This window comes from Streptomyces sp. NPDC039462, assembly GCF_055639375.1.
This window is the reverse complement of sequence record NZ_JBVKAO010000002.1, coordinates 1,273,019-1,328,893: the sequence shown is the minus strand read 5'-3', so window position 1 is coordinate 1,328,893 and position 55,875 is coordinate 1,273,019. Positions and strand designations below refer to the sequence as shown.

The window sequence follows — 55,875 nt, the reverse complement described above, 5'->3', positions numbered from 1 at the left end:
GCGGAGGAGATCGCGGCCTGGGCCGAGCGCGAGGGAGTGCGGCTGACGGACCCGCCGTCCCGCGACCCCCGCGTCCGCGCACTGGTCCAGGAGGCCGTGGACGCCACCAACGCCACGGTGTCCCGCCCCGCCCGCATCCGCGCGTTCGCCCTCCTCGACGAGGACTTCACCGTGGAGTCCGGCCTCCTCACCCCGAGCCTGAAGGTCCGCAGGAAGGCGGTGACACAGCGGTACGCGGGGGTGGTGGAGGGCCTGTACGAGCAGTAGCCCCACGACCCGGGAGCTACTGGACGCCCATCAGACGCAGCAGTGCCGTGGTCGCCGCCGCGCCCACCACGACCACGGCGAACGGCGCCTTGCGCCAGGCGAGGACGCCACCGGCCAGGACACCGACGGGCCTCGCCCAGCCCGCGAAGTCCTGGCCCTCGGTGAGGGCGCCGGTGGCGAGGAGCGCGACCAGGAGGACCGTGGCGGCCACGGCCAGCAACTCCTGCACCCGCGGGGGGAGTTCGACGCGGCCGTGCAGGACCGGGCCCGCCAGGCGGAAGGCGTACGTGCCCGCGGCGAGGACGAGGACGCAGGCGAGCGTGGCGTTCATGAGGTGCTCCTCGAAGAGGCGGGACGGGGGCGGCGCGCCGCGAGCAGGCCGAGGAGGGCGAGCAGCACAGGCACTCCCGCGGGCAGCAGCGGCGCGGCGACGACCGCGATGACAGCACCCGCCGCCGCGGCCCGCCGCGCCGCGCTGTCGCTCCGCAGCGCGGGCAGCACCAGCGCGAGCAGCACCGCGGGGAACGCGGCGTCGAGGCCGAACCGGTCGGTGTCGCCGAGCGCGGACCCGGCGAGGGCGCCCGCCAGCACGCTCAGGTTCCAGGCGACGAACAGGCCGACGCCGGATATCCAGAAGGCGGCCCTGCGCTGCCGGCGGCCGCGCTGGGCCAGCACGAACGCCGCGGTCTCGTCCGTGACGAGATGCGCGCCGATCAGCCGCGCCGCCCAGGACCGGCCGAGGTCGTCGGCGAGCGCCAGACTGAACGCCGCCGTACGGGAGTTGAGCAGCAGACCGGTCGCCGCCGCGGCCAACGGCCCGCCGCCCGCCGTGAGGATGCCGACCGCGCTGAACTGGGCGGAGCCCGCGTACACCAGCAGCGACATGAGCACCGGCACCCACACGGGCAGCCCGCCGCCCACGGCGATGGCGCCGAAGGAGACGCCGACGACGGCGTCGGCGAGCCAGACGAGCGCGATGTCGCGCAGGACGCCGGGCGGGAGGTCGGATACGCGGACGAGGCCCTTGGGCGGTTCCCCGGGTATCTCGCCCGTTCGGTCGGACGGGTCATCTGTTCGGTGTGGCGAACGCATGCGTCGTAGGATGGGTGGAGTGGGGCGCGTTCGTCAAGGCGAACGATCGGTCCGCTGTACCGAACAGGAGAGAGCCGAGGGAAACTGTGATGACCGACGGGTCCCGCATGCCGCGCGAGTGGGTCGCCGCCGCCCTGCGCCGGGAGCGCACCAGGGCCGGCCTCTCCCTCTCCGAGCTGGCCAAGCGCGCCGGCATCGCGAAGTCCACGCTCTCCCAGCTGGAGGCGGCCACCGGCAACCCGGGCATCGAGACGCTCTGGTCGCTGGCCGTCGCGCTCGGCGTGCCGTTCAGCGTGCTCGTGGAGTCGCCCGCGCCCGCCGTGACGGTGATCCGCGCGGGCGAGGGCCCGACCATGCACGCGGAGAACTCGTCGTACGCGGGCACCCTGCTCTCCGCCGGGCCGACCGGCGTGCGGCGCGACATCTACCACGGGGCTTTGGAGCCGGGGCCCGCCCGCGAGTCCGACCCGCACATCCCGGGATCGGTGGAGCACCTCGTCATCAGCACGGGCCGGCTGCTCGCGGGCCCGTGCGGCGAGGCGGTGGAGCTGGGTCCGGGGGACTACATGTCGTATCGCGGGGACGTCGCACACTCGTACGAGGCGCTGGAGCCCGGCACCACGTTCGTGATGATCATGCAGCACACCTAGGCCGGGCGGGGCCAGGGGACAGGGGCCAAGGGCGGGGCAGGGGTCGGAAAAGGCAGGAGCCCCGCTTCCCCCGCTCACGCGGAGGAGCAGGGCTCCTTGGGTACTGCATCCATGTCCGGATCAAGTCACCGGAGGAATCACACACCTCACTGACGTGAGGCGTCCGATTACTGGGGGGTGACGTTCTCCGCCTGCGGACCCTTCGGGCCCTGCGTCACGTCGAAGGAAACGGCCTGGTTCTCCTCGAGGGAGCGGAAGCCGTTCGCGTTGATCGCGGAGTAGTGGACGAAGACGTCCGGGCCGCCGCCTTCCTGGGCGATGAAGCCAAAGCCCTTTTCAGCGTTGAACCACTTCACGGTTCCGGTAGCCATAAGCCCTCCTTGGGCCAAAGGGTTGCCCTGCTCCAGAACCAGCGATTGTTTAAACAACTGCATAAGTCTGAAAACGACGAGAGCCTGCGGGGTTACATGCTCCGCAGGCTCTGTACTGCAAGGGAAACCAAACTGCAACTTGCGGCGAGCTTAGCACGCAGACCCGGGAATGCAATAGGGGGCAAGATCACGTCACCCGGATGTTTGACGGGGCTCCCGACGGGGTTGACGGAGGGGGTTCGGGGGCGCGTCGGGCCCCCGGCGCCCGAACCCTCCCGCACGAGGGCTAGCCTCGCCGATGTGGACAATTCTCCCCTGAACGCCTTCGCGGGGGCAGGCGCCGAACAGTCGCACGACTCCCGCCGCATTCCCCGGCCACGCGTCGGTCACATCCAGTTCCTGAACTGCCTGCCCCTGTACTGGGGGCTCGCGCGGACCGGAACGCTCCTCGACTTCGAGCTGACCAAGGACACCCCCGAGAAGCTCAGCGAGCAGCTGGTCAGGGGCGAGCTCGACATCGCGCCCGTGACGCTCGTCGAGTTCCTGAAGAACGCCGACGACCTGACCGCCTTCCCCGACCTCGCGGTCGGCTGCGACGGGCCCGTCATGTCCTGCGTGATCGTCTCGCAGGTGCCACTGGACCGGCTGGATGGCGCCCGGGTGGCGCTCGGCTCCACCTCTCGCACCTCTGTACGTCTCGCGCAGCTGCTGCTCGCCGAGCGGTACGGCGTGCGGCCGGACTACTACACGTGCCCGCCCGACCTGGGGCTGATGATGCGGGAGGCGGACGCCGCCGTCCTCATCGGCGACGCGGCGCTGCGCGCGAACCTCATCGACGGGCCGCGGCTCGGCCTGGACGTGTACGACCTCGGACAGCTGTGGAAGGAGTGGACGGGCCTGCCGTTCGTCTTCGCCGTCTGGGCCGCCCGGCGCGACTACGCGGCGCGCGAGCCGGAGGTCGTACGCGCCGTCCACAAGGCCTTCCTCGCCTCCCGCGACCTCTCCCTGGAGGAGGTCGGGAAGGTCGCCGAGCAGGCCGCGCGCTGGGAGTCCTTCGACGCCGAGATCCTGGAGCGGTACTTCACGACGCTCGACTTCCGCTTCGGCGCCGCGCAGCTGGAGGGCGTCACCGAGTTCGCCCGCCGGGTCGGCCCGACGACGGGCTTCCCCGCGGACGTGCACGTGGAGCTCCTGAAGCCGTAGCGGCAATTCGCGCGGCGAAATCGGAATGCAGCCGATGCCGCAATAGTTCGCGGCTTCCGGATTGCGTCCGGGCATGCCCGCGGTGAACGGCAGACTCTTGCCGCTCTTGCCGCTCTCGCCTTCAGGCAATTGCCGGACAGAGGTACGTCAGGCGTACGTCAGGGGAACGTAGCGGACCATTCTGGTCATTGCGTACGTGTGGCGGCGAATGCGGGCGGGTGCGTTCCCGCGCGCGCTTGCGCACTACGCTGATCCGGAGTGCTGAGGCGCGCGAGGTGTCCGGACAGCACGCCTGGGGGAGGCCACGGTCATGCATCCGCTCGAAGCCGGCGAACCCACCACGATCGGGCCCTACCGGCTGCTCGGCCGGCTCGGCTCGGGCGGTATGGGCCGGGTCTATCTGGGGCGCAGCGCGGGCGGCCGCACCGTCGCGGTCAAGGTCGTGCACCCGCACTTCGCGCTCGACGAGGAGTTCCGGGCCCGCTTCCGCCGTGAGGTCGACGCGGCGCGGCGGGTCGGCGGCGACTGGACGGCGCCCGTCCTGGACGCGGATCCGGACGCGTCGGTGCCGTGGGTCGCCACGGGATACGCGGCGGGCCCTTCGCTCACGGAGGCGGTGCGGGAGGGCGGACCGCTTCCCGAACACTCCGTACGGGTCCTGGGGGCGGGCCTCGCCGAGGCCCTGGCGCACGTGCACGCCCTGGGGCTCGTCCACCGCGACGTGAAGCCGTCGAACGTCCTGCTCACACTCGACGGGCCGCGCCTGATCGACTTCGGCATCGCACGCGCCACCGACGGCACGGCGTCGCTCACCTCCACGGGCGTCTCCATCGGCTCGCCCGGCTACATGTCGCCCGAGCAGATCCTCGGCAAGGGCGTCACGGGCGCGGCGGACGTCTTCTCGCTCGGCGCGGTCCTGGTGTACGGGGCGACGGGGGAGTCACCCTTCCCGGGCGACTCGTCGGCCGCGCTGCTCTACAAGGTCGTCCACGAGGAGCCCGAACTGGGCTCGCTCACCGGCGATTTGCGGGACCTCGCCGCCGCCTGCCTGGCCAAGGAGGCGGCCGCGCGGCCCGCCCCGGAGGAGCTCGCCCGCCGCCTCGCCCCGGCGGGCGCGGCGGCGCTGGTCGCGGCGGGCTGGCTGCCCGGTCCCGTCGTGGAGCGCGTGAGCCGGAGCGCGGTGCGGCTGCTCGACTTGGACACGGGCGCGGGTGCGGAGGCGGGCTCGGCCGCGGGCGCGGCGTCCGTGAATGCTCCCTCCGGTCCCGTACCGTTCAACGCCCCTTCCGTGGAAGGCTCTTTCGGGCCGCCCGACCCCTCGTACAACCCGTCGTCAGGCCCCTCTCAAGCCGCGCACGCCGACCGGGTGCCGGAACCCCGCACCGAGCCCCCGCCCGGCAAGTTCTCCGTCTCCGTCGCCGCGACCTCCGTGCCGGAAGGCCCTGAGGGGCGCGGCCGTAAGGTGAGTTGTACGGTCGCGCTCGCCGTGGCCGGAGCGCTTGCCGCCGTCACGGTCGGCTCGGTGTTCGTCTTCGGGATGCTGCCGAAGGACGACGACATGTCGGGAGGCGCAGGACCGAAGCCACCGGCCGCGACCGGCGCGCCCAGCACGCCCGGCGACTCCGCGGGCTCCGGGAAGGTCCCCGAGGCCTACCTCGGAAAGTGGCGCGGCCGGGCCGACGCGAGCGGCGGCACGATCCCTCTCGGCACGTTCACGGTCACCCTGCGCCAGGCGAAGCCGGGCGAACGCCTCGGCACGGTCCTGCAGCGCGACCCGATCGGCAACACCTGCACGGACGTCCTGACCCTGAAGTCGGTCACGCCCGAGCGGCTCGTGGCGCGGGGCGAGGGCGCGAAGAGCAACGGCGGCCAGTGCTCGCAGACGCCCCACACCGTCTATCTGCGTCCCGACGGGAAGAAGCTCATGTACACGTCGGACGATCCGAAGGCGGGGGATCCGAAGGCGCGGCTGTCTCCGGTGGAGTGAGCCGCCGCCTGCGCCTCATGGTGCGCAGGTCGTAGGCGCCCAGGACGCCCGCGACGCCGACGACGGTCGCCGTGAGGCCCACCGCCCAGACGTACGGGTAGTTGCTGCTGACCCAGCAGTATTCACCGGCCGCCGAGCACGACCCGTGGCGGCGGCTGTGCTTGGGCCGGATCGTCTGTGCCGCGATGGCCAAGGCCATGAGCGCCCCGCAGGCCCCCGGCAGCGCGACGAGGGCCCAGAGGGCCGAGCGGGCCTTCTCCTTCCGCCAGTTCGTGCGGAAGAGCGCGGCGACCATCCACGCACCGGCCGGCGGCAGGAGGAGCCCGGTCGTCGCCGCGAAGCCGTAGCCCCCGCCGGGCCAGTCCGGTGCGAGCTCGTGCCACATCTCACCGGCCCAGCTGAGGGGCCCGAAGATGAGCGCCGCCGAGCCCACCACCAGGCAGGCGGCCACCGTGCAGCCGAAGCCGACGGAGCGCAGCCGGACGCGCCACCCGACCCGCTTCCCCCCGCGCCCCTTCGCCGGGGGCGAGGTCCGCGCCCCCGGCACATGCGCGTACCGCAGCGCGGCCCCCGCCGCCCGCCGCCGCGCCTTCTTCGCCGATCCGCCCACGAACGCCCCCCTCGGGCCTACGACGGAGTGGTCAGCGTGGCGAGTTCGCCGTTGCCGAGGTGCAGCATGCCCTTGCCGGGCGTCACCGGGCCGCCGACCACGCTGCGCGAGATCCTGAGCCCGATGAGTTCGCCGCTGGAGCTGTCCTGCGGCGACAGCAGAATGCCGCGGCGGCCCTTCTTCGCGTCGACCTGCCAGCCCGAGAAGCCGCTGCACACGTCCTCCTCGTCACCGGCGAGGACCAGGGCGAGGCCCAGGTCGGCGCCGCGCTGGATGATCCGCTTGAACTGGCTCGCCGCGTCCGCGTCCTCCAGGATCTCGGCGTCGTCGATCAGCACGACGACCGGCTCGTCCGGTGACGCGTCCGCCTCGTCGATGAGCTCCTCGAACTCGTCCTCGTCGATGTCGTCGCCGGTGAACACCTTCAACACGCCCTCGGTGCCCTCCAGTTCACGCAGCGGCGACTGGCGCGGGGCGGCGACGACCAGGCGTACACCCTGCGCGCGGAACGACCGCGCCATGTTCATCAGGACCGTCGAGCGCCCCGACTTGGCCGGGCCCGCGATGACGAACGCCGGCACGCCCTGCGCCAGGTCGGGGCCGTACCCCATGACCTCGTCGCCGCCGATGCCCACCAGCGCCCACAGCTTCGAGCGCGATGCCTCCGGGTCGCGGAGCTCCCACGCCTCCTCGAAGGTGATCCGGCTCGGCAGCGTGTCGACGCGGAACGGGCGGCGGTGGCGCGGCACTTCGGCGTCCCGGGCCGCGGCCCGCTCGCCGATCGCGGCGATCGCGGCGGCCTGCCCCTGGCCCGTGGAGTCCTCGGAGAGCAGCGCGAACTGCGTCTCCGTACCGCTCTCGTTGCGGAAGGCGCGGCCCGGCGCGATCTCCTCGGGGACCTTGCGGGCCGGGATGCCGAGCATCGAGAAGTCGGAGCGGTCGGCGAGGCGCAGGCCGTACTTGTCCTCGGTGAGCGAGGAGATGCGGCCCACCAGGATCTGCCGGTCACCCGTCATCACCATGTGGATGCCGACGCTCGCGCCCTCGCGCATGATCGTGGTGATCTCGTCGGTGAGCGACCCGTGGTCGATCTCGCCGAGCGTGGGCAGCCAGCCCTCCCACCGGTCGAGCAGCACGACGAGGTGCGGCAGGCGCTCGTCCTCGGCGGCGTCGGCCCGCTGCTCGCCGATGTCCGCGTACCCCTTGTCGGCGAGGAGGTCCTGGCGGCGGGTGAGTTCGCCCTTGAGGCGGTTGATGAGGCGCACCACGCGCTCGGTCTGGTTGCGGCCGACGACGGCGCCGCAGTGCGGCAGCCGGGTCAGCGCGTTGAGCGCGCCGTTGCCGCAGTCGATGCCGTACAGGTGGACGTCGGCGCAGGAGTGCGTGCGCGCCAGGGAGCCCGCGATCGTACGGAGCACCTGCGAGCGGCCGGAGCGCGGGGCGCCGCCGATCATCAGGTGGCCGAAGCTCGCGAAGTCCACGACGACCGGGCGGCGGGCCTGGTCGGCGGGCAGGTCCTCGACGCCGTACGGGGCGGGCGTGAGCGCCCCGGGAGCCGTGCGCGGCGCGGGCGCGGGGATCTCGTCGAGCAGCACGGTCTCGCCGAGCGCGGGCAGCCACGGGCTGTGCTGGGCGGGGATGCCCATGACCCGGTTGGCCTCGATGATCTCGTCGACCAGGACCTTCAGGTCGGTGATCTCCTCCTCCTCGCGGGCCTGCGCCTTCGGCTTCGCCAGCGAGGCGCGGCCGAGCGCCGACCAGTCGAGGGCGTCGACCCAGGGCGCGAGCAGCGTCGGGTCGGCGGCGCCGGGCCTGCGGCCACCGACGCGCCCCGACTGGAAGGGCACGAGCGAGGCGTGCCCGAGCCGGACATAGGCGCGGCCGGGCGTGTTCTTGCTGATGTGCCCGGCCTCGGGGGAGTCGATGACGTCGGTGGACTCGCCGCCGTCCGTCACGCGCAGCGCGATGCGGAGGTTGGTGTTGGCGCGGATCTCGGGGGAGACGACACCGGAGGGCCGCTGGGTGGCGAGGAGCAGGTGGATGCCGAGCGAACGGCCTCGCTGGGCGATGTTGACGAGACCGGTCACGAAGTCCGGCAGGTCGCGCACCATGGACGCGAACTCGTCGATGACGATGAGGAGTCGAGGCACGGGAGCGTGCGACGGGTCGCGCCGCACGAGATCCTGGTAGTCCTCGATGTCCTTGGCGTCGGCGTCCGCGAGGATGTGCTCGCGCCGCTTGAGCTCGGCGCCGAGCGATTCGAGGGCCCTTTCCACGAGGTGCGCGTCGAGGTCGGTGACCATGCCGACGGTGTGCGGCAGCTTCACACAGTCCTTGAACGCGGAGCCGCCCTTGTAGTCGACGAGGACGAAGGTCATGTTCTCGGGCGTATTGGCCACGGCGAGGGCGGCCACGATGGTCTGCAGCAGCTCGGACTTACCGGAACCGGTCGTACCGGCGATGAGACCGTGCGGCCCGTCCTTGCGCATGTCGATGCCGAAGGGACCGTCGTACGACTCACCGATGACGGCCATCGTCGACTGCCCGCCGGCCTGCCACCTGGCGGTGATCGCCCCGGACGTCGGCGGCTCCAGCTGGAGTACGTCGAGGAGACGGCTGGAGCCCGGCAGCGCCGAGTCCTCGGTCTCCCCGCTGATGTCGCGCAGCGGCGAGATGGACCGCGCAAGACGCAGACACCAGGCGGGCGTCACGAAGTCCGGTCGCACGTCACGCAGCCGCTCGGCCCCGCTCATCTCCACGCGCAGCCTCAACTCCCGCGGGGCATCGGCCTGCTGCGGGTCGGGCGCGGTGGTGTGCCAGGCCTGGAAGGAGGGGAAACCACCGGGAGCCTGCTGGGGCGGGGCGGGCGCGTGCGAGGCACCCCTGGGCGCCTGAGGGGCCATGCCGCTCGCGTAGGCGTTCGGGTCCGGCATCGGATCCGGCTTCGGCTCGGCGACCACGAAGGCCTGGCACTCGCCGGGCAGGAACCGTTCCTCGGTGTCGAGACAGAGCGCGTACATGTGCACGGCGGGACCCTCGCGCAGCAGCCGCACCACACCCGGCAGGGACCGCAGCCGCCGCGACCCGTCCCACACCACGACGATGTCCGGATCGGAGAAGTTCGCGCCCTGGCCCTTGTTCTCCTCCATGGCCTTCACGCGCGCGTCGAGGATCTGGGTCAGCTCACCTATGCGGGCGCCGACGGTCTCGGCATCCGTCCCGATGAGGACGTTGATGTCCTGGCCGCCCGAAGGACGGGCGTGCGGCAGCCACCGCACCCAGTCCCAGCTCTCCTTCGACGTGGCCTCGGTCAGCACGTAGAACTGCACGTCCATCGGGCTGTGCAGCGTCGCGGCCTGCGCGACCGCCCAGCGGCCGAGGGCCGTCGCCGAGTCGTCGGGCCCCGCGATGCCGATGACCCCGAGCCCCTTCAGCGGCAGGGCGACCGGCGCGTCCTCGATGTGCCAGGTCACCTGCCGCCGGTGATCGTCCTTCTCCGGGTCGTCCAGCACGACCTCGGAGGGCAGCCGCCCGGTGCCGAAGCGCATGAGGAGGTGATCGGCGTCGGTGCGCCGTCGCTCCCACAGCCGGGTCCGCGGACCGGTGCTCAGCGCGAGCACGGTGGCCGGGTCGGGCACGGCGCTGCGCCGGTCGAGCCGCTCGGCGACCAGCGCGTCCTGAGCGTCCTTCTCGATCCGCGCCTTGGTCTCCTTGTACTCCTTGACCTGCTTCGCATGGGACTTGCGCCCGTGCTTCTTGTCCATGAAGTAGTTGCCGAACAGCATGATGGGGCTCAGCCCCGCCATGATCAGGTAGTACCAGCGGTCGAAGATCATCGCCGCGACGACGGCACCGACCAGCGGGAACAGCGCCATCAGCCACGGCAGCGGCCGCGCCTCGTACTCCCGGGGCGGGGTGGGCAGCCGGAAGGAGGTCTGGCGCTCGGGCGGGCGCAGCCGCGGGGGCCGGTTGTAGTCGAGCCCGGCACCGTCCTCGGACCACTTGAGGGCGGCGTTCGGAGGGGTGTACCTGACGAGTTCCAGGAGGGTGTTGCCGAGCGCGATCTGGGCGCCGAGCGGCCAGGCGACGGTGTCGGCCGGGCCCTTGGCCCGCGCCTTCACCCGCGCGTCCCGCCGCTCCTTCCACTCCTTGTGCGCCTGCTTCTCCCGCTTCTCCCGAGCCTTCCGCTCCTTCCGCGACTCCCCTTCGGGCGGGACGGCCGCCCCCGCCGGCTCGGGCTCCTCCTTCTCCACACCGAAGGGCTCCCCGTCGACGGTGACGCCCTCCTTCGCCTTCTCTCCCCCGTGGAGGGTGACGTGGCAGGTCCCGTCGGTTGCAACTGACAACGTGAGGGCGCGCGACGCCATCTCGGGATCGTCGATCCGGATGTACGAGGCGGGCCCGCTGCCGATGTCGTACCGCCCGATCCCGAGCCGGTGCACGGCGCCGGCGGCGGCCCCGCTCGCGACGCGCAGTTCGACGAGCCCGGAGGGCTCACCCGGCAGACACCCGGCGGGATCGTCGAGGCTCACGACGGCGCCCTCGCGCAGCGGCGAGGTGACGACGGTGGCGGTGGGATCGACGGCGTACCCGTCGACGTAGATCATCGGGGCGCCGCGGCCGGGCGCCTGCTGCCCCTGCCCGATCGGAATGATCTGCGCACCGCCGCGGCCGACCTGCCGGGCCAGTTCCACCGCGATGTCCTGCACGGTGGACTCGGGATCGGCGTCGAGAACCACGTCGGCGGAGCCCCCGCCGAACGGATCGACGACGGTCAGAGTCAGGCGCACGATCGTCCTCCCCGGAGCTGAACAATGCGCCTGACGATATCCGCTCGCGCCCGACGGTATCCGCTCCCCCCTTCCCACAGGCAACGGCCTGCACACAGTCCTCGCACCTGCCCCATACCGGAACCAAGCCCACCACTTCGCACTCGCTCATAGCAGAGCTGTGACTCAACCGGGCTGCGTTCCCGGCAACCTCACCCGTAAGCTGCTGGCGCACGAGCGGAAGATCGCACCATCCGCAAAGAGGAGCCACGGGGGTTGGCCCTGCGGCGAGTTGATAGGGAGAGAGCCTCATGGCCAAGGACCTTGATGTCACATATCAGGACATGCGTGACGCGGCGAAGCACGTCGTCAAGGAGAAGGACAAGCTCAACGAGAAGCTGGACGGCCTGAAGAAGTACATCAAGAACCTCGTCGAGACGGGCTTCGTCACGAAGAGCGCCTCGAAGGCGTTCGACGAGAACTTCGACGACTTCGTCGAGGGCGCGAAGAAGACCCTCGAGGGCCTGGACGGCATGGGCGACTACCTGACGAACGCCGCCGACAAGTACGAGCAGATCGACGACGAGCTGGGGCGGGCTGCGCGGAAGTAGGCGGCCGGCGTCACGCCGACGGGGAGTGGGGTGTCGGAGGCCGGCTCCGACGCCCTGCCCCGTGTCCCGAACGTCCCGTCGGCCGCGGCTGGAGGAATGGCACCGCGCCACGACCGCAGCGTGAGAAGTGCCCGGTGCGCTCGGTCAGTTGTCGGCCTGGGGCTCTTGAATCGCGTGCTGTCGAATCGCGTGCATATGGAGTTCGCTGCGGAACTCCTCCGTCGTGAGCCGGATCCAGGACGCGTCACGGAACTTCAGCAGCAGCAGCTGTGACCGGAACTCACCGTGGAACGGGTCGACGAGTTCGGCAGTCCCGGCGGGCAGGCGGGCGACGATCTCCATGTGCTTCTCCCGCCCCACAGAGACGCGGCGCGGCGGTGCGGCCAGGACGATCTCGTCCTGAGTCGCGACGACGAAACGCTGATGGTGAGAGGAATGGCTGTACCAGCGCAGCAGGAACTGCCCGGCTTCACCGCTCCAGTTGCCGTCGAAAACACGGTCGAGGCCCTGCTTGTCGACGAGTATCTTGAGCCGCGCCTCGTCCTCACGCGCTCGCCGATTCTCGTCTCCGTTGTTCTCGAACAAGAACTCCCGGAGACGGTCCAGGAGGGACAGCAGGCTGACGAACGGCAGGAGAGGTACGGCCAGCGCCGTGCCGAGCATGCCCAACGGAGGCATGGCCGCCGGGCGCAGCCGCGGCTCACCGGCTGCCCGGAGCACCTCGGCCGGAGGATCGGGAATCTTGCCGATCGTGCACCAGCCCGCGGCTTCGGCCCGGATGCCGAGGCGTTGGGTGATCATGCGCTGGTCGCCCCTGGATGTCACGTCAAGACTCTCCTCGTCGGCACGGAACAGGCTTGCTGCAATCGAGAGCGTATCGGGTGCCGGGTGGTACCCGGGAGGAAGAAATCGGCTGGCGCGACCGCCCTTGTCAGGCGCTCGGCCGGCCTCAGCCGGAAGGGGGGTGGTCCTCGTGGGGGACCACACAAAAGCGGATCTCGCCGCCATAAAGAAGTGTTCGCGAGACCTGGGAAAGATTCACAGCGAGTTCGAGCGGAACGGAAATCCCGCTGATGAGTATGGGCATGCGGTGGGTCATGGTGGCCTGAAGGATGCCTTCTCGGAATTCGGGGACACCTGGAAGAAGACGCGGAAGAAACTCATGAAGGAACTCGAGAAGCTGGCCGAGTTCACTTCCACGGCCGCCAAGACGTACGACAAGATCGATCATGAGTTGGCCGAGGCGATACGGGGCGCCAAGGCGCAGAGCAAGGGGAAGAAATGAGCAGGACGGACAGTGACTGGCCGCCGCTGTGGCATGACGACCCGACTCCGGGCGATCCGGAGGAAGTGGCCGAACTCGGCCGCAAGCTCCGCAAGATGGCAGACATGATCGATGAGCAGTCCCGGGTCATCAAGGCCCTCTCCTCGGTGGAGGGCTGGGACAGTGAAGCCGGCAGGGGCTTCCACGAGATGGCGGGCGGCACCGCGGACAAGCTCAAGAAGGCGTACGAGCGGTACGACGAGGCTGCCAAGGCCGTCGGGGAGGAAGTCCGCGAGGGAAGCTCGGACGAGTTCGCCAGCGAGATGCGCAGGGCGCAGAAGAAGGCGGACAAGGCGCTGAGGGACTACCGCGAAGCCGAGGCGGACCACGACATCGCCGAACGCGAGGTCAAGAAGTTCACCGACAAGTACCCCATGAACAACATTCCCGCGAAGGACAGGGAAGAGTACAACCGCTGGGTCGAGAAGGAAGCCGATTCCCTCCACCGCATCGGTGGCGCGCGGAAGCTGGTCAGCGAGGCGCGCGAGATCTACGACGAGGCAGGAGACAAGGCCGCCAAGCACATCAAGAACGTCGTGCACCATGACGACGTGCGGGACCCCGGCGGCTTCATGAACTTCCTCGCGGACTGGGCGGACGCGCTGTCGAACATATCGGCCGTACTGTCCGTTCTGGCTGTGATCTGTGCGTTTGTTCCGCCGTTGCAGTTCCTTGTGCCGATTTTCGCGACGCTCGCCGTGGTGACCAGTGCCGCCGCTCTGGCTGGACACGCGTACGACATGGTCGCGCGCGGCGGAAAGCTCGACTTCATGAAGCTGGGCACCGACGTGCTGGGAGTGCTGCCCGGCCTCGGCGCACTGAAGGGCTTCAAGCTGGTCAAGGGCCTCAAGGGGCTTTCCAAGCTCAAGGCTGTCCGCTTCAGCGGCCTGCGCGCTCTGGACGGCGTGGGGCACAACTTCCTGAACGGTGTGGCGGTCAAGACTGCCAACAAGATCCTGGGGCGGAAGGCGCGAAAGGAACTCCTCGACGGAAAGAAGATCACGGCGGCCATCAAGGGAGCGGGCCTCGCCAGTGCTCTGAACAAAATGATGCACGGCCATAACGGCGAGCGGACCGGGTACCAGGAACCGCCCAAGAAGCCGGCCGTCACCCCCACGCCGTCCCCGTCGCCCCGGCCCTCGCCGAAGCCGTTCAACGCGGCCCTCGCGGCCTGACGGCAGAAGAAGCCACCGTGGCAGACAGTGGGCAGGAGCCGCTCGGCGCCCGGGAGTTCATCGGGCGCAGGGGCGGCGACGTGGTGACTTTGGTGGACGGGGAAGTGATCGCCGCCGTTCCCGAGGCGAGGCGCGCCGCCGAGGAGGCCCGTCAGGAACTCCGGTTCGACTTCCTGGACGACCAGGCGGTGCTCGCGCTGTTGCGCCGTCGGCACCAGGACGAGGTGGCCATGTTCCGGGCGGGCTTCGCGCACGGCATGCCTCTCGCACTCGTGGGCTTCGGAGCCGTGACGTACTGGGGCGGCGTGGCCCAGTACTGGGAAACCTCCACTTCCCGCACGGCCTATCTGGCGATCGCGGGAGTCGTCGTGGCGGTACAGCTCTTCTTCTTCGTACGAAGCGCCGCCTCGCACTGGGGCGATCCGGCCCGCCAGTACCTGCGTGCCCGGGCGCACGCATACCGGAAGATCGCGCACTTGGCCCGCCGGGGAGGGGCCGAGGTGCCGACGCACTACCCGCATTACGGCCCGTACCCCTTCGCGGCGAAATTCCGCCCCGAGGCGGATGAGGACGGGCAGTCCGAGAATGGAAGTTCAGATGGCCACTGACATTGCCGAAGAGGCGCACCTCAGCCTCACGGGGGACGAGGGCATAGAGGCCCGCTGGGTCATGCCCGAAGGGTTCCTTGAACTGCCTTTCGAGGCCGAGGACACCGACGAACTCGCGGACCAGCTGTTGGAGTTCGCGGCGACCTCGCTGCCCGGCGCCGACGAGGAAGTACAGATTCAGTGGGCCGTCATGTGTGCGCTGAACTACGACGAATTCATCGAGGCAGGCATTCAGTACGCCGGCTTCGTCACGACCGAGGTCGAAGGGGTCCGCTGCACCGCGACGGTCAACGTCAGCATGACCGACCTGGACGAAAGGGCCGGACGCCGCCCCGCCGGCTTCATCGCCACCACGATGCGGCACCTGGACATCGGCGAGGTGAGCGAGGTATCGCTGCCCTGTGGCCCGGCGGTGACGTGCGTCGGCAGCCGCTCGGCCACGGTCGACGGCAACCTCACCCAGTCCGGAGAGCCCGAAGCCATCCAGACCTCCTTCATACAGGTCCAGATCCCGGTGAACAACGGAACCGCTCTGGTCCTGGAGATGGGAACCCCGACCGCCGAAGGGTGGGACACCTTCTCCGCCATGTTCGCCGGCATAGTGAAGAGCGTCCGCTTCTTCGACGACCAGGGATCTCCCGTGGTGATGCCAGGGTGACGAACGCACCGGAGACCGACGCCGTGCCGCAAGCGGCCGTCCCGAGGGACTACCGGCTCCTGGTTCCCCGTGAGTGGTTCCGCATCGACCTCACGCAGGACCGCTGGCGCCGCACGCTCAAGACGTTCGTGGACCGGCAGGCGGAGGGGCGCCGCGTCTCCCCGGACCTCACCCGGAAGGTGTGGGCTTCGCTCCGCAACACCGCGGAGGTCGGGCGGGCGCGGGGGGCCATGGAATTCTTCCTGCTGACGACTGCACAGGACGGTGGTATGCCCGCATCGCTCCTGGTGTCGCTGATGCCCCTGGGAACGAAACCTGCGGACCCGCACAAGTACGCGGCGTGGCTCGAACTCAGAGAACCCGACGAGGGAAGCCCCCGCCGCCGGATATCGGTGGTGAACCTCCCCGCAGGCCCTGCCGTACGTGTCCTTGGACCGACGACCCTCGACCTCCACGCCCAACTTCCGGGTGCGAAGGGCTACATGTTGCTTTCCTTCGCGGCACCGCTCATCGGAATGGCAGGTCCGATGGAGCGGTTGTGCGACGCGATCGCGGGCTCACTGTCGTGGGTGGAGTGAAGGACGATCTGCGAGCTCCCCTCATCGTGAGGGGAGGCGCTGGTCAACGATTGATCGACTGGACTTCCTCGACGGTGACGTCCTGGACCGCCTCGATCTTCCCGTCGGGCATGCCCACCGCGGCGTCCTGGCCCGTGCCCGTCCAGCTGATCTCCCACGTGAGGGAGGCCTTCAGGGGGAACGTGGCGCCGCCCGACGAGCGGCCGTAGACGATGCCGCAGGGCGGGGTCTCCTTGGCCTTGCCCTTCGCGTAGGGCTCGCCGATCCTGCCGTCGGCGATGGGGCATTCGCCGTTGGCGGGGAGAGTGGTCGCGTCCTCGGTTCCGGGGTCGAGGGTGAGCGACTTGGGCCTGGCGGTCGTCGTCGCCTCGATGTTGAAGCCGGGGACGTTGATGGCCGCGGTCGCCTTCACCTCGTCGAATTCGGCCTTGTCGAGCCACGCCCACGTGGGCAGCTTGACCTTGGTGGTGCCGTCGGGCGCGAGGGTGACCTTGGTCTTCGGGAGCTCCATGTGCTGGTAGGCGAGGGCCGCGAGGATCTCCGGGGAGATGGCCTCCTCGTACTGGGGCGGCGGAGCTTCGCCGTTCTCGACCCAGAACGGGATGTCACTGCACGACGTTCGCTTCAGAATGTCCGGCTCGTCGGGGTTCTCGACGGCCGCCCAGAACATCCCCTCGCCGTCCTTGTCGACGTTGTAGTCCTTGTAGCCGGGAGTGTCCGTCCAGCCGTAGTCGTCCTCGTAGTGCCGCTGGAGCTCATTGATCGCCGCACCCGCGTGCCCGGACATCCCGGGCGCGCTCGCGGCGTCCTTGAGCTCCTTGGACATCTTCTTCTTGAATTCCTTGGCGCCGTAGGTCGGGGCGTACCAGCAGGGGGGCGGGTTCCAGTTGACGTCGGCCGAGGCGACGTTGCCGCTGCCGCCGCCCTTGGCGACTGCTCCGGAGTACTGGACTTTAGCGGCGGCGTAGATGCCGTTCCCGGACTTGTCGCTGCCGCCTTGGGCTTCCGTGTTGGCGCCCTTGCCGGAGCCCACCGGTTTCCCCGCGTAAGCGGCCTCGGTGAGGACGAGAGTGCTGAGTGCGAGGGTGAGGGCTGCGGTAGTGATGGCCGCGCGCCGCGATATGTTCACCGGCACTTCTCCGCCTTTGTCTCGACGAACACCTTGCTTGCCTGCCAAAGGCCGTCCCCCGTAGGGTGCTTGACCATTACGATCTTGTAGTAGTCGAAATCCTTGATGCTGTTCTCGGTCTTCAGAACCTTCCCGGACTTGATCTCTTTGCCGTAGAACTTGCTTGCGTCCGCACAGAACGCAACCTCGACCGAATCGCCATTCGCCGCGGACCGGGTGGTCGCCCGGTAGTGGCGCAAGGTGCCGTCCGCCGTCCACCCGCCGTCGAGCCAGCCGTCGATCTGGGTCTTCGCGTAATGGAGCCCGTCGCCGGTGGAGTAGGCAGTCACGGACGCGTCCTTGACCGTGCGCTTGTCGACACCCCGGTAGATGGCTCGGAAGAAGTTCGCGGCGTCATTCATCGCCGCCGCCTCGTTCTTGTCCTCCGGCTTGTCCCAGTCGAAGACGAGGTTCATGCTCTTCGGCAGCGAGACGTCCACGCCGTCCGGTTTGTCGGCGGCGGGGGCTCCTGACGGATCCGCCGACTTCTTCGGCTTCGCCGAGTTCGCGTCGGCTCCGGCGATCTTGTCCTTGTCCTTCGACTCACCGTCGTCTCCGCTGCCGCATGCCGTCAGGAGCAGGGCTGCGGTCGCGGCGAGCGCGGCGGTGACGGGCATGGTGCGGCGGTTCACGGTCGGCTCCCGGTGGGGCGAGGGTGTCTTCAGCGTGCCGACGTTAACCGCGGGGTCCTCCGTTCCGCCAGGGCCGACAGCGGGACAAGTTGCCGCATTCTGGCCGACTGTCACCGTGTCGTGACGCGCGGATGTAGTGGCCCGACGGGCTGGAGGTCAGCGGTTGACCGACTGGACCCCCTGGACCGTGACGTCCTGTTCGAAGGTGGAGAGGCCGACAGACAGCGCCGCCAGTTGCCGCGGGCGATCGGGGTCCGCGAGTCGGTCCAGGTCACCTTCCACCCCCGAATCCGAGCACCAGCAGAGCTGCCATGCCGCAGACCGACGCGGTGTGGGCCACCCCCTCACTGCTGGCACTCCTTCGCCGCCGTCTCGCCGCGGAACGACTGGACCAACCAGGTGTTGTGCTCTGTCTTCCGGAGCGTCGCGGTGTTGCGGATGAAGTCCTCGGGAGTCGGTTCCGTCTTCCGGGTCTTTCCGGACCTGATGTCCTTGGCGTACGCCTTGGAGCGGTCCTCGCAGTAGGTCACGATCGCGAGGTCGTCGGTGTTCTTCTCGACCTTTCGGTCGTAGTACCGGTAGGTCCCGGTGATGCTGCGTCCCTGTGCCTTCGCCTTCGTGACTTCCGAGGTGTAGAACTCGCGAGCCTCACCGGCGTAATAGCGAGTCAGGAGACGGGAATTGGGGTCCAGGTCCACATAGAGCCGCTGTCGGGCCATGAGGGCCTCGGCCTGCTCCTCGAGGATCCGGTCCTTTGCTTTGTCACCGGTCGCATTCGACTCGATCTCGACCTTGATGTCATCGGGGAGACCGAAGTCGGCGACCTTGGCCGAAGCGGTGGGGGAAGCCTTCAGCTCCGGTGCTTCCACGCTCTCGCTCTGATCCGCTCCCTTGATGGTGTCATCGGAACCGGAACCGGAACCGGAGTCGCTGCCGCATGCCGTCAGGAGCAGGGCTGCGGTCGCGGCGAGCGCGGCGGTGACGGGCACGGTTCGGCGGTTCACGGTCGGCTCCCGGTGGGGCGAGGGGCATGTCGAACGGGGTGACGTTACCCAAGGGATCACTGGTTCTGCAGGGGCGCTGCTACCAGGATGAGGGTGCCCAGACCGCCTTCGCCGTAGTTCTTGATCTCCCGGCAGCCAGTACCCGCCCCGCTTCCTAGAGTGGTGGCATGTACATCTCGCACCGCGCTCTCGACGGCAGCCGCCGGCACCGTCTCGCCGTCGGCACGATGCTCTTCCTGGTGACGCTGATACTCGGGGTCGGGCTGACCTTCGGCGCGTTCGATGACGGCATCGGATGGCTGATGCGGGTGGGGCTCGGGGCGATGGCGGTGTCCGTCTGGACCGTGGTCTGGTGGTGTGCGCGGTACTGGTACGCGGCGTACAGCGAGGGCCGCCGCGAGGAGCCGGTCCCCGAGCCCGGGTTCTGGCCGTGGCTGCTGCCCTGGGCCGTGCTGGTGACGTGTTTCGCGGTCACCGGGATCCGTGCTCTGTACGCCGGTGACAGCCAGGGCTGGTTCTCGATCGGCGTCGCCGGGGTCTTCGCAATGCCCGCGATCGGCGCGCTGGTCGGCCTGCTGTACGGCCTGGTGAGCGATGCGCGGTCCGGGCGGCGGCGTACGGCTGCTCCCTCGAGGGGCGCCGCGGAGGAGGCTGAGCGGCCGCGGAGGGATTGGGGGCCGATTGGCTGACCCCCTCGCGAGCCGAGCGCGCATTCCTACGCCAGCTTCGCGCTCTGCGCCTCCACGACGGCCTTGTTGATCCTCGCGTTGCCGGGGCGTGACTGGGTGAAGGCCAAGCCGTCCACCGCGTAGTAGAGCGCGAGGGTGTCGCCGTGGCGGGCCGCCTGGGCGCGCATGGTGTGGGTGACGCCCTCGTGCTTCGTCGTGACGCTGAAGGCGACCGACTCGTCGGCGCCGTTCGGTGTGGCGGCGGTTTCGGCGGTGACGGAGGAGAACGCGCCCGTGTTGCCGTCCGCCTTGGCCGCGAAGCCCGCCCCGCAGGAGCGGATCGCCTTGGAGAGGTCGGCCAGGGTGGCCTGCGCCTCACCCTTCGCGTAGGTGGCGAGCGTGACGTACGTGTAGGCGCCGGGCCCCTTCGCTCCCGTGGCGAGACGGACCAGGTCGGCCTTCGGGGTGCCGAGGGGGAGCTGGTTCGTCGCGTAGGCGATCGGGGCGCAGACGGGCTTGTCGAGCTTGACCTGTCCCTGGGACGTGGCGAACGCGTACTCGGCGTCGGGCTTCTTGATCGTGAAGCCCTTGACGTCGTTCTTGGACAGGATGGTGCGGCTGAGCTCGGCGGCCGGGTCCGCGGGTTTCGACGGGGATTCCTTCGCCTTGTCGGCGGAACCGTTGGAGGCGTCGGAGGAACCCGAGTCGGATCCTCCGCATCCGCTCAGGGCCGTGACGGACAAGAGGGCGAGAGCGGTCGCGGTGAGGGCGGTCCGGGTCCGTTTCATGGGGCTGAGGCTCCTGTCAGTGGCGGGCGTCCGCGGCACTGTACTGGGTGGCTCAGCCAGGGGGCGCGGGTGGCCCGGGCGACTCAGGGCCTCTTCTGGACAACCCGCACACGCATTTGCCTTCTTAGCCAGCCCGCGCCGTAGGACAGCTTCACTGCCGCGCTCAGCGCGGACCGTGGGCACTTGCTCCAGGTAAATGTGCGGGGAGCGAACGACGAGGGTCTTGTTCGGGAGCTTCCCGAATTCGGGCGCCGGTGCAGTTCGGAATTCATCGGGGCCACGCCCCATTCGACCTCCCTCGAAGGTTTCCAGTACGAAGGCAGCCCTTTCGACGCCGTGGGTGTTGCGGCGCCCGCGGTGCACGGTTACCACGCGCATGGCGAGGAACACGACAACACCAGGACGCGAAGCCACAGCATCGGCCGTGAGCGCGGGCTCACCCAGTACGCGACACTGCACCGGGAATTGGGGCTGCTGGATAGCGCGGAGGGCAGTTACGTCGAGTGGGAGAACCGGCACAATGAAGTGCGGCGTGCGGATTGGGCCGGCGGTGTCTGCACGGTGGACCTCGGTGGTGGAGAGCGGCGTGAGGTGACGATCGCCGGGCTTCAGGAACTGGGCCGGCCGACGTGCACAGGTGAACGTCCGTCCGCCAGGCGTCCACCGAGACAGTGACGCCCCGCCCCGGCCATGATGGCCCGATGTCCGACAAGACCTCCACCCACACCACCGCCCACCCCACCCCCCGAACCGAACCCCCGCACACCCCCGCCGACGAACACACCTCCCTCACCGCATTCCTCCAGTACCAGCGCGAGACCCTCGCGATGAAGTGCGCGGGGCTGACCGCCGAGCAGCTCAAGGAGCGGGCCGTGCCGCCGTCCGACATGTCGCTGCTCGGGCTGGTGCGGCACCTCGCCGAGGTCGAGCGGAGTTGGTTCCGCAATGTCCTGAGCGGTGAGGCGATCGGGGCAAACTGGAAGAGCCGCGTACCCGGTGACCCGGCCGACTTCGACGTGGCGGACGCCGACCCCGACGAGGCGTTCGAGCGCTGGCACGCGGAGTGCGCCCGCTCCCGCGCCGTCGTGGACGCGTTCGACTCCCTTGATGTCACCGTCGACTTCCGCGACGACACGTACTCGGTGCGTTACGTCCTCACGCACATGATCGAGGAGTACGCCCGCCACAACGGCCACGCCGACCTGCTCAGGGAGCGGATCGACGGAGCCACCGGCGAGTAGCCCCCGTAGGCTGGCGGCCGGAAACAGACGGACCGGGGGACGGGGAGAGTGCCAGCCATGGCCCGCTACACAGCACCGCAGACCATCGCGCGCGGCGGATTCAGCATCAAGGTGCCGGAGACGTGGTGGGAGTTCGACGTGCGGCCCGAGTCGCGTGACGCCGCCATCCGGCAGATGATCAACGACCGCGTCCGGGCCCGCCCGGAGCTGGCCCCGCACCGGGAGACCTTCGAGGCGTTCCTGCGCAAGGCGTCGAAGGACGCCTGGCAGTCCGGCGCGCTGTACTGCGGCTGCATGGCGGAGAGCTTCGGCGGCGATACGCCGGTCACGGGCTCGGTCACCGTCTCCCTGGTCGGCGCCCGCACACCCAACGGCGACGTGCTCCCCACCGACCCGGACCGCATCGTCGCCCAGCTCGGCGTGCGCGAGGCCAAGCGGGAGGGCGACGCGTGGCGGAAGGTCACGACGGTCGAGATCCCGGGCGTCGGCCTCGCGGCCCGCACGTATGGCATCGAGGACGTCTCCGTGGACGGCGACGACCGTACGATCCGCGTCGTTCTGATGCAGACCTTCATCCCGGTCCCCGGCCAGGAGGGCAAGGTCGCCCTCGTCTCGGGCAGCAGCCAGGTCCTCGGCCTCGCGGACTCTTTCTTCGACATCTTCGACGCGGTGACGTCTACGTTCCGCTTCGTGCCCTGAACCGCTCGGCCCGGTCCCGCCACCGAACAAACCACCACTCCTATGGACACGACACGAGCAAGCAGGTTGTGGTCCGCGGAGACCGACCGCGTACTGCGGGCGGCCGGCTGGCACCCCGGGCGAACCGTGCCCACGGCCGAGTGGGAGAGAGTCCTGCACGAACACGGCGGCTTCGAGATCCACGAGGCGGCACGGCTCTTCCTCGCCGAATTCGGCGGTCTGGCGTGCGAGGAGCGGGGGCCGGGCAGGACGATGGCCCGCATGGGCTTCCGGCTCGACCCTCTCGCGGCCGAATGGGACGACGAGATCTTCGACGTACTCAGCGAGGAAGCGGGCGCGTATCTGTATCCCGTCGGCGAGGCCGACCGCCGCAACAGCTATCTGGGAATCGCGCCGGACGGCAAGGTCTATATCGGCATGGACAGTGTCACGCTGCTCGCCGATACCGGCGACGAGGCCCTGGAGAAACTCATCGAGGGTATCCGCTGAACCGGGTCATTTGTCTCGACGCCGGGAGACGACGGGCGGCACCGTGCACCACTTCGACGCCGCCGTCCTGCTCACCGAGCAGGAAATCCACCGCGGCTTCGCGAAGTCCTTCCGGTTCCCCGGCTGTTACGGCGACAACTGGGACGCGAGAAGATCGCGCTCAGGGTGCGGCAGTCCGACCTGATCGTCACGGTGGGAGACGGGTTCGTGACGGTGTCTTTCGTGTCAGCGGCGGAGCAACGCCCGCCCGACGGTGACCTCAAGGAGGCCATCATGGACTTCGACTCAGCGCTCTCCGGGTTGCCCGGGGTCGCACCGCTCCCCGGTATGGAAGCCGCCTGGCGGTGGTCTCCCAACCCGATGTTCACCTTCACCGCCGCAGCGAGCGCGGACCGTGGGCACTTGCTGCAGGTCAATGTGCGGGGAGCGAACGACGAGGGGCTCGTCCGGGCGGTGCTCACGTTCGGGCGTGAGCGCAGCCCGCAGTTTGTCGGGGCGGCGGCCCAGTTGACTCTTCTCGAAGGCTTCCGTCACGAAGGCAGCCATTTCGACGCCGTGGGTGTCGTGGCCCCCAAGGTGCACGGTTATCACGCGAACGGGAATCCCGAACTGAATGCGCTCACCTATGCGCTGTTCCCCGCCTTTCGGATCGAGATGTCCGGCAGGGAGACGGAGGAAGAGGCCTGGGGGAGATTCCGCAGAATGCTTCAGCCGACCAAGCTCGACCGGGCCCCCGTACCGTTCGTGAAGATGCGCTATGACAACACCGCGACGCAGAGCCACAGCACCGGCGGCGAGCGCGGGTTCGCCCGGTACGCCACGTTCTCGCGTGAACTGGGGCTGCTGGAGGGCGCGGACGGCAGTTACGTCGAGTGGGAGAACCGGCACGGTCAGGTGAGGCGTGCGGAATGGGGCGGCGGTGTCTGCACGGTGACGCTCGACGGTGGAGAGCGGCGTGAGATGACCGTTGCCGAGCTGCAGGAACTGGGCCGGGCCGACGTCCACAGCTGACGCGAGGGGCTTTCGTGGGGACAGCCGCGGCCGGGGCGTGGGCCGGGCAGCGCGGAAGTGCCGCCCGGCCCACGCCGTCATCCGCGTCAGCGGCGGTTCAACGCCCGCTTGATCTTCTTGCCCGACCGAGACTCGTCCAGCGTCTTCCACAGCTTGTCCGAGCTGAGGGACGTGTAGACGCCGGGTGCGCCCTGCGCGCCGCAGCCGTCGCCGTAGGAGACGACGCCGATCAGGATCGGGGCCTCGCGGCCGGGGACCTTGCGGAAGATGGGGCCGCCGCTGTCGCCCTGGCAGGAGTCCTTCGTCTCCACGCCGGCGCAGAAGTTGACCTTCGCGTCGTACTCCTTGTAGCTCGTCCCGCACTCCGCGTGGGAGAGGATCGGGACCCTCACCTGGCGCAGGCGGTCCGGCGTGTGGGTCAGCTCCGTGTCCGTGTTGCCCCAGCCCGCGACCGTCGCCTTCTGGCCCGGGCGGATCAGCGCGTCGGTGCCCTGGGTGGGGAGGGCGACCGCGGAGATGCCGCGGACCGGCTTCTCCAGCTGGAGGAAGGCGACGTCGTACGCCTCCTTGCCCTTGAGGTAGCGGGGGTGCACGACCACGCCGTTCTTGGCGATGTTGCGTATCTGGCCCTGGCGGGAGGACAGGACGGTGCGGCCCACCGCCACCTGCAGGGTCTTCGCCTTGACCGGCTTGCCCGCCTCGTCGACCAGGCAGTGCGCCGCCGTCACGACCGTGTCCGGCGTGACCAGGCTCGCCCCGCAGAACTGGCGGTCGCGCGCGCTGCCCGCGCCCTTGTCCAGGACCGCCGTCATGAAGGGGTAGGAGTCGTTCGGGACTTCGGTGCCGCCGATGATCGCGTGCGCGGCCGGTGCGGAGGTGGCGACCATCGCCAGGGCGGCGGTGGTCGCGGCGAGGCCCGCGGCGACGGAGGTCCGGCGTGCCCGGGCGGTGGGGGTGGTGGGGGTGGTGGGGGTGGTGGGGGTTCTCTTGTCACGCATGGGGGGTGGCTTCTCTTTCGTACGGCAGGAATTGCGTATTCACTGGGCGCGCGAAAGGTCCGGACCAGAATGCGGTCAACGGTGTTGACCCGAACGGGATTTGGTCAGCCGTTCAATTATCTCGCACGGTTCCCCTCGCGCTGAAAGGAGAGAGGGGGAATGCACCGTGCGGGTTCACTCCGCCGCGCGGCCGGGTGTCGGCGTTTCGTCGGTTCCCCCGGGGCGTTCCCCGGCGCCGGCCGATTCCTCCGCCAGCAACTTCCGCAACACCGGAGACAGTTCCGGCGCCCGTGCCCCTGCCGCCTGCGCGGCCGCGAGTGCCCGTACGTACGCCACCGCCGCGTCCCGCAACTCCTGCTTCTCCTTGCCCTGGCGGCTGCCCGCCAGCCACGTCACGATCGCCAACGGGATGAGCAGAACTGCCAGGTAGCCGACCGGCGCGTCCTGCGTGTAGCCCCAGGCGACGCCGGCCCCGCCCGCGAACAGGAGGAGCCAGCCCGCCTCGTCGTGCCAGCCGCCCTGGTCCGCTGTCGCCTCATATGCCGTGACAGCCGACGGTTTGGGGGGAATCGCGAAGTTTGTAGCGGCAGCGGCAGCGGCAGCGGCAGCGGCAGCGGTAGGGGTGGGTGGGGACGTCGGTGCGGCTTCGCCCTCCGGAAGAGGGGCCACCTCCGGAAGAGGGTCCACCTCCGCGTACGACGGAATCGGCGCAGCCCCCTCCCCGCCCCTCCCCTCCGAGCGGCCCACCAGCCAGTCCGGTACGTGCGTCACCGGCGCCCCGTGCGCCTGCGCGAGGCCGATCACCTCGCGGTACCCCGTCAGGAGCGGGTGCCGCAACTCCCTCTTCCACCGGCGCCACACGAGCACCAAGAGCCAGCTGCCGACCCCGAGGAGGAGCACCGCCGGGCCGAGCAGGACGGCGGCCCGGGGCTGCTCCGCCAGGGCGGCGGCCTCGGAGGCGACGAACGGCCAGCAGGCACCCGCGAGGACCGCCAGCAGGCCCAGCCAGCCCGGTGCGCTGCGCCCCGCTCCGCGTACGGCCCTTCCGCGCTCCGCCAGGAGTGCCGCCGTCGCCGCGTCGTCCGTGTAGTCGAAGCCGTGCCGGGCGCCGACCTTCCGTACGGCCGCCAGAAGTCGGTGATCCGCGGCGAGAGTTGCGTGGGTTATGGGGAGGAGTGAGGGGTGTTCGGTGGGGGTGTCCATGGGGAAGCCGTGTCCCTTCACGAGTCAGGCGGCAAGTGATGCGGGCGGGAACCGGACCCGCACCCCGAGGCGTCATCCTTGAGGCTGACGGATCATGGCACGGCGCGTAGTGCGGTGCCTGGTGTGGTGCCTGATGCGATGCCATCCGTGCGCGGCACCGCACTTCGCGTACGCACACATACCCACCTTCGGAAAGGGGCGGAAACTCTGCGCGCTTCAAGGAGCAACGAAGCGGCGTGGATTGCGCATGCATAACGATGAGAGCTGTGAGGTTCGCGATCTTTAACGCGCCTTGAGGGGCTTATGTGCTGCTGATACGGTGCGATGACTTGACACTGGACCTGGGGCTGAATGGCCCGTCCGGGACGCGGCGACAAAGCCGCGAGTGTCACAAATGACGGAATTTGACCGAATCTTCTTGGGTGTGCGGGGAGCAGTTGCGTGAAGATCCAGGAGCGTACGGGGGCGGGCACCAGCCGTTCTGCCGCACCGGTTCAGCCGGGAGTCGGTGAGCGCCTTCCCGCGCCGCCTCGCGAGCGCAAACCGGCACTTGCCGCCCTCGCCGCCCTCCTCATCCTCGTCGGTGCCCTCGGCGCCACCGTGCTCGTGCTGCGCGCCGGTGACCGCATCGAGGTCGTGAAGGTGGTCAAGGAGATCCCGGCCGGCGAGTCGCCCGTCGTCAACGGGAACATCAAGTCCGTGATGGTCGCCGAGGACGAGTCCATCAACTACGTGCCGTGGGAGAAGGCCGAGGCCCTCAGCAAGCTCAAGGCCAAGAGCACCATCCCCGCCGGCACCGTCGCCGTCGGCGAGATGTTCGGCGCCAAGAGCGGTCTGCCCGCGGGCAAGGCCTCCGTCGGCCTCTCCCTCAAGGAGGGCCAGTACCCCTCCGACCTGAAGCCCGGCGACACCGTCTCCGTCTACCCGGTCCTGTCCAGCACCTCCACCGGCAAGGGGTCGAGCAGCGGCAGCAGCGGTTCGACGAGCGGCTCCCCGCTGGTCAGCGGCGCCAAGGTGAACACCATCGCGGCCAAGAGCGACGCCACGGTGAGCACCGGCAACCTCAACATCACCCTCCTCGTCCCGCAGGAGGAAGCCGCGGCCCTGGCCAGTGCGGCCTCCGAGGGCAAGGCCGTCGTGGCCCGCGTCTCCGACGACACCAACTAAAGGCGAGTACAAGAGACATGGCGCTCATCGCTCTCGCCGCCGACAAGGGATCCCCCGGCGTCACCACCGCCGCGGTCGCGCTCGCCGCCGTCTGGCCGCGCCGCGTGCTCGTGGCGGAGACGGACCCGGCCGGCGGCGACCTGGTCTACCGCAGTGCCGCCGCGCACGGCGGACCGCTCAACCCGAACACCGGAATGCTCAGCATCGCGGCCACCGCGCGCCGCGGCCTCGTGCCCGACCAACTCTGGGACCACACGCAGCCGTTGAGCGGTGGGCTCGAAGTGCTCGTCGGGCTCGGCATCGCCGAGCAGGCCGCCGGCCTCGCCGGGCTCTGGCCCACGCTCGGCCGCGCCTTCTCCCAGCTCGCCGACTCGCCGCACGCGCCCGCCGACGTCATAGCCGACTGCGGCCGGATCAGCGGCGACGGACCGGCTGTCGAGCTGTTCCCGCACGCGGCGCTCGTGCTGCTCGTGTCGCGCACCGAGCCCGAGGCGATCGCGCGCGTCCGCGACCGCGCCGCGGCCCTCGCCGCCAAGCTGCACGGCGGCCCGCGCGGCGCCGCGTCCCTGGCGCAGCCCCTCATCGGCGTCCTCCTGATCGCGGACCCCTCGGCTTCGGCCAAGCTCGTCCACCAGGTCAACGACATGCTGATGGCGGCGCAGACCGGCGCCCGCGTCGTGGGCACGCTGGCCGACGACCCGGCGGGCTCCGACCAGTTGGCGGGCCGCCGCCGCGGCCGGCTCGACAAGTCGCTGCTCATCCGCTCCGCCCGCAAGGTGACCGTCGACCTGTACCAGCAGTACGGCGCCGCCTGGACCAACCCCGTCGCGCAGCAGCCGGGGACGGGCCGATGAGCGCACCCGTCGATCACCAGCTCGTCAAGCGGTTCCGGCAGGACGCCGGCGACCGCATCGCCGAGCAGCGCCGCCTCGACCAGGTCTCCGGCGTCACCCCGATGTCGGGCGAGGACGAGCGGCACTACGCCCGCGCCGTCATCGCGCAGATCCTGGAGGAGTACGCGCGCGCGGAGATCAACGCCGGGCGCACCCCCCTCGACGCGGAGACCGAGGAGCAGTACGCGGCCGCCGTGCACGCCGCGCTCTTCGGCGTCGGCAGGCTCCAGCCGCTGCTCGACGACCCCGAGGTCGAGAACATCGACATCAACGGCTGCGACCAGGTCTTCGTCGGATACGCCGACGGCCGCGAGACCAAGGCCGACCCGGTCGCCGAGACCGACGAGGAGCTCGTCGAGCTGATCCAGGTGCTCGGCGCGTACTCCGGCCTGTCGTCGCGTCCCTTCGACTCCGCCAACCCGCAGCTCGACCTGCGGCTGCCCGACGGCTCGCGTCTGTCGGCCGTCATGGACGTCACGCGCCGCCCCGCGCTCTCCATCCGCCGCGCCCGCATGGGCAAGGTCTTCATGTCGGACCTGGTGGGGAACGGGACCCTGACCCCGGAGATCGGGCACTTCCTCGCCTGCGCCGTCCGCGCCCGCAAGAACATCATGATCGCGGGCGCGACCAACGCGGGAAAGACCACGCTCCTGCGCGCCCTCGCCAACGAGATCCCGCCGCACGAGCGCCTGGTCACCGTCGAGCGCGCCCTCGAACTCGGCCTCGACCAGTTCGCCGACCTGCACCCGAACGTCGTCGCGTTCGAGGAGCGGCTGCCCAACTCCGAGGGCCAGGGCGAGATCACCATGGCCGAGCTGGTCCGCCGGTCGCTGCGCATGAACCCCTCCCGCGTCATCGTCGGTGAGGTGCTCGGCGACGAGATCGTGACGATGCTGAACGCGATGTCGCAGGGCAACGACGGCTCGCTCTCCACGATCCACGCCAACAGCTCCAGCGAGGTCTTCAACCGTATTTCCACATACGCGTTGCAGGCGTCCGAGCGGCTGCCCATCGAGGCGAGCCAGATGCTCGTCGCGGGAGCGGTCAACTTCGTCGTCTTCATCCAGCGGCGCAACAACTACCAGTCCGGCGGCAAGCTCCAGCGCATGGTGACCTCGGTCCGCGAGGTCAACGGCGTCGACGGCCGCGTCCTGTCCAGCGAGGTCTTCGCGGAGGCCCCCGACGGACGGGTCGTCGCGCACGCGCCGATCGCCTGCATGGACGACCTGGCCGCGTTCGGCTACCGCCCCGCCGGGCAGTGGGGGTGAGCACGACATGAACACACTCGCCGCTCAGGGCGGCCTCGGCTCCATGGGCGGACTGTTCTCGCTGCCCGTCCTGTACGCGCTCGGCTGCGGCGTCGCCGCCGGCGGCGGCATCGCGCTGCTCGCCGTCGCGATCCGCGGCCTGCCGCCCAAGCCCGCGCACGAGAAGCACCGCGCCAGCGAACGCGCGAACGAACTGGTCCGGTTCGTCGGCCGGCGCGGCTCGGCGGCGATCGGTGTGGGCCTGGTCGTCCTCCTCCTCACCCGCTGGGCCGTGGCGGGCATCGCCTCCGGCATCCTCGTCTTCTTCTGGGACAAGCTGTTCGGCGGCGCCGCCGAGGAGCGCGCCCAGATGAAGCGTGTCGAGGCTCTCGCCGCCTGGACGGAGTCGCTGCGCGACACGATCGCGGGAGCAGTCGGTCTGGAGCAGGCGATCCCCGCCTCCGCGCGGGCCGCCGCCCCGGTGCTCCGCCCCCACCTGGACGCCCTGGTGGACCGTCTCCGTGCCCGCACCCCGCTCCCGGAGGCGCTGCAGATACTGGCCGACGAGATCGACGACGCGTCGGCGGACATCATCGTCGCGGCCCTCATCCTCAACGCCAAGCTGCGCGGGCCCGGCCTGCGCCAGGTGCTCGGCGCGCTCGCCAAGTCGGCGCGCGAAGAGGTCGACATGCGCCAGCGCGTCATGGCGCAGCGCGCCTCGACCCGCCGCTCGGTGCAGATCGTGGTCGCTGTCTCGATCGCGTTCGTCCTCGGCCTGTCCATCTTCAACCGCGAGTTCGTCGAGCCGTACGGCACGCCCGTCGGCCAGCTCGTGCTCGCCATGGTGTGCGCGCTGTTCGCGCTGGGCTTCTGGTGGCTGCGGAAGCTGTCGACGGTGGAGACGCCGGACCGCTTCCTGGTCAGGGACGAGCCGGGCGTGCAGTTCGTACGTCCCCGTGGCCCCGGCGGCACGCCCGTGCCCGGCGGCCCCGAGCAGGCCCCGCAGTTCGGCCGCCCGGGCGCGGCCCCGCAGGTCGTGCCCGGCTACACCAACCCGTCCGAGGGGGTACGTCGATGAGCCTGACGATGCCGGTGGTGATCGGCGCGATCCTCGGCCTCGGCGTCTTCGCCCTCGTCCGCGCCCTGATGCCGTCGAAGCGCAGCGCCGTCGCGACGGTCGCCCGCATCGACGCGATGCGGGCGCGCGGCGCGGCGTACGAGTCGCACCGGGCGACGTCCGACACGGAGAGCCCCGGCCGGTTCGGCACGATGCGCGGCCGGGTGGGCGCGCGGGTCTCCGAGTTCTACCTCCAGCAGGGCTGGGAGCAGCGGTCGCTCCGGGCCGACCTGGCGGTCCTCGACCGCAGCTGGGAGAAGTTCCTCGCGACGAAGGTGCTGCTCGCCGCGGCCGGCGTGTTCTTCGGCCCGTTCCTCTTCGCCGTCGTCTACACGCTCGGCATCGGCCGCAGCCCGATCATCCCGGTCTGGCTCGCGCTGATGTTCGGCGCTCTCTTCTTCTTCCTGCCGGACCTCGAAGTACGCAGGGACGCGGCAGAAAAGCGGCGCGACCTGCGCCGCGTCATCGGCGCCTATCTGGACCTGGTGTCGATGAGCCTCGCGGGCGGCCGCGGCCTCCCCGAGGCGCTCATGGCGGCGGCGGAAGTCTCCGACGGATGGGCGACGCAACGCATCCGAAGCGCGCTGGCCGACGCCCGCATCACCGGCGTCAGCCAGTGGCAGGCCCTCGGCTCGCTCGGCGAGGAACTGGGCGTGGAAGAGCTGAAGGACCTGTCGGCGTCCCTGGCGCTGGTGGCGGACGACGGCGCGAAGGTGCGCGAGTCGCTCGCCTCCCGCGCGGAGACGATGCGACACCGCGAACTGGCCGAGATCGAGGGCAGCGCGGGCGAGAAATCCCAGTCGATGCTGGTCGCGCAGCTGCTCCTGTGCGCGGGTTTCCTGGTCTTCCTCATCTTCCCGGCGGCGATGCGCGTGTTCCAGGTCTAGACGGCGTCGGCGACAACGGGGGCCGGCGCTTCTTCCCCCCACCACATCTGAGAGGACAACTCACCATGGACAGCCAGAACGGACGTAACTTCAGCACCGGTGTCCCGGGGCTCGACTTCATGATCACCTTCCTCCAGGGGCGCGTCCAGCGCGCCCGCTCCGGGGAGCTGGACCGGGGCGCGTCCGCGGTCGAGTGGGTCATCATCTCGGCGGTCGTCGTGGCGATCGTCGGCGTGGTGGCCGCCGTCATCAACGCCGCGCTCAAGGGCGGCGCCGACAAGGTCAGCGACTGCATCGAGGGCGCGGACGCCGGCAGCACCTGCTGACGGGCCGTACGCGGCATCACATCGTGAAAGGCGACGGGGTTCGGGTGCGGGGATCGCGGGGATCCCGGGGGGAACAGGCGCCCCGGGGGATGCGGGGATTCATACGCCGCAGGGTGGAGGCCGCCTCCGCCCGCGGCGAGTCCGGCATGACCGCGATCGAGTTCGTGCTGCTCACCCCGGTGCTGTTCTTCATGATCTTCGCGACGGTGCAGTTCGCGCTGTACTTCTTCGCGGACCACGTCGCCCAGGCGGCGGCGCAGGCGGGCGCCCGCAAGGCCCGCGCGATGGCCGACGAGAATCCCGGCGGCTGGCGGGGCGAGGCGCGGGACGCCGCCGACGACTACATCCGCCAGCTCGGCCCGAAGCTGGTGCTCGGCCCCGACGTGAAGACGATCCAGCCGGAGCAGAACACGGTCGGCGTGGAGATCACCGCCCGGGTCCCCACGGTCTTCCCCGGGCTCGACCTGGACGTGCACGCGCGGTCGGCGGGGCCCGTGGAGCGGTTCGTGGAGGAGAACGGCTGATGCGGAACTTCCGCCCCGCGGCGGCGGTCCGCCGCCTCAGCGACGACCGGGGCCTGTCGACCGTCGAGGTCGTGATCCTCGCCCCGGTGATGATCCTCTTCATCCTGGTCCTGGTCGCCTTCGGCCAGCTCGTCGACGGCCGGGGCGCCATCGACAGCGCCGCCCGCGACGCGGCACGCGCGGGATCGATCCAGAAGGAACACGGCACCGCGCTGGCCGAGGCGCGCAAGGCGGCACGGGCGAACCTCGCCGACGTCTGCTCGGGCCCGGTCTCGGTCGTCCAGAAGAGCACCGGCTTCGACGAGAAGGTCGACCCGTTCTTCACGGTGGAAGTCAGCTGCGAGGTCAGGGGTCTCGCCATGCTGGGCCTGGACATCCCGACGACGCTGGAGGCCACCTTCAGCTCACCGCTGGACCCGTACCGGAGGTCGGCGTGACACCTCACAGGGCGACGCAGAGCATTGTCCGTACCGCCGTGGGCGACTGGGCCGCGTCCCGGCGCGCTCGCCTCGACGACCGGGGCTCGGGTGCCGGCGCCGTCATCATCTTCGGCCTCGTCTTCCTCGCGCTCGCGGCGTTCGTCATCGACGGCGGGCTCTCCATCTCCAAACGGGAGCGCGCCGCGGACATCGCGGAACAGGCCGCGCGCTACGCCGCGCAGGACCTCCAGCTCGAGGACATCTACGAGGGCGTGAAGGGCGCGCCCATCAACTACGAGAACTGCGGCGCCCGGGTCAAGGCCTTCGTGGAGGAGGCGGGACTCACGGGCGCGGACGTGGCCAACACCCACTGCGTCACCGCCAGCACCGAACAGGTCGAGGTCGAGGTCCAGATGACGTACAGCCCCGTCTTCACCGGCATGTTCTACGGCGGGGACGTCACGGTGAAGGGCCGCGCGGTGGCGGAGAACGAGGTCGGCTGACCCCGGCGTCATCAGTATCCGGCGACATCGGTATCCGGCGGCATCGGCGGCCGGCAGCAGAACAACTCAGGGAGGGGACAACGGAAATGGGCGGCAAGGGCAAGAGCGACCTCACGATCCCACTCACCGACCTGGAGGACTACGGCAGCCGGCTGCGCTCCATCAAGACCCGGATGAACCGTACGAAGAAGACCTTCGAGTCCTACAAGGACGACATCGGCGACGGCGGCGTCTACGACTCCCTGGAGGACTTCGAGTCCAACTGGGAGGACGGCCGCGAGGACATCGGCCAGCAACTGGACCAGCTCGCCGACCTGTCCGACGCGGTCGTCCGCGAGTTCAAGAAGCTGGACGACGACCTGACCAAGAAGGTGAACGACGCGGTGAAGGAAGGAAAGGCCGGCAAGGGCGGTGGCAAGGGCGACGGAAAGGGCAAGGCCTCCGGCACCGACTGACCTCCGGCCCCTTCCGTACCATCACCTCATAGTTCTCCCCGGCCTCTCTGCCCCTCCGCCCATCCACTTCCCTCCCCACAGGACACCAGGACACCTGCCATGGCGCGCACCACATCACGCTCGACGAGCCCGCCGAACCCGCAGTCTCCGCGGAACCGGACGCCGCAGCCGCTGCCGCGGCGCCGGCGCAGCCTCGGGGACTTCGTCAAGGCCTTCCTCGCGTTCGTCGCGCTGCTCGTGCTGCTCGTCGGTGTGCCCGGGGCCCTCGTCGTCTTCGTGGGATGGCCACTGCCTGGCGGTGCGCCGTCGCTGAGCTGGCTCCAGCAGGAGATCACGGTCAGTACGTTCATCAACGTACTGACTGTCGTCGTCTGGTTCGCCTGGGCCCAGTTCACCGCCTGCGTGCTCGTCGAGGTAAAGGCCGCGCTCTCCGGAGTCGGCATTCCGGGCCGGGTGCCGGGTGCCGGCGGCAGTCAGATGCTCGCGCGGCAGCTGGTCGCCACCGTGCTGCTCGTGGGCGCCACCGCCGCCAGCTTCGCGCCGGGGCTCTCGCAGTTCGGGCAGTCCCTCGAGGGGAACCAGAAGCCCGCGTCCGCCGCGAGCGCCCAGCAGACCCCCGGCCTCTTCGGGCAGGAGGGGCAGGCCGCGGCGAGCGCCGCCGACGCGGTCGCCGCCCAGGCCGACCAGGCCGCCGCGCGCGCCGACGGCGGCAGCACCGCCAAGGACGGCGACACGAAGTACTACCGGATCCAGCCGCCCGAGGGACGCCACCACGACTCCCTGTGGGAGGTCGCCGAGCGGCACCTGGGCGACGGCCGCCGGTACAAGGAGATCTACCAGCTCAACAAGGACCGTGAGCAGCCCGACGGTTCGAAGCTCTCCGAGGCCAGCCTCATCCGGCCCGGCTGGATCATGGAGATGCCCGCGGACGCGTACGGCGGCGAGCTCGTCGAGATGCCCGACGAGGCGCCCAAGGTCTCCGAGGACGTCAAGGAGCAGATCTCCGACTACTCCAGGACCGGCGGCCGGGACCAGCAAGGGGGCGGCGCCCAGGAACAGGGTGGCGGCCAGGAGCAGGGCGGCGGACAGCAGGGCGGCGGCTCCTCCGTCGACCGCGACACCGCGCACATCGCCCTTCCCGAGCAGCGGCCCGCCGCCCCCGAGAAGCCCGCCATGCCGCAGGCCCCCGCCACTCCGGAAACCCCCGCCGCCAGCGACGGCACCCAGTCGGAGGGCTTCGACTTCGGGCTGCCCGAGGCCCTCCTCGGCGCGCCCCTCCTCGCCGCCGGCCTGCTCGGCGCGCTCGGCCGCCGTCGCCGGCACGCCCTGTGGCAGTCGGCCATGGGCGCGGTCGGCGGGCGCGGCGGCATGCAGCCGCCGACGCCGACCGGTGACGCCGCCGACGTGCAGGACGCGCTGCTCGTGGGCGCCGACCCCGAGGGCGTACGGCTGCTCGACCTGTCGCTGCGCGGGCTCGCCGCGTCGCTCGCCGAGGAGAACCGCGCCCTGCCGACCGTGTACGCGGCCTGGCTGAGCAACGGCGCCCTGCACCTGCAGCTCGCCCAGCCCGCCGGACGGCCGCCCGCGCCCTGGCAGTTGGGCCAGGACCAGACGTTCTGGATGCTGTCGCGCGCCGACGCCGAGCGGTACGAGCCCGTGGACACCGCCGCGCCCTACCCCGGCCTCGTCTGCCTGGGCACCCTGGACGACTCGCGGCTGCTCCTCAACCTGGAGGCCGTTCCCGGCATCGTCTCGCTGAGCGGCAGCCGGGCCGACCGCGCCGCCGTCTTCGCATCCGTCGCCGCCGAACTCGCCACCAACGGCTGGTCGGACCGCATGACCATCACCGTCGTCGGCTTCGGCCAGGACCTCACCCCGCTCGCCCCCAACCGGCTGCGGCACCTGGAGGACGTCGAGGCCCTCATCGAGACGATGGAGGCCGAGACGCGGCAGCGGCGCGGCGCGCTCGGCGCCGCCGGACACGACTCCGTGCTCACCGGCCGCACCGGCCCCGCCCAGCACACCCGTTGGGCCCCGCACCTCGTGCTGCTCGCCGCCGAGCCGAGCGCCGAGGACGCGGTCAAGCTCGCCGAACTCGCCGCGGACGCCTCCCGCCTCGGCATCGGCTACCTGGTCGGCACGGAGTCCGGGGACCTGCCCGGCGCCGCCTGGGAGATGGAGATCACCCGCGACGGCAAGCTGCTCGCGCCGCTCCTCGGGCTCGAACTGGCCGCGCAGACGCTGCCCGAGGCCCAGCAGCGCGCCGTCGTGCAGCTCTTCACGGACGCCGACCCGGAGGGCTCCGGCAACCCCACGGGACCGGACGACGGCCCCACGGGCGCCGCTCCGCCGTTCCTCGTCGACGTCACCGAGCAGGGGCGGCCCGCGGTCTACGCCCGCCTCGTCGGTACGTACGAGATCATCGGCCTGGAGACCCCGGACGGGGAGCGCAGTGCGCTCATGCACGAGGCGCTCGCGCTGCTCCTGCTGCACCGCGAAGGGGTGCACCCGCGCGTGCTCGCCTCCGCGCTGTGGCCGCGCGGCGTCACCGAGGACGTGCGGGGCGCGCTCGTCGAGCGGCTTCGCGACTGGCTCGGCACCGACCCCGACGGGTCGCCCCGGCTGCGCGCCGACCGGACCGGGCGGCTCACGCTCGCCAAGTCCGTCGTGTCCGACCTGGACGTGCTGCGGTCGCTGTACCACGAGGCCACGCAGGGGCGCGGCGCCGGCAACCGTGCCGTGCGCGGCCGGATGCTCACCGACGCGCTGGTCCTCGTCCGCGGGCCGCTGCTCGCCGACCGGCCGCAGGGGCGGTACGGCTGGCTCACGCACGAGATCATCGACGCCCAGCTGCCGCTGCTCGTCGCCGACATCGGCCTCGCCCTGTCGGAGTTCCACCTGGAGAAGGGGCGCGCGGAGAAGGCCATCGAGGCGCTCAACGCGGCGCTGGGCTCGGCACCCGGCGACGAGCGACTCTGGAACGAGCTGCTCCGCGCCACGCACGCGACGGAGGACCCGGCCCGGCTCCAGCAGGTGGCGGCCGACCTGGTCGCCCGCAGCGGTGCGCGCGGGCTGCCGCCGCGCACGGAGGCACTGCTCGACGAACTCCTGCCGACCTGGCGCAGCGGGCTGACCGCGTCGGCCGGCTGAGGCTGCGCTCTTGTTGCTGATCCTCGTCCTCGGCGGCGCCCTCTGGGGCGCCTTCGCGGGACTCTTCGTGCCCCGGGCCGCCTACCGGCTCTCCGTACCGCCCGATGAGCGGTGGCGGTCCGAGACACCCGAGGGGCGGCCCGTCGGCTCCTGGACCGGGCTCGCCCACTGCTCCCAGGGCGGCTGGTACGGACCCCGGACCTCGGCCGTCGCGACCACCATCGCCCTCGTCTGCGCCGCACTCGCCGCGACCACCGGCGCGCGGCCCGAGCTGGCCGTCTGGCTGCTGCTCGCGCCCTTCGGCGTGCTGCTCGCGCTCGTCGACTTCACCGTGCACCGGCTCCCTGACGTGCTCACGCTGCCGCTCGCGGGCGCCGCGCTCGCGCTGCTCGGGGGCGCGGCGCCGGTGCCGGAGTCGGGCGGTTCCTGGCTGGGCGCGCTGTACGGAGCGCTCGCGCTGGCCGGCGCCTACTTCGTACTGTTCCTCATCAACCCCAACGGCATGGGCTTCGGCGACGTGAAGCTGGCCCTCTCCCTGGGGGCGGTGCTCGGCTGGTACGGGTGGGGCGTGCTGCTGCTCGGCACCTTCGCCGGGTTCCTGCTCGCCTCGCTGTACGGGGCCGGGCTCGTCGTCGCCCGCCGGGCCGGGCGCAAGACGGCGATCCCCTTCGGGCCCTTCCTGATCGGCGGCGCGTTCGTGGGGCTGCTGCTCGGGTCGTACTCAGCCTGAGCAGCCCGCAGTCCGCAGCCCGCGTCGGGCGGCGGAGGGTGCTGGCGTACGCTGGCTTGGTCCGTCCACAACCCTTACGAAACTTACGAAAGGGACGCCCCGGTGACCGAGAAGGCCGACCTTCAGTCCGTCCTCGACCGCGCCGCCGCAGGTGGGCGGATCACTCCGGAAGAGGCGCTCGACCTCTACCGGGACGCCCCGCTGCACGCGCTGGGAGCCGCCGCCGACGCCGTGCGCCGCCGCCGCTACGCCGGTACGGAGCACATCGCGACGTACATCATCGAGCGCAACATCAACTACACGAACGTCTGCGTGACGGCGTGCAAGTTCTGCGCCTTCTACGCCGCTCCGAAGGACACGAAGAAGGGCTGGAGCCGCGACCTCGACGACATCCTGCGCCGCTGCGCGGAGACCGTCGAGCTGGGCGGCACCCAGGTCATGTTCCAGGGCGGCCACCACCCGGACTACGGCGTCGAGTACTACGAAGAGCACTTCTCCGCCATCAAGAAGAACTTCCCGCAGCTGGTCATCCACTCCCTCGGCGCGTCCGAGGTCGAGCACATGGCCCGCATCTCCAAGGTCTCCGTCGACGAGGCGATCCAGCGGATCAACGCCGCGGGCCTCGACTCCTTCGCAGGCGCGGGCGCCGAGCTGCTGCCCGCCCGCCCGCGCAAGGCGATCGCCCCGCTCAAGGAGTCCGGCGAGCGCTGGCTGGAGATCATGGAGATCGCCCACAACCTGGGCGTGGAGTCCACCTCCACCATGCTGATGGGCACGGGCGAGACCAACGCCGAGCGCATCGAGCACCTGCGGATGATCCGCGACGTGCAGGACCGGACGGGAGGCTTCCGGGCCTTCATCCCGTACACGTACCAGCCCGAGAACAACCACCTCAAGGGCCGTACGCAGGCGACGATCTTCGAGTACATCCGGATGATCGCGATCGCCCGGATCTTCCTCGACAACGTCGCGCACATCCAGGGCTCCTGGCTGACGACGGGCAAGGAGGCCGGCCAGCTCACCCTCCACTACGGAGCGGACGATCTGGGCTCGGTGATGCTGGAGGAGAACGTCGTCTCGTCGGCGGGCGCCAAGCACCGCTCGAACCTCCGCGAGATGATCGACATGATCCGTACGGCGGACCGGGTCCCGGCGCAGCGCGCCACCACGTACGAGCACCTGGTCGTGCACGACGACCCGGCGAACGACCCGGTCGACGACCGCGTCGCCTCGCACATCTCGTCCACGGCGATCGAGGGCGGCACGGCGCACCCCGAGCTGAAGCTCCTCGCCACGAACTGAGGCCCCCTGTTGCTCACCCTCCACGTCGCCGAACACTCACCGGAGGCGGCGGTCCTGGTCGACGGCGCGCGGGTCGCCGCCGTCGGCCCGCACGAGGAGCTGGCCGCGGCGCACCCGGCCGCCCGCGTCCGCCGCTGGCCCGGCATCCTCACGCCGGGCCTGCTCAACCCGTACGCGCCCGAACTCCTCGAAGCCACCTACCACCCGGATCCGCGCGAGGCCGACCGCCTCGGCACGGAGCCCATCGGCGGGGAGCGGGCCCGGGCTCTCTTCCGCGCCGACCCGTCGCTCCTGGGCGCGAGTGCGCGGCGCGGGGTGCAGCGGATGCTGGCGCACGGGACGGTGGCGGTGGCGGGGGACCTGCGGGCTCGTCCCGCCCTGGACGCGCTCCGCCGATCGGGCCTCGCGGTGGGCCACCGCCCTCCGAACCTCCCCGGCCCGCCCTCCCTCTCCCCGACCCCCCTGATCCTGCTCCCGCCCCTGACCTCCGGCGCCCCGGCCCGCTTCGCCGTCTTCGACGTACGGGACCGCGGGGAGCTGGTGCGCAGGGGCGCACACACCTGCGTGGCAACAGTGCTGGCAGGCAAACTCGTCTACCGAGCCCGCTAGCCCGTCTGCCTGCACCGGCAGTCCGGCGCCTGCGGGCACATCGTGCCCGCTCGCGCAGTTCCCCGCGCCCCTTAGAAGCGCCTCCGGCGCTCCGTCAGGGGCGCCCCTTCAGGGGCGCGGGGAACTGCGCGACAAGCCACGACGCACGCCGCACCCGCCAGGAAACCGCCCATGGCAGACGCTCCCGCGAGGGAGGCCCGCCGCAGGCGAAAGCGCGGGCCGCAGGCCGACCGGGCCGGCGTCAAGAGAGAAGACCGGCCTGACACAATGGCCGGGTGACCCGAGCCTCCTTGGACAAGCAGCCGCACGAAGTCGCCACGATGTTCGACGACGTGGCCGAACGGTACGACGTCACCAACGACGTGCTCTCCCTCGGCCAGGCCCGCCTCTGGCGCAAGGAGGTCGCCAGGGCGGTCGACGCGCGCCCGGCGCAGAAGGTCCTCGACCTCGCGGCCGGCACCGCCACCTCCTCGCAGCCCTTCGCGCAGGCCGGCGCGTACGTCGTGCCCTGCGACTTCTCCCTCGGCATGCTGCGCGTCGGCAAGCGGCGGCACCCCTGGATGCCGTTCACGGCGGGAGACGGGACGAAGCTGCCGTTCAAGGACGACACCTTCGACGCCGTCACCATCTCCTTCGGGCTGCGCAACATCCAGGACACGGGCGCCGCGCTCCGCGAGCTGTACCGCGTGACGAAGCCCGGCGGCCGGGTCGTGATCTGCGAGTTCTCCCACGCCACGTGGGGGCCGTTCCGCACGGTCTACGAGGAGTACCTGATGCGCGCGCTGCCGCCGGTCGCCCGCGCGGTCTCCTCGAACCCGGACGCGTACGTCTATCTCGCCGAGTCGATCCGCTCCTGGCCCGACCAGCCCGCGCTCGCCGCGCTGCTGCAGGACGCGGGCTGGTCCAAGGTGGCCTGGCGGAACCTGACGGGCGGCGTCGTGGCGCTGCACCGCGGCTTCAAGCAGAGCTGACGTCAGGCACCGCCGACCAAGCCCGCTTCGTAACGCTCCAGTTGAGACTCAAGCACCCCGAACCCAAGGGAACCGGCCACCGGGCAAGATGTGTCCGTTGATACGACCCTGCCGTTTACTTATGCGGCGCTTATGGGCCGGTCCGCTTTCCTTGCTGAACTCCTGAGTCACGGAGCGTCCTGATGGCGTCGTACTGCCCACACTGCGGGGCGCCCAGCCCCGATGAGGCCCGCTTCTGCATGAAGTGCGGGCGCGAACGCCTTCCCGAGCCGAAGCAGCCCGCCTCACCACCCCCGGCACAGCCCGCCTCACCACCCCCCGCACAGCCCGCCTCACCACCCCCCGCACCGCCCGCCTCACCACCGTCACCCGCCCACACCCCGGGCGCCGCCCTCGCCCCCTCACCCGTGGGCGCCTTCTTCGGGCGTACGTTCCGCGGGGACTGGGCCGGCTCCGTCCAGGCCGCCCTGTGGCCGGTCGCGATGCTGCTGATCGGCGCCGTCTCGCTGGCGCTCCCGACGTACGGCCAGGACGACGAGGTCGTCTTCGACTTCACCGACCGGCTGCGGGTCGCCCTCGCGCTGCTGCTCCAATCCGTCGGCGGCGGCTTCGAGTTCACGGGCCGTGAGGAGCGGCCGGGCTTCGGCGGCTCCGACGGCTCCGGCGGCCTCGGGATGGGGTCGGACACCTCGGAGGCCGCGGTCGAAGGCGCCGCGTCCCTGCACCTCGTCCCGCTCACCATGACCGCGCTGTGGATCGTGGCCCTCGTCATCGGCGTACGCGTACTGCGCAACCGCCTGGTGGCCCGTGGCGCGGTCCAGGGCGGTGGCGGCACCGCCGGCCTCGAAGCGGCCGTCCGCGTCGCGCTGTCGGTCACCGTGGGCGTGCTCGTGCTCGCGCTCTTCGCGCAGCCCGAGATCGAGGGAGTCGAGCTGTCGTCGTCCCCGGCCCTCGCCGCGCTGGGCGCGCTGGTGCTCGGACTGGCCGTCTCCTGCGGGGTGTTGCACCGCGTGGACGCGGCGGCGGCCGAAGGAGGATCCGCCGGGCAGGCACAGCCGTCGGCCTGGGCGAGGCTGGCCGCGCGCCCCGGCGCGCAGTCCGTCGTCCGCGCCACCGGCACCGCGCTGCGCGCCCTCGTCGTCGTCCTCGTGCTCTGCTCGCTCGTCGCCTTCGTCAGCCTCGCCCAGGTCGACGACCTGGCCGACCTCACCGACCTCGAGGACGCCGGCATCTCACCGCTCCTCGTCGCGCTGCTCGTCCTGCCGAACCTCGCGGTCACGGCGCTCGGCATCGGCTGGGGCGCGGGCGCCGAGGCCTCGGTGCGCGGCAGCAGCTCGATGTACGGGAGCGGGCGCGAGAGCGAGTCCTTCGGCCTCGCCGAACTGGGCGACGTCACCAACGACTGGGCGATCGTCGGCGCGCTGGCGCTCGGCCTGGTCTGCGCGCTGACGCTCGGCGTGCTCGCCGCGCGGCGCTGCGTGGGCCGCGGCGAGCAACTCCTCGCCGCCGCCGTCTTCTTCGGGTTCCTCCTGCTGCTCGCCGGCTTCAGCGGCCTCGGCGTCGAACTGTCCGGGCAGGCCTTCGAGGGAGGGTCCGGATTCGGCGGCGCCAGCAGCGGAAGCGGGAACGTGGAGCTCGGGCTGAGCGTCCCGGAGATGCTCCTGTTCGGGCTGCTGTGGATCTTCCCGGCCGCGCTGCTCGGACCGTACCTGCTGCGGATGACGGGCCGCGGCGAGCCACCCGCCCCGCCGACGTACGCACCGCTCGCCACGCCACAGGCACCGCTCGCCACGCCACAGGCACCGGAGGCGCCGACCGCGGCACCGACCGGGCCGCCCGCGTACGCCCCGCACACCGTCCACATCGGACAGCAGCCCTCCCCGGCCAAGCCGCGTGGCGGGGCCGGAATCTGGGTGGCCACGCTCGTCGGAGCCCTCGTCGTCGGGGGCGGGGTGACCGCCGGTGTCCTGCTCTGGAAGGACACCGGTGACGACAAGGCGGACGGTGCGGGCAAGGACGACAGGCCGTCGGTCAGCCGGTCGGAGGAGCCGGCCGGGAGCCCGAGCGAGACCCCGAGCCGGACCCCGAGCGAGACCCCGGGCCCGCTCGCGTCGCAGGCTCCCGAGGCCCCCGCGGGGACCGACCGGGTCACCGACCCCGAGGGCTTCTCCTTCGCGGTGCCCGAGGGCTGGACCCGGCAGTCCGTCAACCCCGAGCGCCCCGGACAGATCACCTATGCGGGGTCGACCGGACGTGAGGAGTTCCTCGTCGGTGTCGTCACCGACGCGCCGTACACCTCGTACGAGAACTTCACGAACATCGAGCGGCACACCAAGTCGGCTCCGGACAAGTCGGACTACGAGCGCATCCGGATGGAGAAGAACACCTTCCAGGGGCGGGACGGCGCCCTCTGGGAGTACACGTACACCGACGAGGCGGGCCGCACGATCCACGCCCTGAACCAGAGCTACATCGCGGAGAACGGCACGGAGTACGCGATCCAGCTCTCGTGGCGCGAGGACTTCTGGCCCGCGGGAGAGGGCGCGAAGACGCACGCGACGGCCCTGGACACCTGGGAGGTCACCGGCTGACGGCGGCGGCTACAGGGTGAGCCGGTAACAGCGGGACGTGCGACGCGACGCCTCGACGCCCGGGATCAGCGGGGGAGTGGTGTACGTCTCGGCGGGCTCCATGCCGATCCGCCGGGTCACCGCAATGGAACGTTCGTTCCCCTCGATGACCATCGCCATCACCCTGGGTACGCCCACCGCGCGCAGCCGCTCGACCGTCGCGACGGCGGCCGCGGTGGCGTACCCCTTGCCCCAGGCCGCTCGACCGAGCCTCCAGCCGATCTCTATCTCACCCACCGGGCCCCAGTCCCTGGGCCAGGGCTGGGCGCCGGTGAAGCCGATCGGCTCACCGGCCGCGTCGAGCATCGTCCACAGGCAGTAGCCCAGTTCGGCGTCGTGTCTGCGCTGCCGCGCGGTCAGCTCCTCGTACATGGAGAGCTCCGCCGACGTACCGCCGAAGAACTCCATGACCTCGGGGTCGTCGAAGAGCCGGTGCCAGACAAAAGCGTCCTCATGGGTGGGGACGCGCAGCTGCACGGCGGGGAGGTGCAGCGCGGGCTGGGTAGCGGTCTGCTCGGTCACGTGTGTGGCCCTTCGGCTGGCTGATCAGTACCGCCTCATAGACTGCCCATATACCGTGCCGGTCGGCACACAGATTTCGAGCCTTGGGGAGAACCCGCCGTGACCGAGCCCCTCTCCGAACACTCCGCGGACGTGATCGTCGTCGGAGCCGGCCCCGCCGGTTCGACGACGGCGTACTACCTGGCAAAGGCCGGACTCGACGTACTCCTTCTGGAGAAGACCGCGTTCCCGCGGGAGAAGGTCTGCGGTGACGGGCTCACGCCCCGCGCCACCAAGCAGCTGGTGTCCATGGGAATCGACATCTCCGAAGAGGCGGGCTGGCTGCGGAACAAGGGTCTGCGCATCATCGGCGGCGGAGTGCGGCTCCAGCTGGACTGGCCGGAACTCGCCTCCTACCCCGACTACGGCCTCGTACGGAAGCGTGACGACTTCGACGAGCAGCTCGCCCGGCAGGCACAGAAGGCGGGCGCACGCCTGTACGAGCGCTGCAACGTGGGCGAGCCGATCATCGACGACCGGACCGGTTTCGTCACCGGCGTGCATGCCAAGATGGGCGAGGAGAAGACCCCGGTCACCTTCCACGCCCCCCTCGTCGTCGCCGCCGACGGCAACTCCTCGCGGATCTCGCTGGCCATGGGGCTGCACCGCCGCGAGGACCGCCCGATGGGCGTCGCCGTCCGCACGTACTTCACCTCGCCCCGCCACGACGACGACTACCTGGAGTCCTGGCTGGAGCTGTGGGACCGCCGCGGACCCGGCGAGGACCGGCTCCTGCCCGGCTACGGCTGGGTCTTCGGCATGGGTGACGGCACGTCCAACGTCGGCCTCGGCATCCTCAACTCCTCCAAGTCGTTCCGCGAGCTCGACTGGCGCGAGGTCCTCAAGGCCTGGTGCGCCTCGATGCCGGAGGACTGGGGCTACACCCCGGAGAACATGACCACGCCGATCCGCGGCGCCGCCCTGCCGATGGCCTTCAACCGCCAGCCGCACTACACGAAGGGCCTGCTCCTCGTCGGCGACGCGGGCGGCCTGGTGAACCCCTTCAACGGCGAGGGCATCGCGTACGCCATGGAGTCGGGCCAGATCGCGGCGGACGTCATCGCACAGGCACACGCGCGTGCCACCCCCGCCCAGCGCGAACTGGCACTCCAGAACTACCCGAAGACGCTCAAGGAGGTCTACGGCGGCTACTACACGCTCGGCCGCGCCTTCGTGAAGCTCATCGGCAACCCGAAGGTCATGAAGATCGCGACCCAGCGCGGCCTGACCCACCCGATCCTGATGCGGTTCACGCTGAAGATGCTGGCGAACCTCACGGACCCGATGGGCGGCGACGCGATGGACCGCATCATCAACGGCCTGAGCAAGGTGGCACCGAAGGCGTGAGCGTGCCCCATTCGGTGGACCGGGCGCTCGACCTCCTGGAGGCCGTCGCCCGGTCGGCACGTCCCGTCCCCGCCAAGTCCCTCGCCCGGGAGGCGGGCTGTGCCCTGTCGACCGTGTACCACCTGATGGGCCCGCTCGTCGCGCGCGGCCACGTCGACCGCACCCCGCAGGGCTATGTGCTCGGCCCGCGGGTCCCGGCCCTGTACCGCTCCTTCCGCCGGCACACGGGCCTGGACGAGGAGACGTACGGGATGCTGCACGCGGTACGCCGACTGGCGGGCGCCCACGCGTATCTGAGCGCCCGCCGGGGCGGACGGATCGCGGTCGTCGACTCCACGGCGTCCGCGTACGACGGCGATCCGTTCGAGGTCGGCGTCGACCGGGGCGCGCACGCCACGGCACACGGCAAGGTGCTGCTGGCCTCGCTGGACCGGGCGGCCCGGCGCCGCTATCTCGACGAGCACGGGCTGCCGCGGCTCACCGAGCACACCATCACCAACCCGGACCGCTTCGAGGCCGAGCTGCGCCGGGTGCGCACGGCGGGCGTCGCGGTGTCGGTGGGGGAGACGGACCCGGCGTACACCTGCGTGGCCGTACCGCTGGCGGACGGCGCGCGGGCGCTGTCGGTGTCGCTGCCGACCGAGCGGTTCCGCGGGCGGCGGGGCGAGTTGACGCGGGTCCTGTCCCGGGCGGCGCGGCGCGGGATTCCGGCAGCGTCGGAATAGCGGGCGGCCCGGCTTGCCGGACACGCCGGGCGGGCGGACGCTGGCCGCATGATTTTCATCGCCGTCAAGTTCACCGTCCGCCCCGAGCACAGCGACAGCTGGATCGAGCGGACCGCCGCATTCACCGCCGCTACGCGCGCGGAGCCGGGCAACCTCTTCTTCGAGTGGTCCCGCTCCGTCGAGGACCCGAACCAGTTCGTGCTCCTGGAGGGCTTCGCCGACGGGGACGCGGGCGCCGCGCACGTCAATTCCGACCACTTCAAGGCCGGCCTGGAGACGATGGCCGAGCTCATCGCCACCGTGCCGCAGATCGTGAACACCGAGATCGAGGGCTCCGGTTGGTCCGCGATGGCGGAGCTGACGCCCAAGGGCGCGTGACGCACGTGTGCCGATGGCGCGTGACCAACGCGTGCCGATGGTGTGAAGAACGGCCCAGGAGCCGTTTCAGAGCGCACTGAGGGCCGGAACCCCACCAGGGGGGTTCCGGCCCTCGTTCGTGGCTCTAAGAGGCCGTCAGAGGACGCGCACGGCGCCCGAGGCCGGGTAGCCCGACAGGTCCTGGATGACAACGCCCTTGCTGGGGTTGGCGGCGTCCAGGTACTGGCCGTTCCCGATGTACACACCCACGTGGTACGCGGAGCCCTTGCCGCCCCAGTACAGGATGTCGCCGACCTGGAGGTTCGAGGTGCCGACCTCGGTGCCCATCGTCGACTGGTCCTGCGAGACGCGCGGAAGGTCCACGCCCGCCTGCTTGAACGCGGCCTGCACGAGGCTGGAGCAGTCCCAGGCGTTCGGGCCCGAGGCACCCATCACGTACGCGTCACCGAGCTGCGCCTTGAGGAAGCCGATGACCGCGCCGACGCTGCCGCTGGCCGGGGCGACCGAGTCCGACGCGGTGGAGGCGGAACCGGAAGCCGAACCGGAGGAGGACTGCGTCGAGAGCGTGGTGCGCTCGGTGGAGCGGGAGGCCCGCTCCTCCTCGGCCTTCTTCTTCGCGGCGGCCGCGGCCTTGCGCTCGGCCTCGGCCTTCTTCTCGGCCTTCGCCTGGTCTTCCTTGGCCTGCTTGGCGGCCTTGGCGGCGGCCGCGTCCTGCTCGGCGCGCGACTCGTAGGTGTCGGCGGCCTGCTGGGTGGCGTCCGCCGACTGGGCGATCTGTGCGGACAGATCGGTGGTGAGCGTGGGCATTTCGATGGTCTCGGACACCGGCTCGGCCGCGTTCGCCGTACCGGCCGCCGCGGCCACTGCCAGGGTGCTGAGGACGCCACCGGCAACTCCGGCGCGCAGCGCAATCTTGGAGGCGCTGCGACGGGGCTTCCGGTGGCTGGGTATGTGAGCGGTGTGGGACATGAGAACAACCGCTATCAGGGACTCACGGTTCCCTTCAAGAAACGTGTGCTGCGCCACAGTTGTGGATTTCGGCCCTGAATCCCGGGCGTGTCGCTTCTTATTGACGCCGTAACGGGCAATGCGGACAGCGGTGATCACGCCTGTGATCATGGGTTTTCTGCGATACGCCCGAATTGCCCGCGGTCTACCACCCGTTGAGTCCGTTGGCCAAGCCCGGCTTATTCGGGGAAGTCGTCTCTGTGGCGCAGGTCACACGGCGACCCTGTCGGGGATCTCCCTGAGACCTCGCCGATACCTCCCTGAGATCTCCCGCGGTTTTCAGCACCTCTGGACCCGGGAAGCGGCCGCCGGCTCCCCGGGGGTGCCCGCCGCTCGTGAATCGGCGCACGCGTCCACATCGGTCCGCGCCTCTGCCGCCAAAGTGTGAACGCGGCTCCTCTACCAAGTGATCGCGTCCAGCGCCAATTTGCCTGCAGTGGCCATCTCTTGATAGAGCGACACCCCTTCGACCAGGGGTGACGCGCTGAGATGTCACCTCTAGTGATCACTCAGGCGCTTCGCGTACGAAGATCACCGCTCATCCGACTTCATGATCCTTCGTCAGGTGGTGGAGATCACAAAGCTGTTGTCGCACCCCGTGTCGCAGATCACAGACCGGCAGGCATAGGATGCGGGGCAGTTGGGCTTGTGACCTGCTTCACATGTAAGCGATCTTCGATGGGAATCGGGGCTCGGTGATGCGAATCGGGGCGCCGGTCCGACGCAACCGCCAACAGTCAGTGCCGACTGAGAGGAGCGAGGAGCGTGAACGCCTATGCGCCCATCCTCGTGCTGGGAGCCCTCGGGGCAGGCTTTGCGATCTTCTCCGTGGTCATGGCCACGCTTATCGGTCCAAAGCGGTACAACCGCGCGAAGCTAGAGGCCTATGAGTGCGGCATCGAGCCGACGCCGACGCCGGCAGGCGGCGGGCGATTCCCCATCAAGTACTACCTGACGGCGATGCTCTTCATCGTCTTCGACATCGAGATCGTCTTCCTCTATCCCTGGGCCGTCACCTTCGACGCGCTGGGGATTTTCGGGCTCGTGGAGATGCTGCTCTTCGTGCTCACCGTCTTTGTCGCCTACGCGTACGTATGGCGGCGCGGCGGCCTGGAATGGGACTAAGGGTCTGAGGGGTCAAAGAGCATGGGACTCGAAGAGAAACTGCCGAGCGGATTTCTGCTGACCACCGTCGAGCAGGCCGCGGGCTGGATGCGGAAGTCGTCCGTCTTCCCCGCCACGTTCGGCCTCGCCTGCTGCGCCATCGAGATGATGACGACCGGCGCCGGGCGGTACGACATGGCGCGCTTCGGCATGGAGGTCTTCCGCGGCTCACCGCGCCAGGCCGACCTGATGATCGTGGCGGGCCGGGTGAGCCAGAAGATGGCGCCGGTGCTGCGGCAGGTCTATGACCAGATGCCCAACCCCAAGTGGGTGATTTCCATGGGGGTTTGCGCTTCATCAGGCGGAATGTTCAACAATTACGCGATTGTGCAGGGTGTGGACCATGTCGTCCCGGTCGACATCTATTTGCCGGGCTGTCCGCCGCGCCCCGAGATGCTGCTGGACGCGATCCTCAAGCTCCACGAGAAGATCCAGAACACCAAGCTCGGCGTGAACGCGGAAGAAGCGGCCCGTGAGGCGGAGGAGGCGGCCCTCAAGGCGCTCCCCACCATCGAGATGAAGGGGCTGCTGCGGTGAGCGACGCACCCGACCCGCACCACGAGCACCTGAGCGGCAGCGGCGTCCCCGCGCCGCGCGACGAGGCCGGCGAGGTCATCGGCGTACGCAGGGGCATGTTCGGCGCCGGAGACGGCGGCGACACGTCCGGCTACGGCGGCCTGGTGCGGACCATCGCGCTGCCCGGCGCCTCCGCGCGTCCCTACGGCGGCTGGTTCGACGAGACGGCCGACGAACTGGAGGGCGCCCTGGAGGAACAGGGCCTCCTCCCGGAGAACGCGATCGAGAAGACCGTCGTCGACCGCGGCGAGATCACCTTCCACATCGCGCGCGAGCACCTCGTCCGCGTCGCCCAGACCCTGCGCGACGACCCCGCCCTGCGCTTCGAGCTCTGCACCGGCGTGAGCGGAGTGCACTTCCCCGGGGACAAGGGCCGCGAGCTGCACGCCGTCTACCACCTGCGCTCGATCACCCACAACCGGCTGATCCGGCTCGAAGTCGCCGTGCCCGACGCCGACCCGCACCTGCCCTCACTGGTCCCGGTCTATCCGACCAACGACTGGCACGAGCGCGAGGCGTACGACTTCTTCGGCCTCGTCTTCGACGGCCACCCGGCGCTCACGCGGATCATGATGCCGGACGACTGGCAGGGCTTCCCGCAGCGCAAGGACTACCCCCTCGGCGGCATCCCCGTCGAGTACAAGGGCGCCCAGATCCCGGCTCCGGACCAGCGGAGGTCGTACACCTGATGAGCACTTCACATGCATCCGCCCGGGAGACGACCGAGGGGACTGTATATACAGTCACCGGCGGCGACTGGGACGAGGTCGTCCAGTCCGCGGCCAAGGCCGACGACGAGCGCATCATCGTCAACATGGGGCCGCAGCACCCGTCCACGCACGGCGTGCTCCGGCTCATCCTGGAGATCGAGGGCGAGACGGTCACCGAAGCCCGCTGCGGCATCGGCTATCTGCACACCGGCATCGAGAAGAACCTCGAATTCCGGACGTGGACGCAGGGCACGACCTTCGTCACGCGCATGGATTACCTGACCCCGTTCTTCAACGAGACGGCGTACTGCCTCGGCGTCGAGAAGCTGCTCGGCATCGAGGACCAGATCCCGGACCGCGCCTCGGTCATCCGCGTCCTCCTCATGGAGCTCAACCGCCTCTCCTCCCACCTGGTGTGCATCGCCACCGGCGGCATGGAGCTCGGCGCGACGACGATCATGATCTACGGATTCCGCGATCGTGAACTCGTTCTCGACCTCTTCGAACTCATCACCGGCCTGCGGATGAACCACGCGTACGTCCGGCCCGGCGGGCTCGCCCAGGACCTGCCGCCCGGCACGGTCGACCAGCTGCGCGAGTTCGTGAAGACGATGAAGAAGAACATCCCGGAGTACGACAAGCTCGCCACCGGGAACCCCATCTTCAAGGCCCGCATGCAGGACGTCGGCTATCTCGACCTCGCCGGCTGCATGGCGCTCGGCGCCACGGGCCCGGTCCTGCGCTCGGCGGGCCTCCCGCACGACCTGCGCAAGACCCAGCCCTACTGCGGCTACGAGAACTACGAGTTCGACATCCCGACCGCCGACACCTGCGACTCCTACGGCCGCTTCCTGATCCGCCTCGAAGAGATGCGGCAGTCGCTGCGCATCATCGAGCAGTGCATCGACCGGCTCGCCCCCGGACCCGTCATGGTCGAGGACAAGAAGATCGCCTGGCCCGCCCAACTGGCCCTCGGCCCCGACGGCCTGGGCAACTCGCTCGACCACATCAAGAAGATCATGGGCACCTCCATGGAGTCCCTCATCCACCACTTCAAGCTGGTGACCGAGGGCTTCCGGGTGCCGCCCGGACAGACGTACACCGCGGTCGAGTCGCCCAAGGGCGAGCTCGGCGTGCACGTCGTCTCCGACGGGGGCACCCGCCCCTACCGGGTCCACTTCCGCGACCCGTCCTTCACCAACCTCCAGGCCATGGCGGCGATGTGCGAGGGCGGCCAGGTCGCCGACGTCATCGTCGCCGTCGCGTCCATCGACCCCGTGATGGGAGGCGTCGACCGGTGACCACCACTCCTTCGGAGAAGAGCGCGGGCGTCAGCCTGGGCATGCCCCAACTCCCCGCCCCCGACTACCCGGCCGACGTGCGCGCCCGCCTCGAGACGGACGCCAAGGAGGTCATCGCCCGCTACCCGGGATCCCGGTCGGCGCTCCTCCCGCTGCTCCACCTGGTGCAGTCCGAGGAAGGCCACGTCACGCGCACGGGCATGCGGTTCTGCGCCGAGATGCTGGGTCTGACCACGGCCGAGGTGACGGCCGTCGCGACCTTCTACACCATGTACCGGCGCAAACCCTCCGGCGACTACCAGGTCGGCGTCTGCACCAACACGCTGTGCGCCGTCATGGGTGGCGACGCGATCTTCGACGAGCTCAAGCAGCACCTCGGCGTCGGCAACGACGAGACGACCGAGGACGGCAAGATCACCCTCGAGCACATCGAGTGCAACGCCGCCTGCGACTTCGCCCCCGTGGTGATGGTCAACTGGGAGTTCTTCGACAACCAGACCCCCGAGTCCGCCAAGCGGCTCGTGGACGACCTGCGCGCGGGCGTACCGGTCGAGCCCACCCGCGGGGCGCCCCTGTGCACGTACAAGGAGACCGCCCGAATCCTCGCGGGCTTCCCCGACGAGCGGCCCGGCGCCGTCGAGGCGACCGGCGGCGCGGGCCCCGCCTCACTGATCGGCCTGCGCCTGGCCAAGGGCGAGGTGCCGCAGCCGCGCGTGGTCCACCCGCGCGCGGGAGGCCCCCAGGACGAAGCGCCGGCCGAGCACCTCAGCTCGCACGACGCACCACAGCAGACCTCGGCATCCGACCCGGCCCACCCGGCAGGACCGACCGCCGAGGAGGGGGAGTGATGACCTTGGCAGCCGAGATCAACAACGAGACCAGCCCGGAGAAGCTGCTCGCCCCGGTCCTTTCGGCCTTCTGGGACGAGGACAAGTCCTGGACGCTGGAGACCTACCGGCGGCACGAAGGGTACGAAGGCCTGCGCAAGGCCCTCGCCATGGACCCGGACGACCTCATCGCCTATGTGAAGGACTCAGGTCTGCGCGGCAGGGGCGGCGCGGGATTCCCCACCGGGATGAAGTGGCAGTTCATCCCGCAGGGCGACGGCAAGCCGCACTATCTAGTTGTCAACGCCGACGAATCGGAGCCCGGGACCTGCAAGGACATCCCGCTCCTCTTCGCCAACCCGCACTCCCTCATCGAGGGAATCGTGATCGCGTGCTACGCGATCAGGTCGTCGCATGCCTTCATCTATCTGCGGGGCGAAGTCGTCCCCGTGCTCCGGCGGTTGCACGAGGCCGTCCGCGAGGCCTACGCGGCGGGCTACCTCGGGAAGAACGTGCTGGGCAGCGGGCTCGATCTGGAACTCACCGTGCACGCGGGCGCGGGCGCGTACATCTGCGGTGAGGAGACCGCGCTGCTCGACTCGCTCGAAGGCCGCCGTGGTCAGCCGCGACTGCGTCCCCCCTTCCCTGCGGTCGCGGGCCTCTACGCATGCCCCACTGTGGTGAACAACGTCGAGTCCATCGCATCCGTTCCCGCGATCCTCCACCGCGGAAAAGACTGGTTCAAGTCGATGGGCAGCGAGAAGTCCCCGGGCTTCACGCTCTACTCGCTCAGCGGCCACGTCACCAACCCCGGCCAGTACGAGGCCCCGCTCGGCATCACGCTGCGCCAGCTGCTCGACATGAGCGGCGGCATGCGGGCCGGACACCGCCTCAAGTTCTGGACACCCGGCGGCTCCTCGACCCCGATGTTCACCGACGAGCACCTCGACGTCCCCCTCGACTACGAGGGCGTCGGCGCCGCCGGATCGATGCTCGGCACCAAGGCGCTCCAGTGCTTCGACGAGACGACGTGCGTCGTGCGGGCCGTCACCCGCTGGACCGAGTTCTACGCCCACGAGTCCTGCGGCAAGTGCACGCCCTGCCGCGAAGGGACGTACTGGCTGGTGCAGTTGCTCCGCGACATCGAGGCCGGCAAGGGCGTCATGGCCGACCTCGACAAGCTGAACGACATCGCCGACAACATCAACGGCAAGTCCTTCTGCGCCCTGGGCGACGGCGCCGCCTCGCCGATCTTCTCCTCACTGAAGTACTTCCGCGCGGAGTACGAGCAGCACATCACCGGCAGGGGATGCCCCTTCGACCCGGCCAAGTCGACTCTCTGGGCCGACAGGCCCGCTGAAAACGCGCAGGTGAACGCATGACAGTGACCACCAACAACGCTCCCTCCGGGGGCGGGGAGGCGGCGGTCCCGCCCGAGGATCTCGTCTCGCTGACCATCGACGGCATCGAGATCAGCGTCCCCAAGGGGACGCTCGTGATCCGCGCCGCCGAGCTGCTCGGCATCGAGATCCCGCGGTTCTGCGACCACCCGCTGCTCGACCCGGCGGGCGCCTGCCGCCAGTGCATCGTCGAGGTGGAGGGCCAGCGCAAGCCGATGGCGTCCTGCACCATCACCTGCACCGACGGCATGGTCGTGAAGTCGCAGCTGACCTCCCCCGTCGCGGAGAAGTCCCAGCGCGGCGTGATGGAGCTGCTGCTCATCAACCACCCGCTGGACTGCCCCGTCTGCGACAAGGGCGGCGAGTGCCCGCTGCAGAACCAGGCGATGCAGGTCGGCGACACCGACACCCGCTTCGAGGGCAAGAAGCGGACGTACGAGAAGCCGGTGCCGATCTCCACCCAGGTGCTGCTCGACCGTGAGCGCTGCGTGCTCTGCGCCCGCTGCACCCGGTTCAGCAACCAGATCGCCGGCGACCCGATGATCGAGCTCATCGAGCGGGGCGCCCTTCAGCAGGTCGGCACCGGCGAGGGCGACCCCTTCGAGTCGTACTTCTCCGGGAACACCATCCAGATCTGCCCGGTCGGCGCGCTGACCTCGGCGGCGTATCGCTTCCGCTCCCGGCCCTTCGACCTCGTGTCGTCGCCCTCGGTGTGCGAGCACTGCTCGGGCGGCTGCGCCACGCGCACGGACCACCGGCGCGGCAAGGTCATGCGCCGGCTCGCGGCGGACGACCCCGAGGTCAACGAAGAGTGGATGTGCGACAAGGGCCGCTTCGGCTTCCGGTACGCGCAGCGTCCCGACCGGCTGACCACGCCCCTGGTGCGCAACGCCGCGACGGGTGAGCTCGAACCCGCCAGCTGGCCCGAGGCCCTGGAGATCGCCGCCCGCGGTCTCGCCGCCGCGCGCGGCCGCGCCGGAGTCCTCGTCGGCGGTCGACTCACCGTGGAGGACGCCTACGCGTACAGCAAGTACGCGCGCGTGGCCCTCGACACGAACGACATCGACTTCCGCGCGCGCGTGCACAGCAGCGAGGAGGCCGACTTCCTCGCGGCACGGGTGGCGGGCCGGGGCCGGGACCTCGACGGCAGCGGTGTCACGTACGCCCTCCTGGAGAAGGCGCCCGCCGTCCTGCTCGCCGGGTTCGAGTCCGAGGAGGAGGCGCCCGGCGTCTTCCTGCGGCTGCGCAAGGCCTGGCGCAAGCACGGCCAGCGCACCTACTCCCTCGCGCCGTTCGTGACCCGCGGCCTGGAGAAGGCGGGCGGCACCCTGCTGCCCGCCGCGCCCGGCACCGAGACCGAGTGGCTGGACGCGCTCGCCGCGGGGGTGGGCCTGGAGGCTCCCGGTACCGAGGCCTCCGAGGCGCTGCGCGCCGAGGGCGCCGTCATCGTCGTCGGTGAGCGGCTCGCGGCCGTGCCCGGCGGGCTCACCGCCGCCGTGCGGGCCGCCGCCGCGACCGGCGCCCGGCTTGTCTGGATCCCGCGCAGGGCCGGGGAGCGCGCCGCCATCGAGGCGGGCGCGCTGCCGTCGCTGCTGCCCGGCGGCCGGCCGGCCACCGACCCGCGCGCGCGGGACGAGGTCGCGGCCGCCTGGGGCGTCGCCGAACTCCCGCACCGCTACGGCCGCGACACCGGCCAGATCATCGAGGCCGCCGCGACCGGCGAACTCCGCGCACTCCTGGTGGCGGGTGTCGAGGTCGCCGACCTGCCCGACCCGGCACGCGCGCGTGCGGCACTCGACGAGGTCGGCTTCCTGGTCTCGCTGGAGCTGCGGCCCAGCGAGGTGACGGAGCGGGCCGACGTGGTCCTGCCCGTGGCCGCCGTCGCGGAGAAGCCGGGCACCTTCCTCAACTGGGAGGGCAGGGTGCGGATGTTCGACGCCGCGCTCAAGCCGGACCAGATGACGCGCCGGGTGGCGCCCACCGACGCGCGCGTGCTGCACATGCTCGCCGACGCCGGGGACATCCACCTCGGCCTGCCCGACCTGGTGACCCTGCGCCGCGAGCTGGAGCGGCTCGGCGGCTGGGACGGGCCGCACGCGACGGAGCCCCTGGAGACCGGCGTCCAGCCGCCGCGGCCCGCCGCCGGCGAGGCCGTCCTCGCGGGGCACCGGCTGCTGCTCGACCAGGGCCGCCTCCAGGACGGCGACGAAGCGCTGGCCGGTACGCGGCACGCCGCCCACGCGCGCGTGTCCGCGGCCACCGCCGCGGAGGCGGGGGTGAAGGACGGCGACACGCTGGCCGTCTCCGGGCCGGCGGGCACGACCGAACTCCCGCTGCAGATCACGGTGATGCCCGACCGCGTGGTCTGGCTGCCGCTGAACTCGACCGGGGGAGGCGTTCTGTCGGACACCGGCGCCCGCCCCGGCGACCTCGTCCGCATCGGCCCGGCGGTTCTGCCGGAGCCCACTGAGGCCCCGGAGGTGACGTCGTGAGGCACACCCTGGTGCCGCTTGCGGCGGAAGACCTGTCCATGTTCGGCCGCGACCCCTGGTGGCTGGTCGCCTTCAAGGCGGTCTTCTGCTTCGCGTTCCTGATGGTGACGGTTCTCTTCGCCATCGTGTGGGAGCGCAAGGTCGTCGCCTGGATGCAGCTGCGCATCGGCCCCAACCGGAACGGCCCCTGGGGTCTGCTGCAGTCCCTCGCGGACGGCGTCAAGCTGATGCTCAAGGAAGACGTGATCGTCAAGCGCGCGGACAAGGTGGTCTACGTCCTCGCCCCGGTCGTCGCCGCGATCCCGGCCTTCATGGCGATCGCGGTGATCCCGTTCGGGCCCGCGGGCAACGAAGTCTCGATCTTCGGCCAGCGCACCACGATGCAGCTCACCGACCTGCCGATCGCGATGCTGTACATCCTCGCGGTCGCCTCGGTCGGCATCTACGGCATCGTGCTCGCGGGCTGGAGCTCCGGCTCGACGTACCCGCTCCTCGGCGGCCTGCGCTCCTGCGCGCAGATGATCTCCTACGAGATCGCGATGGGCGCGGCCTTCGCCTCCGTCTTCCTCTACTCGGGGTCGATGTCGACGTCGACGATCGTCGAGGCGCAGGCCGACCGCTGGTACGTGCTGCTCCTGCCGGTGTCGTTCCT

At 70.5% G+C, this 55,875-nt stretch carries 58 protein-coding genes (2 of these 58 only partly in view); 44 read left to right on the top strand and 14 right to left on the bottom strand.

All coding sequences use genetic code 11. The annotated features are described in order from the left end of the window. Positions 1-267, top strand: partial view of an AMP-dependent synthetase/ligase gene (locus tag ACZ7LU_RS16670; protein WP_471917017.1) — the end only. 1,518 nt of this gene lie to the left of the window's left edge; the window shows 267 of its 1,785 coding nt (coding positions 1,519-1,785); its start codon lies beyond the left edge, outside the window; it ends in the stop codon at positions 265-267. A gap of 16 nt (positions 268-283) precedes the next feature. Here ACZ7LU_RS16670 and ACZ7LU_RS16665 read toward each other — a convergent pair whose 3' ends face one another. Together ACZ7LU_RS16665 and ACZ7LU_RS16660 are read right to left on the bottom strand one after the other, a co-directional pair. Next, the gene (locus ACZ7LU_RS16665; protein WP_468088136.1) at positions 284-598 is read right to left on the bottom strand and encodes an AzlD domain-containing protein; all 315 of its coding nucleotides are present in this window, start codon (positions 596-598) and stop codon (positions 284-286) included. Continuing rightward, positions 595-1,359 (bottom strand): AzlC family ABC transporter permease, encoded by a 765-nt coding sequence (locus ACZ7LU_RS16660; protein ID WP_471917016.1) that lies wholly within the window; start codon positions 1,357-1,359, stop codon positions 595-597. Before ACZ7LU_RS16660 ends, ACZ7LU_RS16665 begins: the two co-directional genes overlap by 4 nt. Before the next feature lie 89 nt (positions 1,360-1,448). Here ACZ7LU_RS16660 and ACZ7LU_RS16655 point away from each other — a divergent pair, with 89 nt between their 5' ends. Beyond that, on the top strand, positions 1,449-2,009 hold the full coding sequence (locus tag ACZ7LU_RS16655) for a helix-turn-helix domain-containing protein (RefSeq protein WP_471113879.1): 561 nt from the start codon (positions 1,449-1,451) through the stop codon (positions 2,007-2,009). A gap of 167 nt (positions 2,010-2,176) precedes the next feature. Here the strand turns inward: ACZ7LU_RS16655 and ACZ7LU_RS16650 are convergent, their stop codons facing one another. Beyond that, a complete protein-coding gene (locus ACZ7LU_RS16650) occupies positions 2,177-2,380 on the bottom strand; it encodes a cold-shock protein (protein WP_018528239.1) in 204 nt (67 codons plus the stop codon). A 366-nt stretch (positions 2,381-2,746) separates the two neighbouring features. Here ACZ7LU_RS16650 and ACZ7LU_RS16645 point away from each other — a divergent pair, with 366 nt between their 5' ends. Next, positions 2,747-3,583 (top strand): menaquinone biosynthetic enzyme MqnA/MqnD family protein, encoded by an 837-nt coding sequence (locus ACZ7LU_RS16645; protein WP_468316998.1) that lies wholly within the window; start codon positions 2,747-2,749, stop codon positions 3,581-3,583. A gap of 310 nt (positions 3,584-3,893) precedes the next feature. After that, positions 3,894-5,570 carry a serine/threonine-protein kinase gene (locus ACZ7LU_RS16640; RefSeq protein WP_471917015.1) on the top strand — a complete coding sequence of 559 codons (1,677 nt, stop codon included), beginning with the start codon at positions 3,894-3,896 and terminating at the stop codon, positions 5,568-5,570. On the opposite strand, the gene ACZ7LU_RS16635 is transcribed toward ACZ7LU_RS16640, so the two are convergent. Both ACZ7LU_RS16635 and ACZ7LU_RS16630 read right to left on the bottom strand, forming a co-directional pair. Continuing rightward, positions 5,506-6,180 carry a hypothetical protein gene (locus ACZ7LU_RS16635; protein WP_471917014.1) on the bottom strand — a complete coding sequence of 225 codons (675 nt, stop codon included), beginning with the start codon at positions 6,178-6,180 and terminating at the stop codon, positions 5,506-5,508. The two genes, ACZ7LU_RS16640 and ACZ7LU_RS16635, sit on opposite strands and share 65 nt — an antisense overlap. Positions 6,181-6,197: 17 nt before the next feature. Then, complete coding sequence (locus ACZ7LU_RS16630; protein WP_471917013.1) at positions 6,198-10,970, bottom strand: FtsK/SpoIIIE domain-containing protein; 4,773 nt, start codon at positions 10,968-10,970, stop codon at positions 6,198-6,200. A 290-nt stretch (positions 10,971-11,260) separates the two neighbouring features. Between ACZ7LU_RS16630 and ACZ7LU_RS16625 the strand changes: the two genes are divergently transcribed. Continuing rightward, on the top strand, positions 11,261-11,560 hold the full coding sequence (locus ACZ7LU_RS16625; RefSeq protein WP_127910200.1) for a WXG100 family type VII secretion target: 300 nt from the start codon (positions 11,261-11,263) through the stop codon (positions 11,558-11,560). Positions 11,561-11,704: 144 nt separating this feature from the next. Here the strand turns inward: ACZ7LU_RS16625 and ACZ7LU_RS16620 are convergent, their stop codons facing one another. Continuing rightward, positions 11,705-12,385, bottom strand: a complete 681-nt coding sequence (locus tag ACZ7LU_RS16620) for a hypothetical protein (RefSeq protein ID WP_471917012.1) — start codon at positions 12,383-12,385, stop codon at positions 11,705-11,707. 148 nt (positions 12,386-12,533) lie between these two features. Here ACZ7LU_RS16620 and ACZ7LU_RS16615 point away from each other — a divergent pair, with 148 nt between their 5' ends. Genes ACZ7LU_RS16615 through ACZ7LU_RS16595 form a run of 5 tightly spaced genes read left to right on the top strand, consistent with a single transcriptional unit; the run spans position 12,534 to position 15,903 of the window. Further along, on the top strand, positions 12,534-12,845 hold the full coding sequence (locus ACZ7LU_RS16615; protein WP_468557187.1) for a type VII secretion target: 312 nt from the start codon (positions 12,534-12,536) through the stop codon (positions 12,843-12,845). Next, on the top strand, positions 12,842-14,059 hold the full coding sequence (locus ACZ7LU_RS16610; RefSeq protein ID WP_471917011.1) for a putative T7SS-secreted protein: 1,218 nt from the start codon (positions 12,842-12,844) through the stop codon (positions 14,057-14,059). The genes ACZ7LU_RS16615 and ACZ7LU_RS16610 overlap by 4 nt, the downstream gene beginning before the upstream one ends. Before the next feature lie 17 nt (positions 14,060-14,076). Continuing rightward, positions 14,077-14,667: a hypothetical protein gene (locus tag ACZ7LU_RS16605; protein ID WP_471917010.1), complete on the top strand. Its 591-nt coding sequence runs from the start codon at positions 14,077-14,079 to the stop codon at positions 14,665-14,667. Next, complete coding sequence (locus ACZ7LU_RS16600) at positions 14,657-15,325, top strand: hypothetical protein (protein ID WP_470978956.1); 669 nt, start codon at positions 14,657-14,659, stop codon at positions 15,323-15,325. Before ACZ7LU_RS16605 ends, ACZ7LU_RS16600 begins: the two co-directional genes overlap by 11 nt. Further along, positions 15,322-15,903, top strand: coding sequence for a hypothetical protein (locus ACZ7LU_RS16595; protein WP_471917009.1), 582 nt, complete (start codon positions 15,322-15,324; stop codon positions 15,901-15,903). The genes ACZ7LU_RS16600 and ACZ7LU_RS16595 overlap by 4 nt, the downstream gene beginning before the upstream one ends. 43 nt (positions 15,904-15,946) lie before the next feature. Here ACZ7LU_RS16595 and ACZ7LU_RS16590 read toward each other — a convergent pair whose 3' ends face one another. The 3 genes from ACZ7LU_RS16590 to ACZ7LU_RS16580 form a co-directional block, all read right to left on the bottom strand. After that, entirely contained in the window at positions 15,947-17,032 is a 1,086-nt protein-coding gene (locus tag ACZ7LU_RS16590) for a hypothetical protein (RefSeq protein WP_471917008.1), read from the bottom strand. Next, positions 17,029-17,703: a hypothetical protein gene (locus ACZ7LU_RS16585; RefSeq protein WP_471917007.1), complete on the bottom strand. Its 675-nt coding sequence runs from the start codon at positions 17,701-17,703 to the stop codon at positions 17,029-17,031. Before ACZ7LU_RS16585 ends, ACZ7LU_RS16590 begins: the two co-directional genes overlap by 4 nt. A 344-nt stretch (positions 17,704-18,047) precedes the next feature. Further along, positions 18,048-18,707 carry a hypothetical protein gene (locus ACZ7LU_RS16580; RefSeq protein WP_471917006.1) on the bottom strand — a complete coding sequence of 220 codons (660 nt, stop codon included), beginning with the start codon at positions 18,705-18,707 and terminating at the stop codon, positions 18,048-18,050. 167 nt (positions 18,708-18,874) lie between these two features. Here ACZ7LU_RS16580 and ACZ7LU_RS16575 point away from each other — a divergent pair, with 167 nt between their 5' ends. Next, a complete protein-coding gene (locus tag ACZ7LU_RS16575) occupies positions 18,875-19,396 on the top strand; it encodes a hypothetical protein (protein ID WP_471917005.1) in 522 nt (173 codons plus the stop codon). 26 nt (positions 19,397-19,422) lie between these two features. Here ACZ7LU_RS16575 and ACZ7LU_RS16570 read toward each other — a convergent pair whose 3' ends face one another. Beyond that, positions 19,423-20,163 carry a hypothetical protein gene (locus ACZ7LU_RS16570; RefSeq protein ID WP_471113892.1) on the bottom strand — a complete coding sequence of 247 codons (741 nt, stop codon included), beginning with the start codon at positions 20,161-20,163 and terminating at the stop codon, positions 19,423-19,425. A gap of 183 nt (positions 20,164-20,346) precedes the next feature. Here ACZ7LU_RS16570 and ACZ7LU_RS16565 point away from each other — a divergent pair, with 183 nt between their 5' ends. From ACZ7LU_RS16565 to ACZ7LU_RS16540, 6 genes are read left to right on the top strand one after another with little or no spacing between them, the layout of a single operon-like run. Next, a complete protein-coding gene (locus tag ACZ7LU_RS16565) occupies positions 20,347-20,838 on the top strand; it encodes a hypothetical protein (protein WP_471917004.1) in 492 nt (163 codons plus the stop codon). Positions 20,839-20,864: 26 nt separating this feature from the next. Continuing rightward, positions 20,865-21,404 (top strand): DinB family protein, encoded by a 540-nt coding sequence (locus ACZ7LU_RS16560; protein WP_471917003.1) that lies wholly within the window; start codon positions 20,865-20,867, stop codon positions 21,402-21,404. Positions 21,405-21,461: 57 nt separating this feature from the next. Then, positions 21,462-22,103: a hypothetical protein gene (locus ACZ7LU_RS16555; RefSeq protein WP_398312479.1), complete on the top strand. Its 642-nt coding sequence runs from the start codon at positions 21,462-21,464 to the stop codon at positions 22,101-22,103. A 42-nt stretch (positions 22,104-22,145) separates the two neighbouring features. Then, positions 22,146-22,592 carry an SUKH-3 domain-containing protein gene (locus ACZ7LU_RS16550; RefSeq protein ID WP_471917002.1) on the top strand — a complete coding sequence of 149 codons (447 nt, stop codon included), beginning with the start codon at positions 22,146-22,148 and terminating at the stop codon, positions 22,590-22,592. A gap of 10 nt (positions 22,593-22,602) precedes the next feature. Beyond that, positions 22,603-22,776: a barstar family protein gene (locus ACZ7LU_RS16545; RefSeq protein ID WP_471917001.1), complete on the top strand. Its 174-nt coding sequence runs from the start codon at positions 22,603-22,605 to the stop codon at positions 22,774-22,776. Beyond that, entirely contained in the window at positions 22,758-23,603 is an 846-nt protein-coding gene (locus tag ACZ7LU_RS16540; protein ID WP_471917000.1) for a hypothetical protein, read from the top strand. Before ACZ7LU_RS16545 ends, ACZ7LU_RS16540 begins: the two co-directional genes overlap by 19 nt. Before the next feature lie 86 nt (positions 23,604-23,689). Here ACZ7LU_RS16540 and ACZ7LU_RS16535 read toward each other — a convergent pair whose 3' ends face one another. Beyond that, positions 23,690-24,601: a S1 family peptidase gene (locus ACZ7LU_RS16535; RefSeq protein ID WP_471916999.1), complete on the bottom strand. Its 912-nt coding sequence runs from the start codon at positions 24,599-24,601 to the stop codon at positions 23,690-23,692. 174 nt (positions 24,602-24,775) lie between these two features. After that, the gene (locus ACZ7LU_RS16530; protein ID WP_471916998.1) at positions 24,776-25,804 is read right to left on the bottom strand and encodes a hypothetical protein; all 1,029 of its coding nucleotides are present in this window, start codon (positions 25,802-25,804) and stop codon (positions 24,776-24,778) included. Positions 25,805-26,245: 441 nt separating this feature from the next. On the opposite strand from ACZ7LU_RS16530, the gene ACZ7LU_RS16525 reads away from it, so the two are divergent. The 16 genes from ACZ7LU_RS16525 to ACZ7LU_RS16450 all read left to right on the top strand — a co-directional run bounded on the left by ACZ7LU_RS16525 (position 26,246) and on the right by ACZ7LU_RS16450 (position 42,695). Continuing rightward, positions 26,246-26,971 carry a hypothetical protein gene (locus ACZ7LU_RS16525; protein ID WP_471916997.1) on the top strand — a complete coding sequence of 242 codons (726 nt, stop codon included), beginning with the start codon at positions 26,246-26,248 and terminating at the stop codon, positions 26,969-26,971. A gap of 17 nt (positions 26,972-26,988) precedes the next feature. Next, a complete protein-coding gene (locus tag ACZ7LU_RS16520) occupies positions 26,989-27,825 on the top strand; it encodes a hypothetical protein (protein WP_398300031.1) in 837 nt (278 codons plus the stop codon). Beyond that, positions 27,822-29,132: a CpaF family protein gene (locus ACZ7LU_RS16515; RefSeq protein WP_398300033.1), complete on the top strand. Its 1,311-nt coding sequence runs from the start codon at positions 27,822-27,824 to the stop codon at positions 29,130-29,132. The genes ACZ7LU_RS16520 and ACZ7LU_RS16515 overlap by 4 nt, the downstream gene beginning before the upstream one ends. Before the next feature lie 7 nt (positions 29,133-29,139). Continuing rightward, the gene (locus ACZ7LU_RS16510; RefSeq protein ID WP_468557151.1) at positions 29,140-30,189 is read left to right on the top strand and encodes a type II secretion system F family protein; all 1,050 of its coding nucleotides are present in this window, start codon (positions 29,140-29,142) and stop codon (positions 30,187-30,189) included. Next, positions 30,186-31,115: a type II secretion system F family protein gene (locus tag ACZ7LU_RS16505; protein WP_468088083.1), complete on the top strand. Its 930-nt coding sequence runs from the start codon at positions 30,186-30,188 to the stop codon at positions 31,113-31,115. The genes ACZ7LU_RS16510 and ACZ7LU_RS16505 overlap by 4 nt, the downstream gene beginning before the upstream one ends. A gap of 65 nt (positions 31,116-31,180) precedes the next feature. Then, positions 31,181-31,441: a hypothetical protein gene (locus tag ACZ7LU_RS16500; RefSeq protein ID WP_362996635.1), complete on the top strand. Its 261-nt coding sequence runs from the start codon at positions 31,181-31,183 to the stop codon at positions 31,439-31,441. 89 nt (positions 31,442-31,530) lie between these two features. Continuing rightward, positions 31,531-31,965, top strand: a complete 435-nt coding sequence (locus ACZ7LU_RS16495) for a TadE/TadG family type IV pilus assembly protein (RefSeq protein ID WP_398300040.1) — start codon at positions 31,531-31,533, stop codon at positions 31,963-31,965. Next, complete coding sequence (locus tag ACZ7LU_RS16490) at positions 31,965-32,402, top strand: TadE/TadG family type IV pilus assembly protein (RefSeq protein WP_468557149.1); 438 nt, start codon at positions 31,965-31,967, stop codon at positions 32,400-32,402. The genes ACZ7LU_RS16495 and ACZ7LU_RS16490 overlap by 1 nt, the downstream gene beginning before the upstream one ends. After that, complete coding sequence (locus ACZ7LU_RS16485; RefSeq protein WP_470978906.1) at positions 32,399-32,887, top strand: TadE/TadG family type IV pilus assembly protein; 489 nt, start codon at positions 32,399-32,401, stop codon at positions 32,885-32,887. The genes ACZ7LU_RS16490 and ACZ7LU_RS16485 overlap by 4 nt, the downstream gene beginning before the upstream one ends. An 86-nt stretch (positions 32,888-32,973) precedes the next feature. Continuing rightward, positions 32,974-33,342 carry a hypothetical protein gene (locus ACZ7LU_RS16480; RefSeq protein ID WP_468088078.1) on the top strand — a complete coding sequence of 123 codons (369 nt, stop codon included), beginning with the start codon at positions 32,974-32,976 and terminating at the stop codon, positions 33,340-33,342. 99 nt (positions 33,343-33,441) lie between these two features. Further along, positions 33,442-36,492 (top strand): BTAD domain-containing putative transcriptional regulator, encoded by a 3,051-nt coding sequence (locus tag ACZ7LU_RS16475; protein WP_471916996.1) that lies wholly within the window; start codon positions 33,442-33,444, stop codon positions 36,490-36,492. Between the two features lie 10 nt (positions 36,493-36,502). Continuing rightward, complete coding sequence (locus ACZ7LU_RS16470) at positions 36,503-37,222, top strand: prepilin peptidase (RefSeq protein WP_471916995.1); 720 nt, start codon at positions 36,503-36,505, stop codon at positions 37,220-37,222. A gap of 102 nt (positions 37,223-37,324) precedes the next feature. Continuing rightward, positions 37,325-38,524 (top strand): cyclic dehypoxanthinyl futalosine synthase, encoded by a 1,200-nt coding sequence (gene mqnC, locus ACZ7LU_RS16465; RefSeq protein WP_468557141.1) that lies wholly within the window; start codon positions 37,325-37,327, stop codon positions 38,522-38,524. Positions 38,525-38,533: 9 nt separating this feature from the next. After that, complete coding sequence (locus ACZ7LU_RS16460) at positions 38,534-39,133, top strand: imidazolonepropionase-like domain-containing protein (RefSeq protein ID WP_471916994.1); 600 nt, start codon at positions 38,534-38,536, stop codon at positions 39,131-39,133. Positions 39,134-39,408: 275 nt separating this feature from the next. Continuing rightward, complete coding sequence (locus ACZ7LU_RS16455; protein WP_468557138.1) at positions 39,409-40,104, top strand: demethylmenaquinone methyltransferase; 696 nt, start codon at positions 39,409-39,411, stop codon at positions 40,102-40,104. Positions 40,105-40,286: 182 nt separating this feature from the next. Then, a complete protein-coding gene (locus ACZ7LU_RS16450; protein WP_471916993.1) occupies positions 40,287-42,695 on the top strand; it encodes a zinc ribbon domain-containing protein in 2,409 nt (802 codons plus the stop codon). A 9-nt stretch (positions 42,696-42,704) separates the two neighbouring features. On the opposite strand, the gene ACZ7LU_RS16445 is transcribed toward ACZ7LU_RS16450, so the two are convergent. Further along, entirely contained in the window at positions 42,705-43,256 is a 552-nt protein-coding gene (locus ACZ7LU_RS16445) for a GNAT family N-acetyltransferase (RefSeq protein WP_471916992.1), read from the bottom strand. Positions 43,257-43,355: 99 nt separating this feature from the next. Between ACZ7LU_RS16445 and ACZ7LU_RS16440 the strand changes: the two genes are divergently transcribed. The 3 genes from ACZ7LU_RS16440 to ACZ7LU_RS16430 are packed head-to-tail and all read left to right on the top strand — an operon-like array spanning position 43,356 to position 45,745. Beyond that, positions 43,356-44,642: a geranylgeranyl reductase family protein gene (locus ACZ7LU_RS16440; RefSeq protein WP_468088066.1), complete on the top strand. Its 1,287-nt coding sequence runs from the start codon at positions 43,356-43,358 to the stop codon at positions 44,640-44,642. Beyond that, complete coding sequence (locus tag ACZ7LU_RS16435; protein ID WP_471916991.1) at positions 44,639-45,367, top strand: IclR family transcriptional regulator; 729 nt, start codon at positions 44,639-44,641, stop codon at positions 45,365-45,367. The genes ACZ7LU_RS16440 and ACZ7LU_RS16435 overlap by 4 nt, the downstream gene beginning before the upstream one ends. Positions 45,368-45,415: 48 nt before the next feature. Then, the gene (locus tag ACZ7LU_RS16430; RefSeq protein WP_471916990.1) at positions 45,416-45,745 is read left to right on the top strand and encodes a putative quinol monooxygenase; all 330 of its coding nucleotides are present in this window, start codon (positions 45,416-45,418) and stop codon (positions 45,743-45,745) included. Between the two features lie 135 nt (positions 45,746-45,880). Here ACZ7LU_RS16430 and ACZ7LU_RS16425 read toward each other — a convergent pair whose 3' ends face one another. After that, on the bottom strand, positions 45,881-46,714 hold the full coding sequence (locus tag ACZ7LU_RS16425) for a C40 family peptidase (RefSeq protein ID WP_468088063.1): 834 nt from the start codon (positions 46,712-46,714) through the stop codon (positions 45,881-45,883). An 804-nt stretch (positions 46,715-47,518) separates the two neighbouring features. Between ACZ7LU_RS16425 and ACZ7LU_RS16420 the strand changes: the two genes are divergently transcribed. The 8 genes in view from ACZ7LU_RS16420 to nuoH are tightly spaced (at most 38 nt apart) and all read left to right on the top strand, a layout consistent with a single transcriptional unit that may run on beyond the window. After that, entirely contained in the window at positions 47,519-47,878 is a 360-nt protein-coding gene (locus ACZ7LU_RS16420; protein WP_003992243.1) for an NADH-quinone oxidoreductase subunit A, read from the top strand. A 21-nt stretch (positions 47,879-47,899) separates the two neighbouring features. Further along, positions 47,900-48,454 carry a NuoB/complex I 20 kDa subunit family protein gene (locus tag ACZ7LU_RS16415; protein ID WP_355803993.1) on the top strand — a complete coding sequence of 185 codons (555 nt, stop codon included), beginning with the start codon at positions 47,900-47,902 and terminating at the stop codon, positions 48,452-48,454. Next, the gene (locus ACZ7LU_RS16410; protein WP_471916989.1) at positions 48,451-49,182 is read left to right on the top strand and encodes an NADH-quinone oxidoreductase subunit C; all 732 of its coding nucleotides are present in this window, start codon (positions 48,451-48,453) and stop codon (positions 49,180-49,182) included. The genes ACZ7LU_RS16415 and ACZ7LU_RS16410 overlap by 4 nt, the downstream gene beginning before the upstream one ends. After that, positions 49,182-50,504 carry an NADH-quinone oxidoreductase subunit D gene (locus tag ACZ7LU_RS16405; protein WP_468088060.1) on the top strand — a complete coding sequence of 441 codons (1,323 nt, stop codon included), beginning with the start codon at positions 49,182-49,184 and terminating at the stop codon, positions 50,502-50,504. Before ACZ7LU_RS16410 ends, ACZ7LU_RS16405 begins: the two co-directional genes overlap by 1 nt. Further along, on the top strand, positions 50,501-51,352 hold the full coding sequence (gene nuoE, locus ACZ7LU_RS16400) for an NADH-quinone oxidoreductase subunit NuoE (RefSeq protein WP_468314278.1): 852 nt from the start codon (positions 50,501-50,503) through the stop codon (positions 51,350-51,352). The genes ACZ7LU_RS16405 and nuoE overlap by 4 nt, the downstream gene beginning before the upstream one ends. Further along, entirely contained in the window at positions 51,352-52,713 is a 1,362-nt protein-coding gene (gene nuoF / locus ACZ7LU_RS16395; RefSeq protein WP_398300075.1) for an NADH-quinone oxidoreductase subunit NuoF, read from the top strand. The genes nuoE and nuoF overlap by 1 nt, the downstream gene beginning before the upstream one ends. Further along, entirely contained in the window at positions 52,710-55,223 is a 2,514-nt protein-coding gene (locus ACZ7LU_RS16390) for an NADH-quinone oxidoreductase subunit G (protein WP_468557132.1), read from the top strand. The genes nuoF and ACZ7LU_RS16390 overlap by 4 nt, the downstream gene beginning before the upstream one ends. A gap of 38 nt (positions 55,224-55,261) precedes the next feature. Beyond that, a protein-coding gene (gene nuoH, locus ACZ7LU_RS16385) for an NADH-quinone oxidoreductase subunit NuoH (protein WP_398301386.1) crosses the window boundary here: on the top strand, positions 55,262-55,875 show its 5' end (the start). The gene runs 724 nt beyond the window's last position; the window shows 614 of its 1,338 coding nt (coding positions 1-614); it begins with the start codon at positions 55,262-55,264; the stop codon falls past the right edge of the window.

Bases quoted from the DNA above. Each gene is read 5' to 3' on its own strand.
- ACZ7LU_RS16665 (WP_468088136.1), bottom strand. From the start codon at position 598: ATGAACGCCACGCTCGCCTGCGTCCTCGTCCTCGCCGCGGGCACGTAC.
- ACZ7LU_RS16660 (WP_471917016.1), bottom strand. From the start codon at position 1,359: ATGCGTTCGCCACACCGAACAGATGACCCGTCCGACCGAACGGGCGAG.
- ACZ7LU_RS16655 (WP_471113879.1), top strand. From the start codon at position 1,449: ATGACCGACGGGTCCCGCATGCCGCGCGAGTGGGTCGCCGCCGCCCTG.
- ACZ7LU_RS16650 (WP_018528239.1), bottom strand. From the start codon at position 2,380: ATGGCTACCGGAACCGTGAAGTGGTTCAACGCTGAAAAGGGCTTTGGC.
- ACZ7LU_RS16640 (WP_471917015.1), top strand. From the start codon at position 3,894: ATGCATCCGCTCGAAGCCGGCGAACCCACCACGATCGGGCCCTACCGG.
- ACZ7LU_RS16625 (WP_127910200.1), top strand. From the start codon at position 11,261: ATGGCCAAGGACCTTGATGTCACATATCAGGACATGCGTGACGCGGCG.
- ACZ7LU_RS16610 (WP_471917011.1), top strand. From the start codon at position 12,842: ATGAGCAGGACGGACAGTGACTGGCCGCCGCTGTGGCATGACGACCCG.
- ACZ7LU_RS16600 (WP_470978956.1), top strand. From the start codon at position 14,657: ATGGCCACTGACATTGCCGAAGAGGCGCACCTCAGCCTCACGGGGGAC.
- ACZ7LU_RS16575 (WP_471917005.1), top strand. From the start codon at position 18,875: ATGTACATCTCGCACCGCGCTCTCGACGGCAGCCGCCGGCACCGTCTC.
- ACZ7LU_RS16570 (WP_471113892.1), bottom strand. From the start codon at position 20,163: ATGAAACGGACCCGGACCGCCCTCACCGCGACCGCTCTCGCCCTCTTG.
- ACZ7LU_RS16560 (WP_471917003.1), top strand. From the start codon at position 20,865: ATGTCCGACAAGACCTCCACCCACACCACCGCCCACCCCACCCCCCGA.
- ACZ7LU_RS16555 (WP_398312479.1), top strand. From the start codon at position 21,462: ATGGCCCGCTACACAGCACCGCAGACCATCGCGCGCGGCGGATTCAGC.
- ACZ7LU_RS16550 (WP_471917002.1), top strand. From the start codon at position 22,146: ATGGACACGACACGAGCAAGCAGGTTGTGGTCCGCGGAGACCGACCGC.
- ACZ7LU_RS16535 (WP_471916999.1), bottom strand. From the start codon at position 24,601: ATGCGTGACAAGAGAACCCCCACCACCCCCACCACCCCCACCACCCCC.
- ACZ7LU_RS16530 (WP_471916998.1), bottom strand. From the start codon at position 25,804: ATGGACACCCCCACCGAACACCCCTCACTCCTCCCCATAACCCACGCA.
- ACZ7LU_RS16520 (WP_398300031.1), top strand. From the start codon at position 26,989: ATGGCGCTCATCGCTCTCGCCGCCGACAAGGGATCCCCCGGCGTCACC.
- ACZ7LU_RS16515 (WP_398300033.1), top strand. From the start codon at position 27,822: ATGAGCGCACCCGTCGATCACCAGCTCGTCAAGCGGTTCCGGCAGGAC.
- ACZ7LU_RS16510 (WP_468557151.1), top strand. From the start codon at position 29,140: ATGAACACACTCGCCGCTCAGGGCGGCCTCGGCTCCATGGGCGGACTG.
- ACZ7LU_RS16505 (WP_468088083.1), top strand. From the start codon at position 30,186: ATGAGCCTGACGATGCCGGTGGTGATCGGCGCGATCCTCGGCCTCGGC.
- ACZ7LU_RS16500 (WP_362996635.1), top strand. From the start codon at position 31,181: ATGGACAGCCAGAACGGACGTAACTTCAGCACCGGTGTCCCGGGGCTC.
- ACZ7LU_RS16495 (WP_398300040.1), top strand. From the start codon at position 31,531: ATGCGGGGATTCATACGCCGCAGGGTGGAGGCCGCCTCCGCCCGCGGC.
- ACZ7LU_RS16490 (WP_468557149.1), top strand. From the start codon at position 31,965: ATGCGGAACTTCCGCCCCGCGGCGGCGGTCCGCCGCCTCAGCGACGAC.
- ACZ7LU_RS16480 (WP_468088078.1), top strand. From the start codon at position 32,974: ATGGGCGGCAAGGGCAAGAGCGACCTCACGATCCCACTCACCGACCTG.
- ACZ7LU_RS16475 (WP_471916996.1), top strand. From the start codon at position 33,442: ATGGCGCGCACCACATCACGCTCGACGAGCCCGCCGAACCCGCAGTCT.
- ACZ7LU_RS16450 (WP_471916993.1), top strand. From the start codon at position 40,287: ATGGCGTCGTACTGCCCACACTGCGGGGCGCCCAGCCCCGATGAGGCC.
- ACZ7LU_RS16430 (WP_471916990.1), top strand. From the start codon at position 45,416: ATGATTTTCATCGCCGTCAAGTTCACCGTCCGCCCCGAGCACAGCGAC.
- ACZ7LU_RS16425 (WP_468088063.1), bottom strand. From the start codon at position 46,714: ATGTCCCACACCGCTCACATACCCAGCCACCGGAAGCCCCGTCGCAGC.
- ACZ7LU_RS16415 (WP_355803993.1), top strand. From the start codon at position 47,900: ATGGGACTCGAAGAGAAACTGCCGAGCGGATTTCTGCTGACCACCGTC.
- ACZ7LU_RS16405 (WP_468088060.1), top strand. From the start codon at position 49,182: ATGAGCACTTCACATGCATCCGCCCGGGAGACGACCGAGGGGACTGTA.
- nuoF (WP_398300075.1), top strand. From the start codon at position 51,352: ATGACCTTGGCAGCCGAGATCAACAACGAGACCAGCCCGGAGAAGCTG.
- ACZ7LU_RS16390 (WP_468557132.1), top strand. From the start codon at position 52,710: ATGACAGTGACCACCAACAACGCTCCCTCCGGGGGCGGGGAGGCGGCG.